Source organism: Lentzea sp. NPDC059081 (assembly GCF_042738015.1).
Taxonomy (GTDB): Bacteria; Actinomycetota; Actinomycetes; order Mycobacteriales; family Pseudonocardiaceae; genus Lentzea.
This window is the reverse complement of the sequence record NZ_JBHYGW010000006.1, coordinates 1-51,560: the sequence shown is the minus strand read 5'-3', so window position 1 is coordinate 51,560 and position 51,560 is coordinate 1. Positions and strand designations below refer to the sequence as shown.

The 51,560-nt window shown below is 70.6% G+C and carries 43 protein-coding genes; 27 read left to right on the top strand and 16 right to left on the bottom strand.

All coding sequences use genetic code 11. From position 1 onward, the window contains the following. Window positions 1-85 precede the first annotated feature (85 nt). The 5 genes from gmk to ACFWV3_RS15565 all read left to right on the top strand — a co-directional run bounded on the left by gmk (window position 86) and on the right by ACFWV3_RS15565 (window position 7,017). Window positions 86-661, top strand: coding sequence for a guanylate kinase (gene gmk, locus ACFWV3_RS15585; RefSeq protein WP_382411865.1), 576 nt, complete (start codon window positions 86-88; stop codon window positions 659-661). A gap of 2 nt (window positions 662-663) precedes the next feature. Continuing rightward, window positions 664-942 carry a DNA-directed RNA polymerase subunit omega gene (gene rpoZ, locus ACFWV3_RS15580; RefSeq protein WP_045313812.1) on the top strand — a complete coding sequence of 93 codons (279 nt, stop codon included), beginning with the start codon at window positions 664-666 and terminating at the stop codon, window positions 940-942. A 212-nt stretch (window positions 943-1,154) separates the two neighbouring features. Continuing rightward, entirely contained in the window at window positions 1,155-2,363 is a 1,209-nt protein-coding gene (gene coaBC, locus ACFWV3_RS15575; RefSeq protein WP_382412332.1) for a bifunctional phosphopantothenoylcysteine decarboxylase/phosphopantothenate--cysteine ligase CoaBC, read from the top strand. 38 nt (window positions 2,364-2,401) lie between these two features. Next, window positions 2,402-3,604: a methionine adenosyltransferase gene (gene metK / locus ACFWV3_RS15570; protein WP_382411864.1), complete on the top strand. Its 1,203-nt coding sequence runs from the start codon at window positions 2,402-2,404 to the stop codon at window positions 3,602-3,604. Window positions 3,605-4,167: 563 nt separating this feature from the next. Continuing rightward, window positions 4,168-7,017, top strand: a complete 2,850-nt coding sequence (locus ACFWV3_RS15565) for a hypothetical protein (protein WP_382411863.1) — start codon at window positions 4,168-4,170, stop codon at window positions 7,015-7,017. Here the strand turns inward: ACFWV3_RS15565 and ACFWV3_RS15560 are convergent. From ACFWV3_RS15560 to ACFWV3_RS15550, 3 genes are all read right to left on the bottom strand, one after another. Further along, a complete protein-coding gene (locus ACFWV3_RS15560; protein ID WP_382411862.1) occupies window positions 7,004-7,489 on the bottom strand; it encodes a calcium-binding protein in 486 nt (161 codons plus the stop codon). The genes ACFWV3_RS15565 and ACFWV3_RS15560 overlap by 14 nt on opposite strands. A 66-nt stretch (window positions 7,490-7,555) precedes the next feature. Then, on the bottom strand, window positions 7,556-10,081 hold the full coding sequence (locus tag ACFWV3_RS15555; RefSeq protein ID WP_382411861.1) for a BTAD domain-containing putative transcriptional regulator: 2,526 nt from the start codon (window positions 10,079-10,081) through the stop codon (window positions 7,556-7,558). A gap of 49 nt (window positions 10,082-10,130) precedes the next feature. Beyond that, window positions 10,131-10,874, bottom strand: a complete 744-nt coding sequence (locus ACFWV3_RS15550) for a calcium-binding protein (protein WP_382411860.1) — start codon at window positions 10,872-10,874, stop codon at window positions 10,131-10,133. 135 nt (window positions 10,875-11,009) lie between these two features. Here ACFWV3_RS15550 and ACFWV3_RS15545 point away from each other — a divergent pair, with 135 nt between their 5' ends. The 4 genes from ACFWV3_RS15545 (at window position 11,010) to ACFWV3_RS15530 (ending at window position 18,067) form a co-directional block, all read left to right on the top strand. Next, entirely contained in the window at window positions 11,010-12,338 is a 1,329-nt protein-coding gene (locus tag ACFWV3_RS15545; protein ID WP_382411859.1) for a S8 family peptidase, read from the top strand. Window positions 12,339-12,429: 91 nt separating this feature from the next. Further along, window positions 12,430-14,376 carry a phosphocholine-specific phospholipase C gene (locus ACFWV3_RS15540; protein WP_382411857.1) on the top strand — a complete coding sequence of 649 codons (1,947 nt, stop codon included), beginning with the start codon at window positions 12,430-12,432 and terminating at the stop codon, window positions 14,374-14,376. 10 nt (window positions 14,377-14,386) lie between these two features. Next, entirely contained in the window at window positions 14,387-15,583 is a 1,197-nt protein-coding gene (locus tag ACFWV3_RS15535) for a hypothetical protein (RefSeq protein ID WP_382411856.1), read from the top strand. A 30-nt stretch (window positions 15,584-15,613) separates the two neighbouring features. Continuing rightward, the gene (locus ACFWV3_RS15530; protein WP_382411854.1) at window positions 15,614-18,067 is read left to right on the top strand and encodes a primosomal protein N'; all 2,454 of its coding nucleotides are present in this window, start codon (window positions 15,614-15,616) and stop codon (window positions 18,065-18,067) included. 27 nt (window positions 18,068-18,094) lie between these two features. Here the strand turns inward: ACFWV3_RS15530 and ACFWV3_RS15525 are convergent, their stop codons facing one another. After that, the gene (locus tag ACFWV3_RS15525; protein WP_382411853.1) at window positions 18,095-18,562 is read right to left on the bottom strand and encodes a hypothetical protein; all 468 of its coding nucleotides are present in this window, start codon (window positions 18,560-18,562) and stop codon (window positions 18,095-18,097) included. Between the two features lie 65 nt (window positions 18,563-18,627). Here ACFWV3_RS15525 and ggt point away from each other — a divergent pair, with 65 nt between their 5' ends. Continuing rightward, window positions 18,628-20,397: a gamma-glutamyltransferase gene (ggt, locus tag ACFWV3_RS15520; protein WP_382411851.1), complete on the top strand. Its 1,770-nt coding sequence runs from the start codon at window positions 18,628-18,630 to the stop codon at window positions 20,395-20,397. Between the two features lie 60 nt (window positions 20,398-20,457). On the opposite strand, the gene ACFWV3_RS15515 is transcribed toward ggt, so the two are convergent. Together ACFWV3_RS15515 and ACFWV3_RS15510 are read right to left on the bottom strand one after the other, a co-directional pair. Continuing rightward, complete coding sequence (locus tag ACFWV3_RS15515) at window positions 20,458-21,072, bottom strand: hypothetical protein (RefSeq protein WP_382411850.1); 615 nt, start codon at window positions 21,070-21,072, stop codon at window positions 20,458-20,460. 196 nt (window positions 21,073-21,268) lie between these two features. Beyond that, entirely contained in the window at window positions 21,269-21,787 is a 519-nt protein-coding gene (locus ACFWV3_RS15510) for a DinB family protein (RefSeq protein ID WP_382411849.1), read from the bottom strand. A 736-nt stretch (window positions 21,788-22,523) separates the two neighbouring features. Here ACFWV3_RS15510 and ACFWV3_RS15505 point away from each other — a divergent pair. The 4 genes from ACFWV3_RS15505 to ACFWV3_RS15490 all read left to right on the top strand — a co-directional run bounded on the left by ACFWV3_RS15505 (window position 22,524) and on the right by ACFWV3_RS15490 (window position 25,840). After that, entirely contained in the window at window positions 22,524-22,673 is a 150-nt protein-coding gene (locus ACFWV3_RS15505; RefSeq protein ID WP_382411848.1) for a hypothetical protein, read from the top strand. Window positions 22,674-22,720: 47 nt separating this feature from the next. After that, window positions 22,721-23,269, top strand: coding sequence for a peptide deformylase (gene def / locus ACFWV3_RS15500; protein ID WP_382411847.1), 549 nt, complete (start codon window positions 22,721-22,723; stop codon window positions 23,267-23,269). A gap of 2 nt (window positions 23,270-23,271) precedes the next feature. Further along, window positions 23,272-24,198: a methionyl-tRNA formyltransferase gene (gene fmt / locus ACFWV3_RS15495; RefSeq protein WP_382411846.1), complete on the top strand. Its 927-nt coding sequence runs from the start codon at window positions 23,272-23,274 to the stop codon at window positions 24,196-24,198. A 205-nt stretch (window positions 24,199-24,403) separates the two neighbouring features. Next, a complete protein-coding gene (locus tag ACFWV3_RS15490) occupies window positions 24,404-25,840 on the top strand; it encodes an RsmB/NOP family class I SAM-dependent RNA methyltransferase (protein WP_382411845.1) in 1,437 nt (478 codons plus the stop codon). Window positions 25,841-26,347: 507 nt separating this feature from the next. Here the strand turns inward: ACFWV3_RS15490 and ACFWV3_RS15485 are convergent. Then, complete coding sequence (locus ACFWV3_RS15485) at window positions 26,348-27,361, bottom strand: YncE family protein (RefSeq protein WP_382411844.1); 1,014 nt, start codon at window positions 27,359-27,361, stop codon at window positions 26,348-26,350. 87 nt (window positions 27,362-27,448) lie between these two features. Here ACFWV3_RS15485 and ACFWV3_RS15480 point away from each other — a divergent pair, with 87 nt between their 5' ends. The 7 genes from ACFWV3_RS15480 to ACFWV3_RS15450 are packed head-to-tail and all read left to right on the top strand — an operon-like array spanning window position 27,449 to window position 32,446. Then, window positions 27,449-27,949, top strand: a complete 501-nt coding sequence (locus tag ACFWV3_RS15480) for a flavoprotein (protein WP_382411843.1) — start codon at window positions 27,449-27,451, stop codon at window positions 27,947-27,949. Window positions 27,950-27,975: 26 nt separating this feature from the next. Further along, window positions 27,976-28,641, top strand: coding sequence for a ribulose-phosphate 3-epimerase (gene rpe / locus ACFWV3_RS15475; RefSeq protein WP_382412330.1), 666 nt, complete (start codon window positions 27,976-27,978; stop codon window positions 28,639-28,641). A gap of 14 nt (window positions 28,642-28,655) precedes the next feature. Continuing rightward, a complete protein-coding gene (gene ribD / locus ACFWV3_RS15470) occupies window positions 28,656-29,639 on the top strand; it encodes a bifunctional diaminohydroxyphosphoribosylaminopyrimidine deaminase/5-amino-6-(5-phosphoribosylamino)uracil reductase RibD (RefSeq protein WP_382412329.1) in 984 nt (327 codons plus the stop codon). A gap of 8 nt (window positions 29,640-29,647) precedes the next feature. Beyond that, window positions 29,648-30,268 (top strand): riboflavin synthase, encoded by a 621-nt coding sequence (locus tag ACFWV3_RS15465; RefSeq protein ID WP_382411842.1) that lies wholly within the window; start codon window positions 29,648-29,650, stop codon window positions 30,266-30,268. Next, window positions 30,265-31,527, top strand: coding sequence for a bifunctional 3,4-dihydroxy-2-butanone-4-phosphate synthase/GTP cyclohydrolase II (locus ACFWV3_RS15460; RefSeq protein ID WP_382411841.1), 1,263 nt, complete (start codon window positions 30,265-30,267; stop codon window positions 31,525-31,527). Before ACFWV3_RS15465 ends, ACFWV3_RS15460 begins: the two co-directional genes overlap by 4 nt. Beyond that, window positions 31,524-32,021 carry a 6,7-dimethyl-8-ribityllumazine synthase gene (gene ribH / locus ACFWV3_RS15455; RefSeq protein WP_089912266.1) on the top strand — a complete coding sequence of 166 codons (498 nt, stop codon included), beginning with the start codon at window positions 31,524-31,526 and terminating at the stop codon, window positions 32,019-32,021. Before ACFWV3_RS15460 ends, ribH begins: the two co-directional genes overlap by 4 nt. Further along, window positions 32,018-32,446 carry a PH domain-containing protein gene (locus ACFWV3_RS15450; RefSeq protein WP_382411839.1) on the top strand — a complete coding sequence of 143 codons (429 nt, stop codon included), beginning with the start codon at window positions 32,018-32,020 and terminating at the stop codon, window positions 32,444-32,446. The genes ribH and ACFWV3_RS15450 overlap by 4 nt, the downstream gene beginning before the upstream one ends. Before the next feature lie 4 nt (window positions 32,447-32,450). Here the strand turns inward: ACFWV3_RS15450 and ACFWV3_RS15445 are convergent, their stop codons facing one another. The 5 genes from ACFWV3_RS15445 to ACFWV3_RS15425 all read right to left on the bottom strand — a co-directional run bounded on the left by ACFWV3_RS15445 (window position 32,451) and on the right by ACFWV3_RS15425 (window position 37,878). Further along, window positions 32,451-32,876: a DUF1761 domain-containing protein gene (locus tag ACFWV3_RS15445; RefSeq protein WP_382411838.1), complete on the bottom strand. Its 426-nt coding sequence runs from the start codon at window positions 32,874-32,876 to the stop codon at window positions 32,451-32,453. A 486-nt stretch (window positions 32,877-33,362) separates the two neighbouring features. After that, window positions 33,363-36,179: an aconitate hydratase gene (locus ACFWV3_RS15440; protein ID WP_382411837.1), complete on the bottom strand. Its 2,817-nt coding sequence runs from the start codon at window positions 36,177-36,179 to the stop codon at window positions 33,363-33,365. Between the two features lie 223 nt (window positions 36,180-36,402). After that, window positions 36,403-36,822, bottom strand: a complete 420-nt coding sequence (locus tag ACFWV3_RS15435; RefSeq protein ID WP_382411836.1) for a hypothetical protein — start codon at window positions 36,820-36,822, stop codon at window positions 36,403-36,405. Between the two features lie 28 nt (window positions 36,823-36,850). After that, entirely contained in the window at window positions 36,851-37,222 is a 372-nt protein-coding gene (locus ACFWV3_RS15430; RefSeq protein ID WP_382411834.1) for a roadblock/LC7 domain-containing protein, read from the bottom strand. Further along, entirely contained in the window at window positions 37,219-37,878 is a 660-nt protein-coding gene (locus tag ACFWV3_RS15425; protein WP_382411833.1) for a hypothetical protein, read from the bottom strand. Before ACFWV3_RS15425 ends, ACFWV3_RS15430 begins: the two co-directional genes overlap by 4 nt. 438 nt (window positions 37,879-38,316) lie before the next feature. On the opposite strand from ACFWV3_RS15425, the gene ACFWV3_RS15420 reads away from it, so the two are divergent. From ACFWV3_RS15420 to ACFWV3_RS15410, 3 genes are read left to right on the top strand one after another with little or no spacing between them, the layout of a single operon-like run. Next, a complete protein-coding gene (locus ACFWV3_RS15420) occupies window positions 38,317-39,048 on the top strand; it encodes an ATP-binding cassette domain-containing protein (RefSeq protein ID WP_382411832.1) in 732 nt (243 codons plus the stop codon). Further along, complete coding sequence (locus tag ACFWV3_RS15415; RefSeq protein ID WP_382411831.1) at window positions 39,045-39,677, top strand: hypothetical protein; 633 nt, start codon at window positions 39,045-39,047, stop codon at window positions 39,675-39,677. Before ACFWV3_RS15420 ends, ACFWV3_RS15415 begins: the two co-directional genes overlap by 4 nt. Further along, window positions 39,677-42,904: a BTAD domain-containing putative transcriptional regulator gene (locus ACFWV3_RS15410; protein WP_382411830.1), complete on the top strand. Its 3,228-nt coding sequence runs from the start codon at window positions 39,677-39,679 to the stop codon at window positions 42,902-42,904. The genes ACFWV3_RS15415 and ACFWV3_RS15410 overlap by 1 nt, the downstream gene beginning before the upstream one ends. Here the strand turns inward: ACFWV3_RS15410 and ACFWV3_RS15405 are convergent. The 3 genes from ACFWV3_RS15405 to ACFWV3_RS15395 all read right to left on the bottom strand — a co-directional run bounded on the left by ACFWV3_RS15405 (window position 42,824) and on the right by ACFWV3_RS15395 (window position 46,148). Next, window positions 42,824-44,125, bottom strand: coding sequence for an FAD-dependent monooxygenase (locus ACFWV3_RS15405; protein ID WP_382411829.1), 1,302 nt, complete (start codon window positions 44,123-44,125; stop codon window positions 42,824-42,826). The genes ACFWV3_RS15410 and ACFWV3_RS15405 overlap by 81 nt on opposite strands. Window positions 44,126-44,208: 83 nt before the next feature. Then, a complete protein-coding gene (locus tag ACFWV3_RS15400) occupies window positions 44,209-45,699 on the bottom strand; it encodes a flagellar basal body protein FliL (RefSeq protein ID WP_382411827.1) in 1,491 nt (496 codons plus the stop codon). Next, a complete protein-coding gene (locus ACFWV3_RS15395) occupies window positions 45,696-46,148 on the bottom strand; it encodes a hypothetical protein (protein ID WP_382411826.1) in 453 nt (150 codons plus the stop codon). Before ACFWV3_RS15395 ends, ACFWV3_RS15400 begins: the two co-directional genes overlap by 4 nt. A 17-nt stretch (window positions 46,149-46,165) precedes the next feature. Between ACFWV3_RS15395 and ACFWV3_RS15390 the strand changes: the two genes are divergently transcribed. From ACFWV3_RS15390 to ACFWV3_RS15380, 3 genes are all read left to right on the top strand, one after another. Next, window positions 46,166-46,975: an NAD-dependent deacetylase gene (locus ACFWV3_RS15390; RefSeq protein ID WP_382411825.1), complete on the top strand. Its 810-nt coding sequence runs from the start codon at window positions 46,166-46,168 to the stop codon at window positions 46,973-46,975. Window positions 46,976-46,984: 9 nt separating this feature from the next. After that, entirely contained in the window at window positions 46,985-48,499 is a 1,515-nt protein-coding gene (locus ACFWV3_RS15385; RefSeq protein ID WP_382411824.1) for a class I adenylate-forming enzyme family protein, read from the top strand. A gap of 183 nt (window positions 48,500-48,682) precedes the next feature. Beyond that, entirely contained in the window at window positions 48,683-49,999 is a 1,317-nt protein-coding gene (locus ACFWV3_RS15380; RefSeq protein ID WP_382411823.1) for an NlpC/P60 family protein, read from the top strand. On the opposite strand, the gene ACFWV3_RS15375 is transcribed toward ACFWV3_RS15380, so the two are convergent. Further along, window positions 49,971-51,440 carry a hypothetical protein gene (locus tag ACFWV3_RS15375; protein ID WP_382411822.1) on the bottom strand — a complete coding sequence of 490 codons (1,470 nt, stop codon included), beginning with the start codon at window positions 51,438-51,440 and terminating at the stop codon, window positions 49,971-49,973. The genes ACFWV3_RS15380 and ACFWV3_RS15375 overlap by 29 nt on opposite strands. Window positions 51,441-51,560 lie beyond the last annotated feature (120 nt).

Below are 51,560 nucleotides of genomic sequence, written 5' to 3'. Positions count from 1 at the left end.
TTTTTCGTTTGTGTTTGTTGGGGGTCGTGAGGTGCGGTTCTTTGTTTTGGGGGTGGGGGGGGGGGTGTGGGCAAGAGGGGGGGGTATGTCCTCTCCCCCCCCCCGCCTCACCGTCTTGTCCGGGCCGTCCGGCGTTGGCAAGTCCAGCGTCCTGGCGGAGCTGCGCAGGCAGCAGCCCGACGTCTACTTCTCCGTCTCGGCGACCACCAGGAAGCCGCGGCCGGGCGAGGTCGACGGGGTGCACTACCACTTCGTCGACCACGAGAAGTTCCAGCAGATGGTGGACGCCGGCGAGTTCCTCGAACACGCCGACTTCGCCGGAAACCGCTACGGAACGCCTCGCAGGCCCGTCGAGGAGGCTCTGGCCACCGGCCGCCCCGCCCTGCTCGAGATCGAGCTGCAGGGTGCCAGGCAGGTCCGCGTGGCGATGCCGGAAGCCCAGCTGGTCATGTTGATGCCCCCGTCCTGGGAGCACCTGGTGGACCGGCTGACCGGCAGAGGAACCGAACATCCGGACGTCGTCGAACGCCGCCTCGAGATCGCCCGCGAGGAGCTGGCGGCCGAGAAGGAGTTCGACGAGGTCGTCGTGAACGCCGACGTGCAGTCGGCCGCCGCCGACTTGCTATCCTTGATGGTCGGACCACGAATCCCAGGAGTTTGAGAGTGATCACCCACACCGAGCTCGGTCATCTGACCGGTTCTCCGGAGGGCATCACCAACCCGCCGATCGACGACCTGCTGGAGCAGGTGAGCTCGAAGTACGCGTTGGTGATCTACGCAGCGAAGCGTGCCCGCCAGATCAACGACTACTACGCGCAGCTCGGCGAGGGCCTGCTCGAGTACGTCGGCCCGCTCGTCGAGCCGGGCCCGCGTGAGAAGCCCCTCTCCATCGCGCTCCGCGAGATCCACGCGGGTCTCCTCGAGCACACCGAGGGCGAGTGACCGTCGAAGTCGCCGGGTGAGGTGTGCCTGCGGAAAGCGCAGGCCATCGCACCTTCGAGTGTTTGTGGGGCCGAGCCCCCACACCCCACGCCGGGGCGAGCCCCGGACCCCCAGCGGGTTCCTCCCTAGTGGGCGTGACCTCGCGGTCGTTGCTCACAGGAGAACCTTTGAACCCCGCTGCACCTGACGCTGATGCCCCCGACAAGCCCAGGATCGTTCTGGGTGTTGGCGGGGGCATCGCCGCGTACAAGGCCTGTGAGGTTTTGCGCCGGCTGACCGAATCCGGCCACTCCGTGCGGGTCGTGCCCACCGAGGGCGCCCTCAAGTTCGTCGGCGCCGCCACGTTCGAGGCGCTGTCCGGCCAGGTCGTGTCCGCCGACCCGTTCGACGACGTGCACGAGGTGCCGCACGTCAAGCTCGGGCAGAACGCCGACCTCGTCGTGGTGGCCCCGGCGACCGCGAACCTCATCGCGAAGGCCGCGCACGGCCTCGCCGACGACCTGCTGACGAACACCCTGCTGACCGCGCGCTGCCCGGTCCTGCTGGTGCCCGCGATGCACACCGAGATGTGGGAGCACCCGGCCACCCGGCACAACGTGGAACTGCTGCGCTCGCGCGGTGTCGTCGTCGCGGAACCGGCGAGCGGCCGGCTCACCGGCAAGGACACCGGCAAGGGCCGCCTGCCCGATCCCGCGGAGATCGTCGAGCTGGTTCGCCTGTTGCGCGTACAGCACGACGCCCTGCGGCGGACACTGGAGGGCGTGCACGTCGCGATCTCGGCCGGGGGCACCCGAGAACCACTCGATCCGGTGCGGTTCATCGGCAACCGGTCCTCCGGAAAACAGGGCTATGCACTCGCTCGGGTGGCGGCCCAGCGGGGCGCACGGGTGACTTTGGTCGCCGGGAACACCGCCGACCTGGCCACTCCAGCGGGTGTCGACCTGGTCCGGGTCGGCTCGGCGGTGGAGCTGCGCGACGCCATGCACGAGGTCGCCGCGGACGCCGACGTGGTCGTGATGGCCGCCGCGGTCGCCGACTTCCGGCCCGTCTCCCTGGTCGGCCACAAGATCAAGAAGACCTCCGCCGACCCTGACCCGATCGCGCTGACCAAGAACCCCGACATCCTCGCGGAGCTCGTTTCCGCACGTCGGGACGCTCAAGTCATCGTCGGGTTCGCCGCGGAGACCGGCGACGACACTACGTCGGTGCTCGACTACGGCCGCGCCAAGCTCAAGCGCAAGGGCTGCGACCTCCTGGTGGTGAACGCGGTCGGCGACGGCCAGGCGTTCGAGCAGGAGGACAACGCCGGGTGGCTGCTCTCCGCCGACGGCACCGAGACGCCTATCCCGCACGGCCCGAAAACACAAGTGGCGTCCGTGGTGTGGGACGCGGTTACCGCTCGCTTGCCCGAGTCTCAGTAGTATTTTTCCGGAGTCCAACCCGCAACGAAGGAGTGTCCGTGAGCCAGCACAGCAGCAGGCTGTTCACGAGTGAGTCGGTGACCGAGGGACACCCGGACAAGATCTGCGACGCGATCAGCGACTCGATCCTGGACGCGTTGCTGGCCAAGGACCCGCGCTCCCGCGTCGCCGTGGAGACGCTGGTGACCACGGGCCAGGTCCACGTCGCGGGTGAGGTCACCACCGAGGCCTACGCGGACATCCCCACGATCGTCCGCGAGAAGATCCTGGAGATCGGCTACGACTCGTCCGCGAAGGGCTTCGACGGCCACTCGTGCGGCGTCAACGTCGCCATCGGCGCGCAGTCCCCGGACATCGCGCAGGGCGTCGACACCGCCTTCGAGAACCGCGTCGAGGGCGCCGCCGACGAGATCGACAAGCAGGGCGCCGGCGACCAGGGCCTGATGTTCGGCTACGCGTGCACCGACACGCCCGAGCTCATGCCGCTGCCGATCGCACTGGCCCACCGCCTCTCGCGCCGCCTGACCGCGGTCCGCAAGGACGGCACCGTCCCGTACCTGCGCCCGGACGGCAAGACCCAGGTCACCATCGAGTACGCGGGCGACCAGCCCGTGCGCCTCGACACGGTCGTCATCTCCACCCAGCACGCCGACGGCATCGACCTGGAGAAGCTCCTCGGCGTCGACCTCCGCCAGCACGTCGTGGAGCCCGAGCTCGCCGAACTGTCCCTGGACACCACCGGCGTCCGCCTGCTGACCAACCCGACCGGCCGCTTCGTCATCGGCGGCCCGATGGGCGACGCGGGCCTGACCGGCCGCAAGATCATCGTCGACACCTACGGCGGCATGGCCCGCCACGGCGGCGGCGCCTTCTCCGGCAAGGACCCGTCGAAGGTCGACCGCTCCGCCGCGTACGCGATGCGGTGGGTCGCCAAGAACACGGTCGCCGCCGGTCTGGCCACGCGGGTCGAGGTCCAGGTCGCGTACGCGATCGGCAAGGCTGCTCCGGTCGGGTTGTTCGTGGAGACGTTCGGGACCGAGACGGTGGACCCGCAGAAGATCCAGCAGGCCATCACCGAGGTGTTCGACCTGCGGCCGGCGGCGATCATCCGGGATCTCGACCTGTTGCGGCCGATCTACGCGCCTACTGCGGCTTATGGGCACTTCGGGCGGACCGATGTGGATCTGCCTTGGGAGTCGACTGATCGGGCTGAGGCGTTGAGGAACGCTGCTGGGGCCTGATTGGTTGCTTGGTTGCTTTGGTGCGGCCCGCTCTCACTTCGGTGGGGGCGGGCCGTTTGCGTTCCAGCGTGGTTGCCGTTGCGGGTTTCGTGGCTGTTCCAGCGTGGTCGCCTTTGGTGGTTTCGTGCCTGTTCCAGCGTGGTCGTGCACCTCGGACGAAGCGAGGGTGTTCATCGCCGCTTCGCGACGATCCGCGATTGGGGCTTGACTTCGGGGCCCTTGCGAGGCGCTGGTTCGGCCGGAAAAGGCCGGATGCTTCGCAACCGGCCGATCCCATCAAGGGGTAGCACCTCGCACCCAAAGTCAAGCCCCAATCGCCTAACCACGAGTGGGTGCACCGCTGCCCATCTGGGCAAGGTCTGCACTGCTCGCCTTCGGCATCGCTTGAAAGGTCGGTGCGGCCTTCGTGTCAGACCCGCCTAGTACGTTGGGTCGCGGGGGAGCCAACTCGCCGGGGGACCCCTGCGTGAGCGTGCGCCGGCGTATTTCCCGCCTTGTCGCCGTCTCCGTTCTGCGTGGGGGACAACGACAACACGACTGGCCTGCGCGCTGTGCCGCGGCCGTTGGACGTCGAGCTGCCTCGCCTGCGCCTGGTCGACCGGCTGCGGTCTCGCTGGTCTCGTCCGGTCACCCTCGTCACGGCTGGGGCCGGGTTCGGCAAGACCACGGCGTTGGCCCAGGCCGTTCGCGCCAACCTGGTGGAGCCGCGCGGGGTTGATGCCTGGGTCACTTGCGGGCCTGATCACGAGGACGCGGGGCGGCTGGCTCTGGCGATCGTCGACGCGCTTGGCGGGCGTTGCGGTGAAGCTGGTGTGGCGGAGGTGCTTGGCGCGCTTCGGGGGAAGGCGCCGCTGGACGTTTGTCTGGTGCTGGACGACGTTCATGAGGTGCCGGACGGGTCGCCTGGTGCGGAGTTGCTTCAGGCTGTCGTGCGCGCGTTGCCTGGGAATGCGCACCTCGTGTTGTCCGGGCGGTGTGTGCCTGCGCTGCCGTTGGCACGGAGGGAGGCGGCTGGGGAGGTGGGGGTTATCGGCACCGGGGAGCTTGCCTTCACTGGTGCTGAGACGGCTGCGTTGGCGCGGAGGTTTGGTCGGGAGCTCCGCGAGGATGTGCACGGGTGGCCCGCGCTCACTCGGTTGTCGCTCAGTGCTGGGCCCACCGCGTCGTGGCGTTATGCGGCGGAGGAGGTGCTCAACGGGCTTGCTGAGCCGACTCGTGTTGCGTTGGCTGCCTTGGTGGTGCTCGGGTGTGCGACCGAAGAGGAGGTTGCCGCTGTTGCGGGAGTGCCTGTCGATCTCTCGTACGTCGTTGCGAAGGTGCCGTTGGTCAACCGGCTCGACGACGGTCGGTACCGGGCGCACGAGCTGTGGGCCGGGCTCACTTCGACCGAGCATCTGAGTGCCAAGGCGGTCGAGGTGCTCAAGGCGCGCGGGGAGCTGGCTGGGGCCGGGCGGATCGCCTGTCGGGCGCGTGACTGGGGGGTGCTGGCGGGCCTGGCGGTGGAGCTTGTGCGGTCGACACTGTCGGTGTTGCCGTGTGCTACGGCTGAGCGGTGGCTGAAAGCTGTTCCCGCGCAACGGCTTCAGGAGCCGGCGTTCCTGTTGCTCACGGCTGCGGTCATGCATGCCAACGACTTCGGTGATCCGTCCATCGACTGTCTGGTCGACCGGGCCGCCGCCGGGATGCTCGAAGTCGGAGACCTCGACGGTGCGGCGGTGGTGCTCGGGCAGGCGGTGATCACGGCGCACTCGCGTGGCGATTTGGCCAGGCTTGTTCAGGTGGCGCAGAAAGCTCAGCAGCTGGAAGCGAAGTCGCCTGTGTTGCGGTTGCTCCGGCACAGCGTTGCTGCGGTGGTGGCAGAGCTTGCCGGTGACCCGGAGGAGGCGTTGGTTCATCTCGGGCAGGCGCCGACGAACGAGGTGCCCAAGTCGCTTGCGGTGTCCACCACACGGTTCCACGTGCATTGTCTGGCCATGTGCGGGCGTGGGCAGGATGCCGCCGAACTCGCCGAACGCATGCTGGACGACGATCTCGCATTGCGTCACGCTGCTGCTGCACGGTGGTTCGACGGTCAAGCCGTTGATTTCCAAGAGAATGATGCGGACAGCACGGCGCGAGACGAGTTCGTGGCGCGTGCGTTGCATACGGTCATTGCCGCGTCGTTCGGTGAGACGACGACAGAGCTTCCTATCGAGCAGGACAATCCGAGAGATGCCGTGTTGGCGTGTGCGTCGCATGCGGCGGTTGCTGTCGCACGGGGCGAGGAAGAGTTGGCGCGTGACATCTACAAGCAGCACCTCGCGAAATGGCCTCTGGAAGTCAAAGTCGCTGAACGGCACCTGCGCAGGTTCCTGACGCTCGGATACGTGCTCAGTGACGAACTGAGGGAACGTTGGGACGGAACGGATCTGGGGCCGTCGCATCGGAAGGCACGGGCGGCGGGGCGTGCGTTGTTGAGAGCGCGGCAAGGAGATCTGCGCACCGACCTGCAAGAAGAACACGCGCTCTGCTACCTCCCGTTGCCGTGGTCGGTCGAGCTGGCGTGCCGGCAGGCAGCGGTCGGACGGACGAAGCTCGGTTCGTGGCTGGCTGATCGGGTCGGGACGGCGGTGCATCGGCAGTGTCGTGAGCTGGCACGAGATCCGGACCTCGCCGCCGGTGCGACGAAGCTGCTCGCCACCGTGCCCACGCCGCCCGGACACCCGATCGGGATCGAGGTCCTCGGGCCGTTGCGCGTGACCAGGAACGGGCTCGTGGTGGACGCGCCGGAGCTGCGGCGGGCGCGGGTCCGGCAGCTGCTCGGGTTGCTGGTGCTGCGGCCGGTGCTGTCCCGCGAGCAGGCCGTGGACCTGCTCTGGCCCGAGCTCGATCCGGCCAGTGCGGCGCGGAACCTCCGCGTCACCACGACGCACCTCCGGCGGCTGCTCGAACCCGGCAGGGCCGGTGGCGAGGCCAGCTACTGCGTGCGCAGCGACGCGGACACCATCAGGCTGGTGCGCGGCGGGATGCTGGCCGTGGACCTGTGGTCGTTCCACGAGCTCAGCGACGCCGGCCAGCTCGACCAGGCGGTGGCGTTGTGGCGGGGCGAGCCGCTGCATGACCTGGCGGAGCTGTGCGAGGCCGAGGTCGCACGGATCCGGGCTCGGCACGTCGGGAACCTGGTGGGGCTGGGGGAGTCGAGGCTCGTCAGCGCGGACCCGGAGCAGGCGGGCCGGCTGGCCGAACGGGCGTTGGAGCTGGAGCCGTTCGACCCGCGGGGGCACCGGCTCGCGCTCGCCGCGGCACTGCGCGCACGGAACCCGCGGAGAATCGCGGAAGTCCGTGCGCGCGTGCTGGACTCGGTGCGGGAGCTCGGGGTGCGGCCCGACTCCGCGACGGAGATCCTGTTGCGGCAGACCGTCACGGGCAGCTGACGGCCACCTCGGTGGACGGCGGGCAGTAGTCGAGCCCTGCTTGGCCGTTGCCCGCGTCCCAGCCCGCGTCGCCGGACAGCAGGTCCATGCCGTCGTCGCCCAGCATCTCGTCGTCGCCAGGCTCGCCGTAGACGGTGTCGTGCTGCGGCCCGCCCTGGACCTTGTCGTCACCCCAGCCGGCGCAGACCAGGTCGTTGCCGCCACCGCCGTAGATCACGTCGTCGCCGGCGAGACCGATGATGATGTCGTCGTCGCCCAGCCCGAAGATGGTGTCCGGGCCGGGGCTGCCGAGGATCACGTCCTGGCCGGGCCCGCCGACGATGACACCGGCGCCGACGATCGTGGGCACGGCGTTGTAGCAGGCCGCCGGGGTGGGTCTGTTCTGGAACTCCGGCGGGACCTCGTCCGCTTGGGCGACACCGGCGGTGCACAGACCGATGGCGAGCGCCGCGGCAGCGATGCGCAGTCTCATGGTGGTTTCCCCTCGTCCGTGTGGTGCTTGCGGACCGAAGAGTCGCAACGGGGCGTTGCCCGAACGCTAACCGGAGCGCGCGAGGTCTCGTTCCACGACGGGCACGGGCGCGCCGATCCGCGACCGGATGGCCGCCGCCTCGGCCAGCAGCTCGCGCCGGCCCGTCGACTGGGCGAGGGCCTCCAGCACGCTCGCCTCCCGCCAGCGGTCACCGAGCTCGCGGTGCAGGGTGAGGCTGCGTTCCAGCAACGACCGCGCGGCCGCCGCGTTGCCGGTGCCGTGCTCGACGACGCCGAGCAGGTTGAGCGCCCACGCGATGCCCTCCTTGAACTCCAGCTCGCCGAACGTGTCCAGCGCCTCGTCCAGCAACGACCGCGCTTGCGCGGCGTCACCCCGATACCAGGCGACGGCGCCGAGGTAGGCGAGCGACGACGTGGCACCGCGCCGGTCGCCCAGGTCTCGCAGTGATTTCAGTGAAGCCTGAAGATCGGCCTCCGCGACCGCGAGGTGACCGGCCAGCCAGGACGTCGCACCGGCGAGCTGCCTCGCGTAGGCGGCGTTCACGGGGTTCGAGGCGCGGGCGGCCTCCTGGTAGTGGTGCAGCGCGGCCTCGTAGTAGCCCCGTTCGCGGGCGACCGAACCCAGCAGCCGGTGCAGTCGTCCGGCCTGCGTCGGGTCCGCTTCGAGGCCGTCGCGGGCGTAGCGGAGGGCCTCGGCGTAGTCGCATTCGAGCAGAGCCAGTGCGGCGGCGGACGCCAAGGCCTTCCCTCGCAACGGACCCGAACCGCGTAGCGCGACCGTCAGCCAACGGCGTCCCTCGGCGTAGTTGCCGGTGCGATGCCAGTAGCGGTTCAACGCGACTACTAGACGCAGCACCTTGTCTGCGTCGCCTACTGACGTGAACCAGTTCATGGTGCGTTGCAGGTTCGCGTGTTCGACACGCAACTCGTTGAGCAGTGAGCCCGTGGGGTCGGCCTCGGTCCGTTCGGCGAGCGCTAGGAAGAAGTCGGCGACACGGCCGTGTGCGGAGGTCGGCTGTTCCAGCGCAAACGCATGCACCGTCTCCAACATGGAGAAACGGGTCTCTCCGGCGACACGGGACACACGCACGAGCGACTTGGCCACCAGCCCCGCGAGCGCGTCCAGCGAGCTGCCCAGCGCCTCGACCAGGTCGGCGGGGAAGCCGCCCGCGCAGACCGCGAGATCGGCGAACAGTGTGCGTTCCGGCGGTGTCAGCAGGTCGTGGCTCCACGCGATGGCGGCCCGCAACGGGCCCAGCAGCTCGAACCGGTCGCGCAACCGCCGCACGATCTGCGCGGGCGTGAGGACGGACGTGCGGGCGGCGGCCAGTTCCAACGCCAGCGGCAGGCCGTCGAGTGCCGCGCAGAGCTGGGCGACCGCCGGTGCGTCCGCGTCGGTGTACGAGTGGGCGGCGCGGTCCAGGAACAGCCGCACGGCGTCGTACACGGCCAGTTCCGCCAACGAGCGCGGCACGTCCGGGTCGGGCACGGCGAGCGGCGGGACCGGATAGACGGTCTCTCCTCCGACGTTGAGCGGCTCACGGCTGGTGGCCAGCACGCGCAACCTCGGGTGTGCGGCGACGAATGCCGCGCAGTCAGCCCGTAGGTGTTCGCAGTTGTCCAGCACGACGACCGTGCGTCCGAGCGTGCCGAGCTCTCGGGCCGTGATGTGGAACGCAGCTGCAACGGCGTCCTCGACACACACGGCAGAGGTCAGGTCGACCACCGTCGAGGACGGCATGACGTGTTGGGCGAGCCGTGTCTTCCCGCAGCCGGCCGGACCGGTGAGCGTGACGATCCGGCTCTTCTCCAGCAGCCGCAGGACGTCCTGGGTCTCCCGCTGCCGTCCGACCAGCGCGGCGCCGGAGTCGGGCAACGGGCAGGCCAGCGCCTCCGCCTCGATCGCACGCAGGCCGGGTCCAGGGTCGACTCCGAGCTCCTCGACGAGCACGTTGCGCGCCCGTCGGACCGTGCTCAACGCGTCCGCGCGTCGTCCGCCACGTAGTTGTGCGTCGGCCAGTAACTCCCAGAAGCGCTCACGGAGTGGATGACTCACGACGAGCCGTTCCAGTTGAGCGGCGGCGGTCGCGCACGCACCACGGCTGATGTCCTGTTGTGCCAACGACTCCTCGGCGGCGAGTCGCGCCTCGTGCAGGCGCGTGATCTCGGCTGACGCCCACTCGGACACGTCGCAGTCGGCGAGAGGATCACCGCGCCACAACGAGAGCGCCGCGCGAGGTGAGGGCGCGCGCTCGAACCGTGTGACGTCAACGCGCGACGGATCGATGCGCAGCGCATAGCCCGTGCTGCTGGTGACAAGAACATCCAACAGACCGATAGCCGCCAATGCGGAACGTACGCGCGCGATGTGGCTGTGGAGCGTCCTTAATGCCGTGAGTGGAGGGTCGGTGCCCCACAACGCGTCGATCAGACGTGGTGCGGGGAGCACCGACGGTGCGCGCAACGCCAGCAGCGCCAGGAGGGAGCGCTGGCGCGTGCCGGCGAGGCGCAGCACGCCGCCTGGACCGGTGACCTCGAGAGGGCCGAGCAGGCGGACGTTCAGTTGGTCCACGCACGTGCGGAGTTCTCACGGACGCGCTTGATACATGTGTCGTGCGAGCTCACTGAACGCACAGGTCGAGGGGACCCTGCGTGCACGTGTCGACGCCACCGAGGCCGTACATCTTGTTGGGCCAGGCGTTGCCGCTCAGCACGTCGTCGCCCTGGGTGCCGTAGACGTCCTGCACGTTCTTCAGCTCGTCGATCTCGCCCGGTCCGGTCGCGAGGCCCGCCGCGAGGTCGATCGTCATGCCATCGGCGTGGTCGCTGAAGTCCGCCCTGTCGCGCATGTTCAGCTTCGCACCGTCGATCTTGTCGTTGCCGGGCCCGCCCTGCAGCAGGTTGCCGCCCGCGTCGCCCACCGGCTCGTCCAGCACGTCGTCGCCGTCCCCGCCGAAGAGCTGGTCGGGGCCGAGACCGCCGGTCATCGTGTCGTCGCCGTCCCCGCCCAGCAGGACGTCCGGGCCCGACCCGCCCTGCAACGAGTCGTCGCCGTCGCCGCCGTGCTGCTCGGTGGGCACCGCGCTGTCGTAGACGACCGCGTCGTTCCTGCCGCCGAGGTGGATGACGATCTTCTGCACGGACGCGCACTGGACGCGGGAGACCGTCAGGCGCGTGCAGCCGGCTCCCGCCCGCATCGCGCCGGTGTCGCCGACGGTGGTGCCGGAGACCTCGATCCGGCTGGCGCGCGCCGGCGCCCCGACGACGATGAGCGTGCCTTCCTCGACCCGTGCGGTGGTCGCCGGGTCCGGTGCGGCGGTGGTGCCCGCGACGGCCAGTGCTGCCGCGACGGCGAGCTGAAGCATGTCGGCCCCCTTCTCTGCGTGGGCACGTGGGTACGCGCGGCCTGTTGTGGATCGGTTGTGGCGGCCGCATCCGGGCCACAACCGCGCGGGCCTTCCCTTGCGCCGTCAACCCGTTGTGACAAGGGAGGAACGACCATGAGAGCCGGCATCGCAGCCCTGCTCGGCGTCGTGATGGCGCTGGCGGTGACGCCGCTGACCGCGGCGGCGCAGGACGACCAGGAGGAACAGGAGATCATCGTCAAGTTCCGCGACGGGGCGTCGCGCGGAGACGCCCTGGAGCAGTCGCGGACGAGAGCCGTCGCGGACGCCACGGACGGCGCCGAGGTGCTGGCGTCCAGGGACGCCACCGAGTCGATCCGGGTGCTGCTGGCCCGCGGTGACGTCGAGTACGCCGAGCCGAACATCGTCCTCGACTCGACGGCCGTCCCGAACGACCCGCTGTGGCCGCAGCAGTGGCACTACTGGGAGGCGACCGGCGGCATCAACCTCTCGCCCGCGTGGGACCTCGGACCGTCGGGACTGGGCCAGCGGGTCGCGGTGATCGACACCGGTCGCACCGCGCACCCCGACATGTCCGCCAACTACATCGGCGGCTACGACTTCATCAGCAACGCGGTGTACGCGAAGGACGGCAACGGGCGTGACTCGAACCCGACCGACCAGGGCGACTGGCGGGCCGCGAACCAGTGCGGTCCCGGTTCCTCGGCACGTCCGTCGAGCTGGCACGGCCTGCACGTCGCGGGCACCGTGGCGGCCGTGCGCAACAACCTGACCGGTGGCACGGGCGTCGCGCCGTTGGCGAAGGTCGTGCCGGTGCGCGTTCTCGGCACGTGCGGTGGCACGTTGGCGGACATCGCCGCGGGCATCGTGTGGGCGTCCGGCGGCGCCGTGCCGGGTGTCCCGGCCAACCCGTACCCGGCGAAGGTGCTGAACCTGTCGCTCGGCGGCCTGTCGGCGTCCTGCCCGGTGACCTTGCAGAACGCGATCAACACCGCCCGCAACGTGCATGGTGCGAGCGTCGTGGTGGCGGCCGGCAACAGCGCGGCCAACGCCTCGGGCACCACCCCGGCCAACTGCGCGGGCGTGGTCACGACCGGTGCGACGGACCGGCAGGCCAACCGCGCCTCGTACTCGAACTTCGGTGCCACGGTCGAGATCTGCGCTCCGGGCGGGGAGACGTCCCCGACCGTCGCGAACGGTGTGCTGTCGACGTTGAACAACGGCGCGACGGTGCCGGCCGCGTCGATCTACAAGCACTACCAGGGCACGAGCATGGCGACCCCGCACGTCGCGGGCGTCGTGGCGCTCATGCAGCACGCACGGGTGCAGCAGGGCAAGGCGATCCTGACGCCCGCGCAGGTCACCGCGTTGCTGAAGGCCGAAGCGTTGCCGTTGGCCCTGATGTGCGGCAAGGGCCTGCTCGACGCACGGGCGAGCGTGGCGGCCGCGATCGCCGCGGCCTGAGTGTGAGTGTGAACAAGGCCCTGGTCATCCAGGGCCTTTGTTCATACGGGGGTCGGTTCCGCGACACGTCGTGGGACTACAAACTCGGTTCATGTCGCTCTCTCGTCGTGGGTTCATGGCCGCGGTCGCCGCTGCTGGTGCGGGCACGTTGCTGCCGCCGTCCGTGTACGCGGCGTTGGCCCGTGAGCCTCGTGCGGGAGGGTTGCGCGCGATCAAGCACGTGGTGCTGTTGATGCAGGAGAACCGTTCGTTCGACCACTACTACGGCACGTTGCGTGGTGTTCGCGGGTTCTCCGACCGCAACGCGTTGAGGGGTGTGTTCAACCAATCCGGCGTGCTGCCGTTCCCGGTGCGTGAGGCGGCATCCGGCCGTGACATCCAGTACATCGGCGACCTCGACCACAGCTGGAACGGCGGCCACTCGGCGTTGCGCGGCGGGTGGAACGACAACTGGGTGCCGGCGAAGACAGCGGCGACGATGGCGTTCTACACACGTCAGGACATCCCGTTCCACCACGAGCTCGCCGACACTTTCACGCTGTGCGACGCCTACCACTGCTCGGTGCCGTCCTCGACCTCGCCGAACCGCAACTACTGGGTGTCCGGGTACACCGGGTTCGAGCCGGCCGGTGGCCGTGCGACCGGCAACGCGGCCTACGACGAGGACAACCACGCCGGGTACGCGTGGAAGACCTATCCCGAACGTCTCGAGGCGGCGGGGCAGTCGTGGCGCGTCTACCAGGAGTGGGACAACTTCCAGGACAACAACCTGGAGTTCTACGCGCGGTTCAAGGAGATCGCGCGCAAGGTGCTGCCGTCGGGGTTCAAGTCGCTCGACAAGCTCTACGGCACCGGCGACGCGGCGTTGATCGGCTCGCTGGACCTGTCGCGGTTGTCCGCCGCCGAGAAGTCGTTGTACTCGCGCGGACTGCACCGCGTGCGGCCCGGCGGGCTGGGCGAGGCGTTCCGGGCCGACGTGGAGAGCGGGCGTCTTCCCGCCGTCTCGTACCTGGTGCCGTCCTCGGTGGACTCCGAGCACCCCGGCGCGTCATCGCCCGCCGCGTCCGCCTCGATCACCTATCAGGTGCTGGACGCGTTGGCGTCGAACCAGGACGTGTGGGAGTCCACGGTTCTGTTCATCACCTACGACGAGAACGACGGCTTCTTCGACCACGTGCCGCCGCCGCGTCCGCCGTTGTCCGTTGCCGACGAGTACGTGGGTGACCGGCCGTTGGGGTTGGGTGCGCGCGTGCCGATGACTGTCGTCTCGCCGTGGTCCGTGGGTGGGTACGTGTGTTCGCAGGTGTTCGACCACACGTCGATGACGCAGTTCCTCGAGAAGTGGACGGGAGTGCGGTCGGAAGAGATTTCTTCGTGGCGTCGGACCGTCACGGGTGACCTGACCTCCACGTTCGACTTCGACCGGCGCCGGACTTGGCCCGAGGTGGGCGAACCCGCTGCCGTGCCTCCCGCTTCGCCGCGGTGGCGTCCCGCGCCTCCGTCCTCGCAGAAGATGCCGGAGCAGGAAGCTGGGCGCCGCCGTGCGCGCGCATTGCCTTATCAGCCCGACGCGTCGTTGCGCGGGTCTCAATTGGAGATGTCGAACTCCGGTGCGTCGTCCGTGCACCTCGCGTTGTACCCGTACTCGGGACAGTTCGACGTGCCGCAGCACTTCGATGTTGCGTCGCAGGCCTCTCTTGAGGTCGTGGGTGACCATGACCTCGTGTTGCTGGGGCCCAACGGTTTCCGCCGTGAGTTCGCGGGGACGTCGGCGGACCGTGCGCGCGTCTCGTCGTCGGTGCGCGGATACAGCCGTGTGCTGACCTTGACGTTCGAGAACACCGGTTCGTCGCGGTTGACGTTTGTGCTGGGGCAAGGCAAGTACGTCGTGCGTCCTGGGCACCGGCACGTGATCCCGTGGCTGACCGCTCTGAACTCCGGCTGGTACGACCTCACCGTGACGGTGGAGGAGGAGCCCGCGTTCCGCCGCAGGCTTTGTGGTCACATCGAGAACGGCAAGGAGTCGATCTCCGGCTAACGTTCGGGGCGTGGAGATCACGGGGGATGAGATCCGGCGGCGGATGATCGATCACGAATCGTTGGACCCGGGCGGGTTGAAGATCGTCGGTGCGACGATCACCGGTCAACTGGACCTGTCCGACGTCGTGGCGAAGCGGCCGTTGGTGCTCCAGGACTGCAAGGCCGACCAGCCCGTCGTGCTCAACCGCGCCCAGTTCTCGTTGCTGGACCTGAGCGGACTGGCCGCGCCCTCTCTCGAGGCACGCGGTCTGACCGTGGACCACCACCTGCGGCTGAGCGGTGCACGGCTGACGGCGGTCGACGCGCTGCACATGCGCATCGGCGGCAGCGTCTACCTGGACGAGGGGTTCCGCGCCGCGGGGTCCGTGACGCTGAGCGGGTCGCAGATCGCCGGGGTGCTGATGTGCGGCGGCGGCCGCTTCGAGGACGGGTTGTTCCTGGTGGACCTGCGGGTCGGCGACGCGATCTTCGTCAACCAGGGGTGCGAGGTCACCGGCGGCGGCAGGCACGCGTCGGTGCGCCTGCGCGGCACCAGGGTCGACGGGCAGCTCATCTTCCGCGGCGGCCGGGTCAGCTCGTCGAACGTCGCGCTGGACCTGCGGCACGTGCGCGTGGGCAAGGAGATCTTCCTGCCGTTCGACGGCATCGAGGGCAGGGCGCAGCTCGAAGGCCTCACTTACGAGGGACTGCCGCGCGACGCCACTGTGGACGAATGGCTGGAGTTCCTCTCGACGCGCACGCTCCGCTACTCGACGCAGCCGTGGACCCAGCTGGCCACCGCGCACCAGGCGGCCGGCCACGAACGCGACGTGCGGCGGATCAGGGTCGCCCAGCAGCGCGATCTGCGCCTTCGGGGTCAGCTGTCGAGGTGGGGCCGCCTCTGGCACCTCGTCCGCGGCATGACCGTGGGTCACGGCTACCGCCCCGGCCTCGCCCTGGTGTGGCTGGCCGGGGTGCTGACCGTGTCGGTGGGCGTGGTGTTGCTCTCCGGTGCCGTGCGCTGCTCGGTGATCGAACAGGTCGGCTACGCGCTCAACGTGGCGACACCGCTGGTCAAGGTGGACGCGACCCGCTGCACGGTCGACGTGGCCTCGGGCGCCGGCCGCCTCGTCCTGGCGTCGACGTGGCTGCTGCAGGTCCTGGCCTGGGCCTTCGCGACCCTGTTCGTGGCGGGCTTCACCGGTTTGGTGAGGCGCAACGCGTGACTGTCGGGGTCGTCTGATACACCAGGAGGCATGAGCGCGAAGACCGGAGCGAGAAAAGGGGAGCGAGTCCCCGCAGCGTCGCTGCCGGTCGCGCGGATCGTGGTGGACGTGCCGCTGGCGCACCTCGACCGGCCGTTCGACTACCAGGTTCCGTCCGAACTGGACGGTGCCGCCGTGCCGGGCTGCCGGGTCCGCGTCCGGTTCGCGGGCCAGCTGGTCGACGGTTACCTGCTGGAGCGCGCCGAGAGCTCCGAGTACGGCAAGAAGCTGGCGTTCATCGAGAAGGTCGTCTCGCCGGAACCCGTGCTGGCACCGGAGATCGCCGCCCTGGCCCGTGCCATCGCCGACCGGTACGCGGGCGGCATGATCGACGTGCTGCGCCTGGCCGTCCCGCCGCGCCACGCGAGGGCGGAGGCGGCCCCGTCGGGTGACCCGGCGCCGCTGCCGCAGGTGCCGGCGTGGGTGGAGACGCCGGCCGAGCCGGTGAACGCGGGACAGGTCGACGCGGGGCAGGCCGATGCCGTGCCTGCGGACGTGACCGCCGCGCGCGCCGACTCTGCCGCGCCTGATGACCCGGCTGCCGTCGCGCTTGTGGGTTCCGCCACGCCCGATGACCCGGCTGTCGCGGCGCGCGCCGACTCCGCCGCGCTCGATGACTCGGCTGTCACCGACCCCGCCACGCCCAGTAGCTCGGCGGATGCCGCCCCCGCGGACTCCGACGCGCCTGCCGCGCCCGCTGGCGTCGATTCTTCTCTCTCCGGCAACGACGCGTCCTCACCGGCCCCTTCACCAGCCCTCTCGGCAGCCCCGTCGCGTTCGCTGCCCATCTCGCCCGCCGATCCCTCCACGCCGCCCCTTCCCGAGGCGCCGCCCGCGCCCATCCCGCCCGCCGACCTGCCCGCGCGCTCCGCGCTCCCGCCCGTCCCCGCCGACGCCTGGTCCCGCTACCCCCGCGGCCCCAAGTACCTCGAAGCCCTCCGCGAAGGCCGTCCCGCCCACGCCGTCTGGCAGGCCCTGCCCTCCGAGGACTGGCCCGCCCGCCTCGCCGAGGCCGCGGCCGCCGTCGCCTCCACCGGGCGTGGCGTGGTCATCGTCGTGCCCGACCACCGCGACTCGGCACGCGTGGCCGAGGCATGCGGGCGACTGATCGAAGGCGTGGTGACGCTGGCGGCCGACCTCGGGCCGTCGGAGCGCTACAAGCGGTGGTTGTCCGTGCGGCGTGGAGTGGCGCGTGTGGTGGTGGGCACGCGTGCGACGGCGTTCGCACCCATCGCGGACCCAGGTTTGCTGATCGTGTGGGACGACGGCGACGACCTGCACGTCGAGCCGCGGTCGCCGTATCCGAACGTGCGTGACGTGCTGGTGCAGCGCGCGCACATGACCGGGGCCGCGCTGCTCATCGCCGGGTTCGCCCGCACGGCGGAGGCCCAGCTGCTGGTCGAGACCGGGTGGGCGCACGAGATCGTGGCGTCGCGCGAGACGCTCCGAGCCGTCGCGCCGCGCGTGGTGTCGGTGGGCGACAACGAGTGGCAGGACGTGAAGGACCCGGCGGCCCGCACCGCTCGGTTGCCCTCCATCGCGTTCGACGCGGCCCGGTTCGCCCTGGCCGACTCGCCGGTGCTGATCCAGGTGCCGCGGCGCGGGTACGTGCCGGCGCTCGCGTGCGGGCAGTGCCGTGGGCCCGCGCGGTGCCGGAGGTGCGCCGGGCCGTTGGCGTTGCCCGGTGGCACCCAGGACGGGCTGCCGAAGCCCGCCTACTGCCGGTGGTGCGCGGCAACGGAGGCGGGGTTCCGCTGCCCGACGTGCGGGTCGCGCAGGCTGCGCGGGCAGATCATCGGGGCCCGGCGCACCGCCGAGGAGCTCGGCAGGGCGTTCCCCGGTTACCCGGTCCGGACCAGCGGCGCCGACGAGGTGCTGACCAAGGTGCCCGGCAAGCCGTCCCTGGTGGTGGCGACGCCGGGGGCCGAGCCCGTGGCCGAGGGCGGGTACGGCGCGGTGTTGCTGCTCGACGGCTGGGCGTTGCTCGGGCGGGCCGACCTGCGGGCGTCCGAGGAGGCGCTGCGGCGGTGGATGACGGCGGCGGGGCTCGTGCGTCCCGGCACCGGCCGGGTGGTCGTCATCGCGGACTCGTCGCTCACCCCGGTGCAGGCCCTGGTGCGCTGGGACCCGGTGTGGCACGCCGCCACCGAGCTCGCCGCCCGCACCGAGCTGGGCTTCCCGCCTGCGGTGCGGATGGCGACCGTCGACGGCACCCCGGACGCGGTGAACGCGCTGCTCGACGAGCTGCACCTGCCGCCCACCGGTGAGGTCCTCGGACCGGTGCCGCTGGGGGAGGACGAGTCGAAGGAACGCGCGCTCGTCCGCGTCGCACGGGGCGAGGGGCGTCAGCTGGCCGCCGTGCTGGCCGAGGCCCAGGCCGTGCGGACGGCGCGCAAGGAACAGGAGCTCGTGCGCATCAAGCTCGACCCGCTCGAGGTCCTCTGACCCGGACGTTCCCAGATCGCGCGGGCCTCAGCTCTCGTAGTGGGAGCGCAGGCCCGCGACGTGCTCGCGGATGTCCTCGTCGGTGAGCTTCTCGTAGCCGAGGTACTCCGACATGTACGCCATCAGCTCGGCGCGGTCGGGGTGCTCCTCGGCCGCGATCACGTGCGCCGTCGTGCCCGCGATGCCCGCCGGGAACAGCAGGAACCCGTCGAGGCCCGCCATGGTGTCGAAGGAGGCGTTCTTGGCCTCCCACAGCGCCCAGACGTCCTCCTCGCGCCCGCACTCGGTGAGCAGCAGCGCCGCGAGCCCCAGCGCCTCGCTCACGCCCCAGCCCTCGCGGTGGACGGCCGTCTCCTCGGCGAGCAGGTGGCGCAGCAGGTCCGCGTCGCCCGCGCGCCGTTCGCGCAGCAGGAGGTGCAGCGCCTCCTCGCGGTCCGCCTCGTCGAGCGGAGTGTTCGCGAAATCCGTTCGCAACTGGTCAAGATCGATCGACACGCCCGCACCTTAGGCCTTCCTCAAGCGGTGTTGCCATCCGGTCACAACGGAGTAGAAGTTTCTGCATGTTGCGAACGGTTGCCGCACTGACGCTGTCCGTCGTACTGGTCGTTCCCGCGCAAGCAGGAGCGGCGGAAACCCCACCGCGCGTACCCGAGCAGGTCGGCTGGGGAGGCGCGGTCACCAGTGTCGACCCCGACGCGTCCCAGATCGGCATCGACGTGCTCCGCCGCGGCGGCAACGCCGTCGACGCCGCCGTCGCCACGGCCGCCGCGCTCGGCGTCACCGACCCGTTCTCCGCCGGCATCGGCGGTGGCGGGTTCTTCGTCCACTACGACGCCCGCACCCGTCGCGTGTCCACTTTGGATGGACGGGAGACGGCCCCGCAGTCCGCGACCGACCAGCTCTTCGTCGAGAACGGCACGCCGTTGCCGTTCGCCGAGGCGATGACGAGCGGCCTGTCCGTCGGCGTCCCCGCCACGCCCAAGACGTGGCAGACCGCACTGCGCAAGTGGGGCACGCTGAACCTGCGCGAGGCCATGGCGCCCGCGGAAGCGTTGGCACGCCGCGGTTTCGTCGTCGACCAGACGTTCAACACGCAGATCGCGAACAACGCCGCCCGCTTCGCCGACTTCACCTCGACCCGCGACCTCTACCTGCCGGGCGGCCAGCCGCCCGCCGTCGGCAGCACGTTCCGCAACCCGCAGCTCGCCGACACCTACCGCGAGCTCGCCCGCACCGACCTCGCCTCCCTCTACGGCGGCCCGGTCGGCCGCGACCTGGTGAACGCCGTGCGCACGCCACCGGTCGTGCCCGGCTCGACGCGCAACGTCCGCTCCGGCGACCTGAAGATCTCCGACCTGACCCGCTACCAGGTCGAACGCCGTGACCCGACGCGCACGAGCTACCGCGGCCTCGACGTCTACGGCATGGCCGCCCCGTCGTCCGGCGGCACGACCGTCGGCGAGGCGCTCAACATCCTCGAGTCGACCGACCTCTCGAAGGCCTCCGACGTCCAGTACCTGCACCGCTTCATCGAGTCGACGAAGCTCTCCTTCGCCGACCGCACGCGCTGGGTCGGCGACCCGGCCTTCTCCCGCGTGCCGACCGACGGCCTGCTCTCGCAGAGGTTCGCCGACAGCCGCGCGTGCCTGATCAAGCCCGATGCCGTCCTGCCGGCCCCGCAGCCCGCCGCCGACCCGCGCAACCCCCAGCCGTGCCAGGCCACCGCCGGCCTCTCACCACTGCGCGAGGACGCCGAACGCACCACGCACCTCACGGTCGCCGACCGTTGGGGCAACGTCGTCGCCTACACCCTGACCATCGAGGCCGAGGGCGGCAGCGGCATCGTCGTGCCCGGTCGCGGCTTCCTGCTGAACAACGAGCTCACCGACTTCGAGTTCGTCGCCCCGAACCCCGGCGTGCCGCACCCGAACCTCCCCGGCCCCGGCAAGCGCCCGAGGTCGTCGATGGCGCCGACCATCGTCCTCGACCACGGCAAGGTCGTCCTCGCCGTCGGCTCACCGGGCGGCGCCACCATCATCACGACGGTCACCCAGATCCTGACCGGACGCCTCGACCGCAAGCTCTCCCTGCTCGACGCCGTGGCGGCCCCGCGCGCCTCCCAGCGCAACGCCGCCACGACCCCGGCCGAGGCGGAGTTCATCGCCGCCCCGACCATGGCGGGCCTGCAGGCCATCGGCCACAAGTTCAGCCAGAACGCCGAGATCGGCGCCGCCACCGCCATCGAACGAGCACCGGACGGCCGCTGGCGAGCCGTGGCCGAGCCGACCCGGCGCGGAGGGGGCGCTGCCCGCGTGGTGAAGGTGGGCTGAGTCCCTCCTGTTCCTCACCGGCTGGAGTGCGGGATCCCGCACTCCAGCCGGTCTTGGGCGCTAGCTGACGACGGTCTCGCCCCAGAACAGGTCCTGACCGGGATCGGCGACGCAGCGCACGCTCAGGTAGGTCTGAGCGCCGTGGAAGTCGTGGAAGCTGAGCGAGATGTCGCCGTAGCTGGAGAACCGCCACGTCCCCGGTAACGCGCTGGCACCGGGGTAGATCTGCTTGTCGGACGCGGGCCCGGTGACGCCGGTGCCGAGCTGCGACACCGGGAAGCCACGCCCGATCTGGGCGTCGACGTTCTGCGGCCAGTCCTCGACACCGTCCTGGGACACGGCCAGGTGCGCCGAGTTCGTGTACGCCTGGTCGAACGCGGTCACGCCACGAGCGGCGAGCTCCGGCCCGAGAACGTCGAGGTCCATCCGAATCGACACGGCCCAGCCACGTGCGGTCAACGGCGCGGTCGTGGGCGACGTGGCGGGAATGGTCCCGAGCAGCCGGTAGCCGCCGGGAACGGTGAGAGTGGTCGCCAGGACGCCACCCGAGTACAGCTTGACCTCACAGGACGCCGAGATGTCGCCCGTGGCCGCTCCCGCCGGACCGCCGACCGCGGACACGGCCAGCACAACCCCCGCGACCGCGGCCCCGAGCCGGCCCAACCTGTTTCGCATTCTGGTGTTTCCCCCTTTGTCGGCGAGCCCGTCCACCGGGCTCGACACCATGCTGGCAGCCGACACCGACAATTTCGGACGCGCTTGCACGGCGCCCCCGAACACCGCGAAAACTGTCAGACCCCTTGACTAGTATTGAAATTGGGGGAACCCGGCCTGGTCCGTGTGTGTGGAGCGCGCCCGTGTGCATAGATCGCTATTTGTTCGTGCGTCCGTCGATGCGTTCGCGGAGGAGGTCGGCGTGGCCGTTGTGCTGCGCGTACTCCTCGATCAGGTGGATGTAGAGCCAGCGCACCGACATCTCGCCCACTCGTTCGTGCACGAAGACGTCGTCGAGGTCCCGCGTCGCAGCCGCCGCACGTGCCTCGGCCATCTCGGCGACGAGATCCGCGTACTCCGCTTCGGCTCGTGCGGGGTCGAGGCCCTCGAAGGGACCGTCCCCGTTGCCCGCCGCGTAGGAGCGGGTCTTGACGTCCTGCCCGGCCAGGCGGATGCGGAACCACATGCGCTCGACGTCCGTCAGGTGCTTGATCAGGCCCAGCAGGCTGAGGTTCGACGGCTCGGCGGACGTCGTGGCCAGTTGGTTGCCGGTGAGGCCGGCGCAGTTGTGCAGGAACATGGCTCGATGCCGGTCGAGCCACGCCTCCAGCATCGGGCGCTCCGGCCCCAGGACCGGTTCTTCGGTCAGTTCCACTTCCGGCGCTGTCCACGTCATGCGGCCATGATCAGCCCATCCGGCTCCGGGGCACGACCGATTTCCGGGCGTTGCGGGCGATGATCCGCGGGCCGGGCCTGCCGGGCCTGCCGGGTTTGGCTGTCTGGCGATGGGGTGCGGTGGCGGCGGAGTCCGGCGCGAGCACCGGGCGGTGGAGCTGCTGGTCGGTGAAGCGGTCGCGCAGGTTGTGAGTGCACGGTCATCGCACCTGCCCCGTGCGCCGTACCCACACCTCGCCCCGCACCGCTCCGCGCCCGCCCCGCACCGCTCCGCGCCCGCCCCGCACCGCACCGCTCCGCGCCCGCTCCGCGCCCGCTCCGCGCCACGCGCCCGCGCCTTGCTTCGCCTCGCCTCGCGCTACGCGCCCGCACTTCGCCTCGCGTCGGGCCCTGCAGGGCATCGCGCCCCGTACCTAGCCTCGCCGCCCCCACCTATCTGCCCCCTCGCGCCGTCCGCAGGCACCGCCTCGCCCTCGCTCCCCACTCACTCCGGTGCGCCGCGCACCTCGCGCATTGCGGACCGCGTGGCCCGTGCTTCGCGCGCTTGGCTGGCGTCGGGAGGGGCGTCGTCGGAGCGCGGGGCCGGTTTGTCCGCCGTTTGGGCGCATCAGCCTCATGACCTGGAGGTGTCCACCTTCCGGCCGACTGCCACAGCTGATCTTCCTACCTCGGGCTGATGTGCGGTCGATACCGCGAGCCGATGTGGTGTGACCTGCGCGAACGGCACAGTTGGTGGCATGACGACAACCACTGTTTCCCACGCTCCGGCGGCCCACTTCGACTTCTACGCGGTGCTGCGGCCCGTGCTGACGGCGCTGCGGTTCGCCGGCCACTTCGTCGTGGCGCTGGTGGGCGTGATCTTCCTCGGCAGCGCGTCCGAGCACTGACCGCGGTCCTCGTAGACTGGCCTCCAGTCCACCACGAGGAGCACTGCGTGACCGTCCAACCCATCCGCCTGTTCGGCGACCCCGTGCTGCGCACGCCCGCGGTTGAGGTCGTCGACTTCGACAAGGAACTGCGCACCCTGGTCAAGGACCTGTGGGACTCGATGCAGGACGCGGCCGGGGCGGGACTCGCGGCGCCTCAGCTCGGCGTGGGACTGCGCGTGTTCACCTACCACTGCGACGGCTTCGCGGGGCACCTCGTCAACCCCACCTGGGACGTGGTCGGCGAGGAGATGCAGGACGGGCCCGAGGGCTGCCTGTCCATCCCCGGCATGCAGTGGGAGTGCAAGCGCCACCTGCACGTGGTGGCCAAGGGCTGGAACATGCACGGTGAGCCGATCGAGGTCGAGGGCACCGAGACGCTGGCGCGGTGCATCCAGCACGAGACCGACCACCTCGACGGGGTGCTGTTCCTCGACCGCCTCGACGCCGAGACGCGCAAGCAGGCCATGAAGGAAATCCGGCGCTCCGACTGGTTCGACGGTACGGTTCCTGCCTTGAAGCAGAGCCCGCACCCACTCTTCGGCAGGTCCAGCTGACCATGCGACTCGTGTTCGCCGGCACGCCCGAGGTCGCTCTTCCCTCGCTGCGCGCCTTCATCGACTCCTCGCGCCACGACGTCGTCGCCGTGGTCACCCGTCCCGACGCCCCCTCCGGCCGCGGCCGCCGGCTCGAACGCTCCCCGGTGGCCGCGCTCGCCGACGAGCACGGCATCGAGGTGCTGACTCCCGCCAAAGCAGGTGAGGCGGAGTTCCTGGACCGCCTGCGCGCGCTCGAACCCGACCTCTGCCCAGTTGTCGCTTACGGCAACCTGCTGCCGCAGCGGACCCTCGACGTGCCGAAGCACGGCTGGGTCAACCTGCACTTCTCCGTGCTGCCCGCGTGGCGCGGCGCCGCACCGGTGCAGGCCGCCGTGCGCAACGGCGACGACATCACCGGCGCGTCGACGTTCCGGATCGTGAAGGAGCTCGACGCGGGCCCGGTGTTCGGCGTCGTGACCGAGAAGGTGCGCGACCGCGACACCTCCGGTGACCTGCTGACCCGCCTCTCGATCTCCGGCGCCGACCTCCTGCTGTCCACTGTGGACGGAATCGAGGACGGCACGCTGCGCGCGGTCGAGCAGCCCACCGACGGCGTCACCTACGCCGCCAAGATCAGCGTCGAGGACGCGCGCCTCGACTTCACCACGCCTGCCCAGGCCGTCGACCGCCTGGCTCGCGCGGTGACGCCCGAGCCCGGTGCGTGGGCGGAGTTCCGCGGGGAGCGCCTGAAGCTCGGCCCGGTCACGCCGGTGGACGACGTGACGCTGCCCGCGGGCGAGGTGCTCGTCGAGCGCAAGCGCGTCCTCGTGGGCACCGCCACCACCGCGGTGGCGCTCGGCGAGGTCCAGGCGCAGGGCAAGAAGCGCATGGCCGCCACCGACTGGGCCCGCGGCACGCGCATCGAGGCGGGGGAGCGCGTCGTATGAGGCGTCCCGCGACCAGGACGCGCGGCATCGCCGCGCCTGTCCGGTCAGAGACAGGAACGGTTCCGGCGCGTGGTGCGACGTCGGCTCGGGTGCCAGCCCCGGCGCACCGCGGTCGTACCGGAGTCGGCCGGTTGCCGGTCGGCGTGGACTTGGCGCGCGTTGTCCGTGCCGTGGCAGGGGAGCTCGAAGTAGTGGAGTACAGCGCATGACCAACTACTCGCGAGGCGCCTCCAAGCCGTCGGGACCCCGCAGGCCGCACCCGCCGCGCCGGCGCACCGGCCCGGCCAGGCCGCCCGTCGAGGATCCCGCGCGCCTTGCCGCGCTGGAGACGTTGCGGGCCGTGCGGCAGCGCGACGCCTACGCGAACCTCGTGCTGCCGCAGATGCTGCGGGAACGCCGCATCACCGGCCGTGATGCGGGTCTTGCGACCGAACTCGCTTATGGCGCGGCTCGGGCGCAGGGGTTGCTCGACGCCGTCATCGAGGCCTGCTCGGACCGGCCGTTGTCCGAAGTGGACGGATCGGCGCTGGATGCCTTGCGGCTCGGCACCTACCAGTTGCTGCGCACGCGGATCCCCTCGCACGCCGCGGTCGCCTCCACCGTCGACCTCGTGCGGGCCGAGCTGGGATCCGGCATCGCGGGCTTCGTCAACGCCGTCCTGCGCCGGGTCGCGGAGCAGGACGAGGCGGCGTGGGTGGACGAGCTCGCGCCCGACCCCGACGCCGACCCGATCGGCAACCTGGCCTTCACCCACGCCCACCCGCGCTGGATCGCGCAGGCGTTCGCGGAGGCCCTGGGCAGCCGCGACGAGCCGTTGAAGCTGGCCCTGGAAGCCGACGACGCCCGGCCGGCCGTGCACCTGGTGGCACGTCCCGGCGAGGTGAGTGCCGACGAGCTCGCCGCCATCACCGGCGGCGACGTGGCGCCCTACTCGCCCTACGGCGTGCACCTGGAAGCCGGGGCGGGCGACCCGGGCGATCTCGAGCCCGTCCGGGAACGCCTCGCCAACGTGCAGGACGAGGGCAGCCAGCTGTGCGCCTTGGCCCTCACGCGCGCGCCTCTGGAAGGCACCGACGACCGCTGGCTGGACCTCTGCGCCGGTCCTGGTGGGAAGGCCGCCCTGCTGGCCGCACTGGTCGGCCTCGACGGTGGCGAGCTGATCGCCGTCGAGAAGGCACCCCACCGCGCCGAGCTCGTGCGCAAGATCACCTCAGGCCTGCCGGTGACCGTGCACGTGGCCGACGGCCGCGAGACCGACTTCCTGGAAGGAGCGTTCGACCGCGTTCTGGTCGACGCGCCCTGCACCGGCCTCGGTGCACTGCGCAGGCGCCCGGAGGCGCGGTGGAGGCGTCAGCCAGCCGACGTCGGCACGCTCACGAAGCTGCAGCGGGAGCTGCTCACCGAGGCGTTGCGACTGGTGCGACCTGGCGGCGTCGTGGGTTACGTCGTGTGCTCACCTCATCTCTCGGAGACCGTCGGGGTCGTGACGGACGTCGCCCGGCGGACCGGGGCCGAGGTGCTGGACACGCGCGAGCTCTTCCCCGGAGTTCCGGACCTCGGGGACGGGCCGCACGTGCAGCTCTGGCCGCACCTGCACGGAACCGACGCGATGTTCTGCGCGGTGCTGCGACGCCCTGTTTGAGCGCTCGGGAACGACGTTAGCGACGGGGTCTGACAATGTCGGGCCCCGTCGGCCTTCGTTGGGGTGCAACGGGTTCGGGGTTCACCGGTTCGGGTGACGGCTGCGCTTGCGAGGCGCGGGAGAGCGCTCGTGGGAAGGCGCGGCGTGGAGGATGTTGCGGGCCTTGGGGTGCGGCCGCTGAATGGGTGGCGCAGGCCGGTTGGGACGCGATGGGGTGGTTGAGGCGCGGGCCTTGCGGGCGGTGCGGCGCGGGCAGACGTAATGCGGTTCGGGTGGGTGCCGGCGCGGTCTGCCTGGGTGAGGCGCCAGAGCTGTGCGGCACGGTCGTGCGGTCTGGTCCGGACCCTGGGCAGGTGGCGGCGGTGGGCAGGCCCAGAAGGGCGAGATAGCGCGCGTTGAGTCCACTGAAAGCAGATCGAGTGCAGTTCGGCGAGCGTCCGGTGTGGACGGTCTGACGGAACGGCCGAGGCCGGACGAGCCTGTGGAAAGCTCGTCCGGCCGATCAGGTCAGGCGTTCAGGACGTACAACTGCGTGGGCTGGCCGAACCGGTTGCCCACCGCGTACACCGTCTGGCCGCCGGGGCCCCAGGCCAGGCTCGCCAGGTGCAGGTCCGGCACCTCGTACGAGCGGGACACGTCCAGCGAGCCCGCCGGGTAGATGCGCACGGACGTGCCGGTGCTGTTGGTGCCGGCGGCCAGGGCGCCCGTGTCGGCGCTCGTCGACACCGCGACGGGGTAGGGGCCGGTGTTGTAGCTGCCGCGCACGGCGAGGGTGTCGCTGGTGTACGACTGGATGCTGTACGGCGCGCCCGCGGCCGCGTGGACCTGGGTGCCGTCGGTCGAGAACTCGACGTCGGCCAGGTTGCTGCCGGCGTCACGGGTGGCTTGGACCGCCAGGCCGTCGCCCTCCTCGCGCAGTACGCGCAGGGTGGACGGGGACAGGCTCGGCTGGGCCGCCGCCAGCAGGCCGGGCCTGGCCGGGGTCGTCGCCAGCTGCTGCGGGCTGTAGTGGCCGAACGCGAGGCCGGTGCGGGCTCCCGTGCCGTCCAGTGCGACGCGGCCGATGCCCGCGCCCCACGTCGTGCAGCCGTAGGAGAAGTACAGGCGGCCGTTCGTGATCGCGAGGTCGGCCGGGCACACCTCGCCGACGGGATAGCGCGCCCGTTCGGTCAGCGTCAGCGTGTCCAGCGCGGCGATCGCGCCGTACTCGGACAGGGCGACGAACACGGTGCCGCCGTCAGGGCTCAGCACCAGGCCCCTGGCGCCGGGGAGGTTCGACAGCTTGGTGACCGCGGTGCCCGACAGGTCCGTGACGGCGACGGCGTGGTCCGCTTTGCTGCTCACGAACACGTGGCCGTGCGCCGCGTCCACGGCGATGTCCGAGAAGGACGTCAACGCCAGGGAGACGCTGACCTGCGGCGGTTCGGCTGCAGCAGGTAAGGCGGTGGCCGACAACAGAGTGGTCGATAACAGGGCGGCCGTCATAGCGGTGGCGGTCAGCCACCGGCTTCGGTTGTGCATCTTGCTCCCCTCAGTGAGCGGGCGAACACCCGCGGTGGGGACGTTAGCGACGGGGTCTGACAATTCAGACCGCCTACCATCGCAGCGGTGACGACGCGTGGATTGCTCGGACTGGTCGCCTCCGGGTGCGGTGGTGTCGAGAACTGGTTCCGCACCGAGCTCGCCGAGCCGGCCGTGCAGCGGGGATGGCGGCTCGCCATCACGCTGACGCCGACGGTGGTGCCGTGGTTCGACGAGGCGGGGGAGTTGGACAAGCTCCAAGCCCTCACCGACCTCCCGGTCCGCTGGGAGCCGCGGCTGCCGAGCCAGCCCAAGCCGTACCCGACGCCGGACGCGTTCGTCTTCGCCCCGGCCAGCGCCAGCTCCGTGGCCAAGCTGGCCCTGGGCATCGGCGACAACCAGGCCCTGACCGCGCTGAACGAGGCCATGGGCGCCGAGAGCTGCAAGGTCGTCGTCATGCCCCAGGCCAACGCCGACAAACGCCGTCACCCGATGTGGGAGACGCACGTCACGACGCTCACCGGAGCAGGTGTCGTGGTGGTCACCGACGTGGCTCCCGGCAGGCTGCTCGACCTGCTGGACACCTAGACTTCACCCTCGTGGCCCACACGCCGATGATCGCCCCCAGCATCCTGTCCGCCGACTTCGCGCGCCTCGCCGACGAGCTCGCGTCGGTGCCCACGTCGGACTGGATCCACGTCGACGTCATGGACAACCACTTCGTGCCGAACCTGACGCTCGGCCTGCCCGTGGTGAAGTCGCTGCTGAAGGTCACCGACATCCCGGTCGACTGCCACCTCATGATCGAGGACCCGGACCGCTGGGCCATCGGGTACGCCGAGGCGGGCGCGTACAACGTGACGGTCCACGTCGAAGCGGCCAACGACCCGGTGAAGCTCGCGAAGGACCTGCGGGCCGCGGGCAGCAAGGCGGGCCTGAGCATCAAGCCGGGCACCCCGCTGGAGCCGTACGTCGAGGTTCTGAAGCACTACGACACGCTGCTCGTCATGTCGGTCGAGCCGGGCTTCGGCGGCCAGAGCTTCATGGCCGAGGTGCTGGACAAGGTCCGCCAGGCCCGTCACCTCGTCGACACCGGGCACCTCACGCTGCTCGTCGAGATCGACGGCGGCATCAACGCCGACACGATCGAGCAGGCCGCGCAGGCCGGTGTGGACTGCTTCGTCGCGGGGTCCGCCGTGTACGACGCCGCCGACCCCGGCAAGGCCGTCGAGGCCCTGCGCGCCCAGGCAGCCCGCGCCCAGGTCACCGGTAAGCCGTGACCCCCGAGGACGCGATGGTGCTCGCCATCGCGGAGAGCGAGCGGGTGCGGGGCACCACGAGCCCCAACCCGCCGGTCGGGTGCGTGATCCTGGACGAAAGCGGCAAAGCGGTCGGCTTCGGCGCCACCCAGCCGATCGGCGGCCCGCACGCCGAGGTCATGGCACTCAAAGAGGCCGGCACGAAAGCACAGGGCGGCACGGCCGTGGTCACCCTTGAGCCGTGTGCACACCACGGTCGTACGCCGCCGTGCACGGAAGCGCTCACAGAAGCCGGCATCAAGCACGTCATCCACGCCGTGAGCGACCCGAACCCACGAGCGGCGGGCGGCGCGAAGGTTCTCAGCGATTCCGGCATCACGGTCGAGAGCGGCCTGCTAGAACAGGAAGTCAGCCGGGGACCCCTCCGTGCGTGGCTGCACTACGCGCGCACGGGCCGTCCACACGTCACGTGGAAGTACGCGGCGACGCTGGACGGACGGACCGCGGCGCAGGACGGCACGAGTCAGTGGATCAGCTCGGAGGCCTCCCGCAAGGAGGTGCACGACATGCGGGCGAAGCTGGACGCCATCGTCGTGGGCAGCGGCACCGTCGGGAAGGACAACCCCGCGCTGACCGCCCGCGACGCCGACGGAATTCCGTTGGGCCGCCAGCCGTTGCCCGTGGTCGTGGGCATGAGCGACCTGCCGCCGGGGGCCAAGCTCCGGAACACCGCGCTGCACCTGCGCACGCACGTCCCGGACGAGGTCCTGGCCGCGCTCGCCGAGCGGGGCGTGGTCGACGTGCTGCTGGAGGGCGGTCCGACGTTGGCGGGCGCGTTCATCCGCGCCGGCCGGGTCGACCGCGTGCTCGCCTACATCGCGCCGGCACTGCTCGGGGACGGTCCCGCGGCGGTGCTCGGAGCGGGCGTGTCAACCATCACGGACGCTGTCCGGCTGACCGTCGAAGAAGTCACCATGAGCGGGCCGGACGTGCGGATCAGCGCGGTCCCGCGAACTTAGGAGGAGCGGTGTTCACCGGGATCGTCGAGGAACTCGGCCACGTCGTCGCGACGGAGGACCTGCCGGACGCGGCACGGGTCCGCATCGCGGGCCCGATCGTGACCAGCGACGCCAAGCACGGCGACTCCATCTCGGTGAACGGCGTCTGCCTCACCGTCGTGGATGTCGAGAACGACACCTTCACCGCCGACGTGATGCGCGAGACGCTCGTGCGCAGCAGCCTCGCGAAGATCGCCGAGGGCGACCGGGTCAACCTGGAGCGCGCGGCCGCGGTCGGCCAGCGCCTCGGCGGCCACATCGTGCAGGGCCACGTCGACGGCACCGGCACGATCCTCGCGCGGGAGAAGGCCGAGCACTGGGAGATGGTCCACATCGGACTGCCGCCGGCGCTCTCCCGCTACGTCGTCGAGAAGGGCTCCATCACGGTCGACGGGGTCTCGCTGACGGTCGTGTCCGTCTCCGAGGACCAGTTCACCGTGAGCCTGATCCCGACGACCCTCGAACTCACCACGCTCGGGCACCGCACGCCGGGCGCACTGGTGAACCTGGAGGTCGACGTGCTGGCGAAGTACGTCGAACGACTGGCGATCCCGCACCTGCGGGCCATCGCGGGCGAGGAGGCCCAGTGAGCACGGAGTACGCCGAGATCGAGCGCGCGATCAAGGACATCGCCGCCGGACGGCCCGTGGTCGTGGTCGACGACGAGGACCGCGAGAACGAGGGCGACCTGATCTTCGCGGCCGAGAAGGCGACGCCGGAGCTGCTCGCGTTCATGGTCCGCTACACGTCCGGCTACGTCTGCGTGGCGCTGACGGACTCCGACTGCGACCGCCTCGACCTGCCGCCGATGTACCACACGAACCAGGACCAGCGCGGCACCGCGTACACGGTCACCGTGGACGCGCGCGAGGGCATCAGCACCGGCATCTCGGCCGCCGACCGGGCGCGCACGATCCGGCTGCTCGCCGACCCGACCGCGAAGGCCACCGACTTCAACCGGCCCGGCCACGTGGTGCCGTTGCGCGCCAGGGACGGCGGCGTGCTGCGCCGCCCCGGCCACACCGAGGCCTCCGTCGACCTCGCGCGCCTCGCGGGCCTGTCACCCGCCGGCGTGCTCTGCGAGATCGTGTCGCAGAAGGTCGAGGAGGACATGGCCCGCCGCGAGGAGCTGGAGGTGTTCGCGGCCGACCACGACCTCGCGCTGATCACGATCGCCGACCTCATCGCGTACCGCCGCCGCGTCGAGACCCAGGTCGAACGCGTCGCGGAGGCACGGATCCCCACGGCGCACGGCGTGTTCACGGCCGTGGGCTACGACAGCCTGCTCGACGGCATCGAGCACGTCGCGCTCGTCTACGGCGAGATCGGCGACGGCGAGGACGTGCTGGTGCGCGTGCACTCCGAGTGCCTCACGGGTGACGTCTTCGGCTCACTGCGCTGCGACTGCGGCCCGCAGCTCGACGCGGCTCTGGAAGCCGTTGCGGCACAGGGACGTGGTGTCGTGCTGTACATGCGCGGACACGAGGGCCGCGGCATCGGCCTGATGCACAAGCTGCAGGCCTACCAGCTGCAGGACCAGGGCGCGGACACCGTGGACGCGAACCTGGTGCAGGGCCTGCCCGCCGACGCGCGCGACTACGGCACGGGCGCGCAGATCCTCGTCGAGCTCGGCATCAAGTCGATGCGCCTGCTCACGAACAACCCGGCCAAGCGCGTCGGGCTGGAGGCCGGATACGGTCTGCGGGTGCTCGACCGGGTGCCGCTGCCGATCTCCCCGAACCCGGAGAACCTGCGGTACCTGCGCACCAAGCGCGACCGGATGGGCCACGAGCTGCACCAGCTGGAGCAGTACGAGGCCGTTGTTTCCGCTACGGAGGACCAGGAATGAGCGGCGAGGGCCGTCCAGAGCAGACGAAGCTCGACGGCAAGGGCCTGAGCGTCGCGATCGCGGCGACGCGCTGGCACACGAAGATCACCGACCAGCTCGTCGAGCGCGCGCTGAAGGCAGCCGAGGACGCGGGCTGCGTCGACACGACCGTCGTGCGCGTCGCGGGCGCCATCGAGCTGCCCGTCGTGGTGCAGGAGCTCGCCCGCCACCACGACGCCGTGGTCGCGCTGGGCGTGGTCATCCGCGGCGGCACCCCGCACTTCGAGTACGTCTGCGACTCGGTCACGGACGGGCTCACCCGCGTGGCGCTCGACGAGTCGACGCCGGTCGGCAACGGCGTGCTGACCACGAACACCGAGGAGCAGGCACTGGCCCGCGCCGGCCTGCCGGACTCGGTCGAGGACAAGGGCTACGAGGCGACCGTCGCCGCGATCGACACCGCACTGGTGCTGCGCGGCCTGCGTCAGCCGTGGACCGAGCGGGGTTTCGAGTGACGAGCGTGGTGTTCCGCCCGAAGAAGATCCGCCGCGTCGCGTGGGCGTGCGCCGTGGGCCTGGTCGCGGTGTTCACGGTGGTGGGCCTGTTGCTCGGCAACACCCCGACCGGCGTCATCTTCCGGACGTCCGACCAGGTCGCGATGATCCTGCTGGGCTTCCTGCTCGCGGGCGGTGTGCTGCTGCTGACCCGGCCGCGCGTCACGGCCGACGCCGAGGGCGTGGACGTCCGCAACGTCGTCACGTCGCACCACTACGACTGGAAGGACGTGCTCTCGGTCAGCTTCCCCGACGGCGCCGCGTGGGCCCGTCTGGAGCTTCCCGAGGACGAGTACGTCAGTGTGATGGCCGTGCAGGCCGTGGACCGTGAGTACGCCGTGTCGTCCGTGCGCGCGTTGCGCGAGCTGCACAAGGCCGCGCACTAGGTCCTCAGGTCCAATGGCCGAGGATCGCTCCCGCGAGCGTGAGGCCGACGACGTGGTAGCCCGCCCCGATGGCCGCGAAGGTCAGCGGGGCGGGCTTCGTCATGTCGTAGGACCCCGTCACGAACCGGACCGGTAACGCGACGCCGACACCGATGACGAGCCCGAGGAGCAGGCCTTCCATGACGGTGTCGGTGCCCGACGCCGCCCCGAGCATCGCGGTGACGAGCGTGAGCACGAAACACGTGGTCAGCGGGACGACGAGGATGGCGGGGCTCGCCTTCTCCGGCTTGTTGAGGTCCCAGCCGGACGCCCGCTGGTAGGCCCTGCCGAAGGCGTACTCCGCGTACCAGACCGAGCCCAGCGCGAAGTAGGCGATCGTGGCCACGAGGACGGCCAACCAGTTCAGGTCGCCGAGCACGCTCAAACTCATCTGCTTCTCCCGCGGTGATCAGGGTGACTTGGCATCGCGGGGGGACAGTTTGCTGTTACCGGTGGTTCGGGTTTCGACATCACGCCTGTGAATGGGCCGCCCGTCCCCCGAGAACGTCGGCGTCGCTCCCAGGCCTGCACCAGCTTGATCTTGGTACCGCTGGGGAAGCCGCCGAGCACTGCGGCGGTCGCCGTGTCCCGGACGTGGATCCGCGGGTTCGGGTCCACGGCGTCCGTCGCGGTCAGCTTGTAGACCCGTCCTCGTTGTTCGCGGGGTTGCCAGCGATGCCGGTCTCGCCCCTCAGCGTGACGGGAACGGTGCCACCGCACTGGATGTCGGCGGCGCCCAACGACTAGTCCGGTCAAGCAGAATGGCGACGACATTCACCCGTGAGCAGCAGTGAAAGGCGTTAGCCGGATTTATCCAACCGTGACGAAAGGCCCGCCCGGAACGTGTCCGGACGGGCCTTGTCGCACTGGCCGGCTATCAGCTGCGGACCATCTTGCGCAGCACGTACTGCATGATGCCGCCGTTGCGGTAGTAGTCGGCCTCACCGGGCGTGTCGATGCGGACGACCGCGTCGAACTCGACCTTCGCGCCGTCCGTCTTCGTGGCGGTCACGTGCACCGTCGACGGCGTGCTGCCGTCGTTCAGCTCCGTGAGGCCGGCGAAGTCGAACGTCTCGGTGCCGTCCAGACCCAGCGACGCGGCGTTCTCGCCGGCCGGGAACTGCAGCGGCACGACGCCCATGCCGATCAGGTTCGAGCGGTGGATGCGCTCGTAGGACTCGGCGATGACGGCGCGGACGCCGAGCAGCGACGTGCCCTTGGCCGCCCAGTCGCGCGACGAGCCGGAGCCGTACTCCTTGCCCGCCAGCACGACCAGCGGGACGCCGGCCTCCGCGTACGCGACCGACGCGTCGTAGATCGTCGTCTGCGGGGCGTCGTCGGCCAGGAAGTTGCGGGTGAAGCCGCCCTGGACGTCGTCGAGCAGCAGGTTGCGCAGGCGGATGTTCGCGAACGTGCCGCGGATCATCACCTCGTGGTTGCCGCGGCGGGAGCCGTAGGAGTTGAAGTCCTTGCGCTCCACGCCGTGCTCGGTCAGGTACTGGCCCGCGGGCGAGTCGGCCTTGATCGAACCGGCGGGGGAGATGTGGTCCGTGGTGACCGAGTCGCCCAGCAGCGCGAGGACGCGCGCGCCCGCGATGTCGGTGACCGGCTTCGGCTCCATCTCCATGCCCTCGAAGTACGGGGGCTTGCGCACGTAGGTGGACTCGCTGTCCCACTCGAACGTGTTGCCGGTCGGCGTGGGCAGCGACTGCCAGCGCTCGTCACCGGAGAACACGTTGGTGTAGCCCTTGGTGAAGCCCTCCGCGGAGATCGAGGTCGAGATGACCTCGGCGATCTCGGCCGGCGACGGCCAGATCTCCGAGAGGTACACCGGCTTGCCGTCGGTGTCGGTGCCGAGCGGCTCGGTGGTGATGTCCTTGTCCATCGAACCGGCCAGCGCGTACGCCACGACGAGCGGCGGCGACGCGAGGTAGTTCATCTTGATGTCCGGGTTGATCCGGCCCTCGAAGTTGCGGTTGCCGGACAGCACCGAGACGACCGCGAGGTCGCCTTCCTGCACGCCCGCCGAGATCTCCTCCTGCAGCGGGCCCGAGTTGCCGATGCAGGTGGTGCAGCCGTAGCCGACCAGGTGGAAGCCGAGCTTCTCCAGGTACGGCATGAGGCTGGCGCGCTCGTAGTAGTCCATGACGACCTTCGAGCCCGGCGCCAGGGTCGTCTTGACCCACGGCTTGCGCTCGAGACCGCGCTCGACGGCCTTCTTCGCGAGCAGCGCCGCGCCGAGCATCACGGACGGGTTCGAGGTGTTGGTGCACGACGTGATCGCGGCGATCGCGACGGCGCCGTGGTCCAGCTCGAACTCGTTGCCGTCGACGGTGACCTTGACCGGGTTCGACACGCGGCCGGTCGCGCCCTCGGCGGCCGACTGGAACACCTTCGGCGCGCCGGAGCCGTTCTCGCCCTCGTGGACGGCGACCGGGTCGCTGGCCGGGAACGTCTCGTCGACGGCCTCGTCCACGCCGGACAGCTCGGCGGAGTCGGTGTGCGCGACGTAGGCGCCCAGAGCCTGGCGGAACGCCTCCTTGGCGGAGGTCAGCTCGATGCGGTCCTGCGGGCGCTTCGGGCCGGCGATCGACGGGACGACCGTCGCGAGGTCCAGCTCCAGCGTCTCGGAGTAGACGGCCTCACGCGACGGGTCGTGCCACAGGCCCTGCTCCTTGGCGTAGGCCTCGACGAGCGCGATCTGCTCCTCGGACCGGCCGGTCAGGCGCAGGTAGTCGATGGTCTCGCCGTCGATCGGGAAGATGCCGACCGTGGAGCCGAACTCCGGCGACATGTTGCCGATGGTGGCGCGGTTCGCGAGCGGCACGGCGCCGACGCCCTCGCCGTAGAACTCGACGAACTTGCCGACGACGCCCTGCTTGCGCAGCATCTCGGTGATCGTGAGCACCAGGTCGGTCGCGGTGGCGCCGGGGGGCAGCTCACCGGAGAGCTTGAATCCCACGACGCGCGGGATCAGCATGGAGACCGGCTGGCCGAGCATCGCGGCCTCGGCCTCGATGCCGCCGACGCCCCAGCCCAGCACGCCGATGCCGTTGACCATCGTGGTGTGCGAGTCGGTGCCGACCAGGGTGTCCGGGTAGGCCTGGCCGTTGCGGACCATGACGACGCGGGCCAGGTGCTCGATGTTGACCTGGTGCACGATGCCGGTGCCGGGCGGGACGACCTTGAACTCGTCGAAGGCGGTCTGGCCCCAGCGCAGGAACTGGTAGCGCTCGCGGTTGCGCTCGTACTCGAGGTCGACGTTCAGCTCGAACGCGTCCGGGCGGCCGAAGATGTCGGCGATGACCGAGTGGTCGATCACGAGCTCGGCGGGCGCGAGCGGGTTCACCTTGTCGGCGTCGCCGCCGAGCTGGGTGACGGCTTCGCGCATGGTGGCGAGGTCGACGACGCACGGAACACCGGTGAAGTCCTGCATCACGACGCGGGCAGGCGTGAACTGGATCTCGGTGTTGGGCTCCGCGGTGGGGTCCCAGGCGGCGAGCGCGCGCACGTGGTCGGCGGTGATGTTCGCGCCGTCCTCGGTCCGCAGCAGGTTCTCCAGCAGGATCTTCAGGCTGAACGGAAGGCGCTCGGCGCCCTCCACGGCGCTCAGCCGGAACACCTCGTACGAGGCGTCGCCGACGTCGAGCGTGCCGCGGGCGCCGAAGCTGTCCTTGCTAGCAGGTGCAGTCACGTGCAACTCCATTGGTGACAGCGCAGTGGTCGGTTCGGGGTATGGGGAGAGTCTTCCTCAACCGGTCGACCACTGCCCCTCGACCCCAAACAGTACGCTTGTCCTGTAATCGCGTTCAACCCAGGTTGCCCTAAGTCACGTGATCACCCCCGTGGAGTCCCGAGGGGGTAGCCCGGCAGGGGCCGGAGGAAGGTGCCGGGCTACCCGCGGGAGGGCGGCGTGGCTACGCGCCGCCGTGGTCCCTGACGACCCGGCGGGCCGAGGCGAAGAGCATGCCGATGTTGACCGACTTCGGGCACACGACGACGGCGACCACGTCCTCGTTGGCGGTGCTGCGGATGAACAGGTGCGTGAGGTTGGTGCTGTTGACCAGCACCTCCTGGAAGTAGTGCTCGGTGCTCGCGATGCCGCGCCGCTCCTTGAAGATGTCCTCGATCATCGTGACCGTGCGGCCCTGGAACAGGTCGAGCGTCGCGCCGGCGAGCAGGTCGAGCACCTCCGACGGGTGGCTGTCGGTCGTCTCGAACGACAGCAGCATGCCGGTGGCCATGTCGACGACGCCCGTGGCGAGGCAGCCGGGAACCTCCTGCCGCAGGTGCCGGACCAGCGCGGCCATCTGGTCGGACATGGGTATGTCGCTCATCTTGTGCATCGTCATTTCACACTTCTTCTCATGCGGCGGTCAGAATGGAGTTGATGCGTTCGATAGCGGGTTGCGTCTCCTGGTGCAGACGCGTCACGTTGAGCCCTTCGTCGCCCAGCACGACCATCAACGCGAGTGCGCCGACCGCGTACACGGCCATGCAGCCGCCGCTGTTGTAGACGATGGATTGGCGGAATGCGCCCTGACCGGCGACCTCGCTGGTTCTTCGCGCAATTCCGAGATCGGCGGCGGCCAACGCGGAGATGACCTCCGTGTCGATCCTCTCGGACGTGTCGGCGAGAATCAGCATTCCGTCGTTCGCGGCGATCAGCGTGTCCGTGATGCCGGTGACTCGTTCGCGCAAACCGTGCAGCTCGGCGGCCAGCACGTCGTGGTTCACGGGTTCTCCCTCTCTGATGGCTCGAGCAGCAGTGGGCGCCTCAGCGACCGGGGCAGCGGCACGTCGGTGCCGGGGTCGCGCGGGGGTGTCCTCCTGGGGCGCAGCGGCACGACGGGGCGTGACGCCGGGGTGACGACCGTGGTGCCGGGCACGACGGCGAGCAGCCCGTCGGCCACCATCCGGCTCGCCTCGACCGTCACCGGGTAGACGCTGCGGCCCGACGCGAACGCGATGTCCCGCGCGGTGCGCCTGCCCGTGGCCTGCGAGAGGATCTCCAGGCGCAGCGGGCTGAGCACCCGCAACGCGGCGCCGCGGGCGGGGGCCAGGCGGTCGCGGTGGGGGCACAGCGGGTGCTCCAGCGCGAGTAGCGCGGTGATTCTGCGTGAGGTCTCGCGCAGAAGGTGGACCGGGTCGATCGGGGCGCTCATCGGGACGGCGACGTCGTGGGCGTGCGGGGAGAACGCGCAGTCGTCGACGTCGCCGGCCACGATCGTGAACGCCGCGTCCTGTGTGGCCATCATCGCGACGACGTTCAGCTCGGTCTCGCCGACGGTGCCGCGGGTGCCGGTGGAGAGCGCGGCGGTCCATTCGGACTCGCTGATTCGTCCCGTGCGCAACAACAACGCGTCGGGTCCCGGCGAACCCGCGCTTTCCACGCAGATGATGCCGCCGTCGCGGAAATGGATTTCCCCGCCGGGATTCCCGGGGATGTGGAAAGTGCCGGTTGCGTTCGTCGCCTCGCGTCCGGTCAACGCTCCCGCGAGCACGTCGAAGGAGAATTGCGTACCGCTTTTCAGGGGTGTCACCCGCATTCGTCCGACTGGGCTGGAGGGACCTCATCCTGGTTGCCCAGGTCACGTTTTGTCCCCACCTTTCACTCGATCGTGTGAAAGGTTTCCGGGGTGTATCAATCACTTATGGATGCGGTGTGACGGAGAGTTTTCCGGAAGAACGTGAGAACGATTCCGAATGCGCTGGTATCAGGGGCTTCGCGCATTCCGGGACGACGGCGGGCGAACCTGGTCACGACGGTGAGAACGATCTTCGGGGCGTCCGGTGCGCCGAACGGCGCCAAAGCGCGCTGTAGAGGTGCCGTGGATGGCTATCTTGGCGTTGTGCTCCTCGACCAGGTTTCGAAGCGCTACGGACGTGGACCGTGGGTGCTGCGCGACCTCACCCTCGACGTCTCCGGGCTGACCGTGCTGACCGGCGCGAACGGCACCGGCAAGTCCACGCTGCTCAAGATCGCCGCCGGCGTGCTGAGGCCGACGTCCGGCCGCGTACGGCGGCCCTCCTCGGTCGGCTACGTGCCGGAGCGGTTCCCGTCGGACGTGAAGATGTCCGCTTCGGCGTATCTGGCGCACATGGGGCGGATCCGCCGGGCCGCCGGGGCGGACGTGCTGGAACGACTGGGGTTCGTCGGCTCGATGACGGCGCCGATGTCGGAGCTGTCGAAGGGCAACGCGCAGAAGGTCGCGCTGGCGCAGGCGTTCCTCGCGTCGGACCTGCTGGTGCTCGACGAACCGTGGACCGGCCTCGACACGGCCGCGGCGGCCGAGCTGGTGTCGTTGCTGGAGGGACGGACCGCGCTGGTGTCCGACCACGAGGGCCACCTCGCCTCGGCGACGCGCGTGGACCTCGCCGGCGGCCACGTGACGATCGAGCTGAGCCGGGTCGTCGGGCTGGACGCGCTGGAGGCGTTGGAAGGCGTGCGGTCGGTGTTGTCGCGCGGTACCTCGGCACGGGTGGTGGTGGCGCCGGACCGGAGCGACCACGTGCTGGCCGAGGCGTTGCGGCTCGGGTGCTCGGTGCGGAGCGTGCGGTGATCGTCCTGATGCGGTACCTCGCGGCGGACGTGTTCCGCGGGCAGCGGTACTTGGCGCCGTTGCTGGTGTTCCTCGGTGTGCTGGGGATGTTGTTCTCCTCCGACGCCGGGCAGCCGTTGGAGGCGTACTCGGGCTCGGCGGCGTTGCTGTACCCGGTCTCGGCCTGGATGGCCGTCGTGGTGGCGACTTCCGAGGACGCCGTGCGCCGCGAGATCACGGTGGTGTCGGCGGGCGGCTGGTCCCGCGTGCTGACGGCGGCGGCGCTGGTGACGGTGTCGATCACGGTGGTCATGGCGCTCGTGGCGGCGGTGTGGCCGGTCGTGACGAACCCGCACCCGTACACCCTGGGCGAGTTTTTTGTCGGACTCGGCGCGCATACTGTCTGTGCGCTGCTTGGTTCTGGTGTGGGACTGCTGTTCGCGAGGCCGGTGCTCGACTCGATCGGGCGTACGGTGCTCGCGGTGTTCTCCGTCGTGGTGCTGACGTACCCGTTGGGGCGGGCGACTCCGCTCGGCTGGGTGCTGGACGCGCTGGGGCACAACTCGATGTCGTCGTCCGTGCTGTGGGCCGGAGTGGTCGGGGTCGCACTGGTGTCGGCCGCCGTCGCCGTGGGCGTGCGGCGGGTCTGATGCGCGTCAACGTCCTCGGTCCGTTGCAGGTCGTCGTCGACGGCGCTCCCGTCGAGGTGCGCGGGAAACGCTTGCGGTGGTTGCTGATCCGGCTCGCGATGGAGCCGGGCCGGGTGGTCGCCGCCGAGCGGCTGATCGCGGACCTGTGGCCGGACGAGCCTCCGGTGGACGGCGTCGCGGCGTTGCAGTCACTGGTGTCGCGGTTGCGGCGCACGGTGGGTGCCGCGTCGGTGTCGTCGCACGCCGCGGGCTACCGGCTGGACGCGTCGACCGACGTCGAGGAGTTCGAACGCACCCGTGACGCGGCGTTGTGGCGCGGTGCGGCGTTCGAGGAGGCACCGTTCGCGGTCGACGAGGCTGTGCGGCTCGCGTTGCTGCGCGACGATTTGGCGGGCCTGGAGGCCCTGGCCGCCGCGCACCCGGTGCGGGAGGACGTGCAGGCCCGGCTGATGCTGGCGCTGCACGCCGCCGGACGCCGGTCGGACGCGCTGGCGTTGTTCGAGCGTGTGCGGGCGGACCTGGCCGACTCGCTGGGCGTGGACCCCGGCGAGGCGCTGGCGGCTGCCCACCTCACGGTGCTGCGCGAGCGCACGTCGCGGGGCAACCTGCCGGCCCCCGTCGGCTCGTTCGTGGGCCGCGAGCCGGACCTGGCCGTGCTGGCGACCTCGTTGCGCGACAACCGGTTGGTGACGCTGACCGGCTTCGGCGGCGTGGGCAAGACCAGGCTGGCCCTGACGCACGCGGCGTCGGTGCCGCAGGCCTGGTTCGTGGAACTGGACTCGTCGGCCGAACCACTGGCCGCGCTGGACGCCGCCCTGGGCCCGAACCCGTTGGCGACACCGGTGTTCTCGCGCCTCGGCTCGTCCCTGGTGGTGCTCGACAACTGCGAGCACGTCGTGGACGCGGCCGCGTCCCTGTGCGTCCGGCTCCTGGCCGAGGCGCCGGACGCGCGCGTGCTCGCGACGTCACGGGAACCGCTGGGCATCCCGGGCGAGGTGGTGCTCCCCGTGGCGCCGCTGGACCTGGACCACGCGGTGCGGTTGTTCGCCGCACGCGTCGGCTCGGCCTTCGACTCCGACGTCGTGCGGCGGGTTTGTGCTGCCCTGGACGGGATCCCGCTCGCCGTGGAACTGGCGGCGGCCCGTGCCCGGTCGTTGTCCGCCGCGCAGCTGGAGTCGCGTGTGGACAGCCGGTTGCGGTTGCTGGACAGGGGATCGCGCACCGGCCCTGCCCGGCACCGCACGTTGCGCGCGGTCATCGACTGGAGCTGGGAGCTGCTGGACGACGTCGAACGGCTGCTGCTCGCGCGGATGGCGGTGTTCGTGGGCGGGGCGACGGCCGCGGCGGTGCACGAGGTGTGCGGGGACGGTCTGGGCGACATCGGGGAACTCGGTGAAGCTCGGGACGGTGGCGGTGTGCACGGTGGCGGTGTGCACGGCGGGGGTGTGCATGGCGGCGACGTGATGCGGGGTGGCGGGCCGACGCGAAACGCGGGCGAGGCGTTGCTTGGCGGGGCAGCGGTGTCCGGAGACGCAGCGGTGCCTGGCCCCGCTGCGGTTTTCGGCGGTCTTGCGGTCCCCAGGGGCGAAACTCTGGCTGGTGGCGCGGTGGCCGGTGGCTCCACGGCCCATCGCACCGCGTACCGGCCCGACTCGGGCGCGCCGCCGTCCGCTGCCGCACCGCCGTCCGACTCGGCCGCACCGCCACCCGACGCCGCCGCACCGCCGTCCGACTCGGCCGCACCGCCGTCCGACTCGGCCGCACCGCCACCCGACGCCGCCGCACCGCCACCCAACGCCGCCGCGGCAGGCTCGCGCAGGGGTACCCCCGAACCGGGAACCCCTACATCTCAACGTACTCAGCACCCCCGACAAGATCAGAGCCTCTGGGACACCGAGGACCTGCTGGCGTCCCTCGTCGAGAAGTCCCTCGTCGTCCGCACCGGCGAGCGCTACCGCCTGCTGGAGACCGTCCGCGAGTACGCCCTGGAACAAGGTCACGCGGATCCCGCGAAGCACGCCGCCTACTACGTGGCGGTGGCCGAGCGGTACGAGCCGCTGCTGCGCGGGCCGGGGCAGTTGGAGGCGCTCAGGGTCTTCGACGTGGAGCGCGCGAACCTCGACGCCGCGCAGGCGTGGGCGGTCGAGCACGAGCACGGGGTCGCGCGGCGGATGATGGCCGCGCGCACCTGGCACTGGCTGGTCATGACCAAGCGGTTCGAGGAGATCCGGCGGTGGGCGGCGGTCACGCCCGACGACCCTGTGTCGGGAGTGGTGGCCTCGCTCGGCACGCCGGCCGCCCTGGCCGCCGCCGAGCGGTTGTGGCAGGAGGACCTGCCGACGGCGTTGTGCGCGTTGATGCTGACCAGCGGGCAGGTCTGGGGCGACCCCGAGCTCGGGCGGCGGCTCGAGGCGCTCGCCGTGCGGCTGGACGCGTCGCCCGACGAGTGGATGCGGGCGTTCGCGGCGCTCGTGCGCGGGCTGGTGGCGGGGGAGTTCAGCGAGGGCGCGGCACCGGCGGCGGAGGCAGGGTACCGGGAGGCGGTGGAGCGGTTCCGGGCCGTCGGGGACCGGTGGGCCGTGGTGTTCGGGCTGTCGTGCCTGGTCATGGTGCTGATCAACCGGGGCGAGTTCACCGAGGCGTTCACGGCCGTGTCCGAGGCCCGCCGGGTGACGGCGGAGCTCGGCGAGCCGGAGAGCGTGCTGGTGCCGATGTCGGTGCTCATGCAGGCGGCACGGATCAAGATCCGGATCGGTGACTTCGCCGGGGCCCGCGAGGACCTGGAGCTGGTGCCCGCGTCGCGGCACGAGCTGGACCGGGCCCGGCTCGCGCAGGCCCGTGGCGAGGTGGCGTACTTCAGCGGGGACTTCGAGCAGGCCGTGGCGTTGTACCGGCAGGCGCTCGGCGCCACCGAGGGCTCGCCCGCGCACCAGTTCCGGGCCACCGTCCACGCGAGTCTCGGTCTCGCGCTGACCCGGCTCGGGAACCTCGGTGAGGCGGGCCTGCACCACGGGAAGGCGATGGAGACCGTGCGCGCCAGTGCCGACGGTCCCGCCAGGGCGCTGGTGCTGGAGTGGTACGCGGACTGGGTGTTCGCGCAGGGCGACCCCCGCGGCGCGGGGGACGTCCTGGACGAGGCGGAACGGCTACGCGGCGGTCCCAGCAGCGACCCTGCGGTGGTGCAGCTGCGTGACCGGGTGCGCGCCGAAGTAGGCGTCGATCGCTGACCGGCCGATCGCGGCGACGTAGCCGTCCGGGCGCACCAGCACCGGGCCGTCGGCCAGCTCCAGCGTCACGAAGTCCGGGCCGCGCAGCAGGTCGAAGATCCGGCCGTGCCCGGTGACGCCGTCGGGCATGCGGTCGCCCGGCTGCAGGCCCGGCCCGTCCTCGGTCCGGTACGACAGCGAGAGCTGCAGCGTCTGGTCGTCGCGCTTCTCGAACGGGTGGCCGGACGTCATGATCGCGCTCGTCATGCCCAGCAGCCACTCGGCGACGGGCTTGCGCTCGGACTCGTAGGTGTCGAGCAGCGTCTCCATGCCGAGCTTCCAGCCGAGGTTGTAGGCGTCCTGGATGCCCGTGTTCATGCCCTGCGCACCGGCGGGGGAGTGCACGTGCGCGGCGTCGCCCGCGAGGAACACCAGGCCCACGCGGAACCGGTCCACCATGCGGACGTTCATGCGGTACAACGACATCCACGTCGCGTCGTGCACGAACACGTCGTCCAGGCCGGTGCGGTCGCGGACGATCTGCCGGTAGAGCTCCAGTGAGGGGTCGCCGTCGCCGGCCGCCTGGAACTGGAAGAGGTCGGTGCCGGGCAGCGGGCACAGCGCGAGCCACGACTCCCTGCTGGCGCCCCACTGGTGCCAGTGGTCGCGGTCGAGGCCGGAGATCCGCAGGTCACCGACGAGCATCCGCTGGTCCTCGTGGGTCTCGCCGACGAACGACACGCCGAGCTCCTTGCGCACGGACGACTTGCCGCCGTCGCACCCGACGAGGTACTTCGCCCGCACGGTCTGCCCGCCGACCACCGCCGTGACCCCGGAGTCGTCCTGCGTGAACGACGTCAGCGGCATCCCGTACTCGACGGGCTGGGGGAGTGCCTCGCGCAGGATCTGCTCGACCCGGAACTGCGGGATGAGCATTGTGCGCGCGTAGGGGCGTTCGACCGTGGGGTGGCGACCTTCGTGGACGTCCCACTCGCGCACGACCTCGCGGCCGTTGTAGGCGCGCATGGTCATGTCGAACCGGCCCGCCGCCAGCACGTCCTCGATGACGCCCAGGTCGTGGAAGACCTCCATGCTGCGCGGCTGCAGGCCCTTGCCGCGCGACCCGGCGAACGGCGCGGGCGAGGCGTCGACGATCCGGAACGGCACACCGCGCCGGGAGAGGTCGAGCGCCAGGGTGAGGCCGGTCGGCCCGGCGCCGATGATCAGTACCTGAATGTCCATGGGCGAAGACTCGGCCCACGAACTGCCACGGCCCTGTCATCGCGCTGTTGCGGATGACAGGGCCGTGGACGACCTGCGGGAACCTACTTCTTGAGCAGCTCGATCAGCGCGTCGACGTCCTTGGGCTCGAAGCCGCGGAACAGCGTCAGCGCCAGCTCGTAGTACGAGCGGATCGGGCTCACGTACCACTTGCCGTCGACCTTGGTGGAGACGACGCCGACACCGGTCTTCATGACGGACCCGGCCACGCGGCCGATGATCTCGGCAGCCTCGGCGGGCATGTTCTTGCCGCCCTGCTGCTGCACGAGCTGCGTGATCTCGTCCGCGCACAGCTTCTGGTTGCCCTGGCCGGGCACGTCGGCCGAGTAGCAGTCGCCGTCGCGGCTGATCGTGACGGTCTCGCCCTCGGCGGTGATCGACAGCTTCTTGACCGTGACCTGCTTGCCGCCGGCGACGTCCTTGACGTCGGTCTCCAGCGCCTTGAGCTCGGCGCCGGTCTTGTCCAGCTGGCCTGCCTGCTCGATCAGCAGCGGGCCGAGGTCCTGCAGCACGCCCGCCTCGTCCGGCGGGAGCAGCGCGATGACCTTCTTCAGGTCACCGTCGAGCGCGGCGTTGACCATGCTCTTCGCGGCCTCCTCCGGCGAGCTCGCGCCCTCCGGTGCGAAGCCGGACTGCGGCCACTTGAGCTTCTCCTCCTCCAGGACCGCGTTGGCGATCGTGTAGAAGGCGCTCGGGTACCACTTGTCGTCGACCTTGATCGACGCGATGCCGATCGGCGTGCCGCGCTTCTTCACCTCGGCGGTGATGTCGACGGTCTCGGACTTCGATCCCGTGAGGTTGATGTCGTCGCCCAGCGCGTCGACGAGCTTGTCGGTCAGCGGGATCTTCGACGCGTCCGAGGTGATCGTGATCTTGCCCTCGACCAGCTTGTTGATGGTGAGGTGGTCGTTGATCTTCTCGGCCTTGGCCTCGTCGAACTTGATGTTCTCGCTCTTGAACTCGACGCCCGTGAGCTTGTTCGGGTCCGCCTCGGGCTTGAGGATCTCGAGGCGCTTCATCTCCTTGGTCATCGACTCCATGTAGTCCTTCGACAGCGCCGCCTCCGCGGGCGCCAGCGAGGCCATGATGCCGACGACGTCACCGCTGCCGAGCTGCTCGATCAGGTTCTTCGCCGCGACCTCCGGCGTGTCCTGGCCGGCGTTCGCCGCGGGGTCGGACTTCAGCACGGCGAAGTACGTGACACCGCCGCCGATCAGCAGCAGCACCGCGATCACGGCCGTGACGACCAGGCCGGTGCGCTTCTTCTTCGGCGGCTCGCCGCCCATCGGCGCGTAGCCGTACGGCTGCTGCTCGAAGCCCTGCTGGGGGAACCCCTGCTGCGGGAAGCCCTGCGGGCCGGTCTGCGGGAAGCCCTGCTGGGGCTGCTGCGGGAACCCCTGGGGCCCGGTCTGCGGGTAACCGCCCTGCTGCGGGTAGCCACCTGGCTGCTGCTGGTAGCCGCCCTGCTGGGGCTGCTGCCCGTACGGGTTGTTCTGCGGCTGCCACTGGCCGCCGCCGCCACCTGGGTAGCTCACGGGTTCCCTCCTGGAGTTCTCACTGCGCTGCGCCTGGACGAGGTGAGCACCGTGATCGCCCCCGCGATCGTCAGTACGGCACCGGCAAGAGTCGTGATCGGTCCAGCCGTGCTGATTCCGACCAATGCACCCTTGCTATCCCCTTGGACTGTGGCTAGTAGGGCCACGGTTCCGCAGATCGTGCCAAAAAGAAGGCCGATGCACGCGGCAATTCGACTAAATCGGAACACGAAGAGCGCGGCGGCGATCATGGCGAGGGGCGTCAGACCCACCCAGACCCCCGTCACGACGGTGCCCGCCACCCCGTCCAGCCCGGCGAAACCACGGAGCGAGAGCACCTCGTAACTGTCCCTCGTGGTCGATCCGGATTTCAGCCACGGCAGGAAAGTCCCCGCGATCGACGTGACCAAGCCCACTGCCGCGATGGCGGCTCCCACAGCGCTGCGCACCCGACTAGTGTGAACCGATGGTCTCCCAGGCGTGCGCGGCGGCACGGGCGCTGGTCGCTTCGGCGCACCGGATCACGGTGCTGACCGGCGCGGGAGTCTCCACCGACTCGGGCATCCCGGACTTCCGCGGGCCCGACGGGCTGTGGACCCGCGACGCCGACACCGGCCTGGACGCCTCTGTGGACGACTACCTCGCCGACCCCGAGGTCCGCAGGCGCACGTGGCGGTCGCGGCTCGACAGTCCCGTGTGGACCGCCAGGCCGAACGCCGCGCACAAGGCGCTGGTGGAGCTCGAACGGTCAGGGCGGCTGCGCACGCTCGTCACCCAGAACATCGACGGCCTGCACCAGAAGGCGGGCTCCGACCCCCACCGCGTGCTGGAGCTGCACGGCACCCTGCACGCGACCGTGTGCCTCGGATGCGGCGCCACGGGTCCGATGCGCGACGCGTTGAAGCGCGTCGCGGAGGGCGACCCCGAACCGGACTGCCCGCGCTGCGGCGGAGTCCTCAAGTCCGCCACCATCTCGTTCGGGCAGGAGCTCGACGGCGAGGTGCTGCGCCGCGCCCGGCTCGCCGCGCTCGACTGCGACGTGCTGCTGGTGGCGGGGACGTCGCTGTCGGTGCAGCCCGCCGCCGGTCTCGTGCCGCTCGCCGCGAAGGCGGGCGCCCGGGTCATCATCTGCAATGCCGAGCCGACGCCGTACGACTCCATCGCGGCCGTCGCGCTGCACGAACCCGTCGGCGAGGTGCTGCCCGACCTCAGCTCCGTTCCTCCATCCGGGGGAGGCCGATTCTCGTCCTGGGGAGATCCGAGCACCTGGTCGTAGTGTCGTGACATGCGCGTACCGCTGATCACGACGGACTTCCTGGACCGGGCGTCGTTCGCGTTCCCGGCGACGACGGCGACCATCGACGAGCCCGACCAGCCCGCCAAGCCGGTCGAGACGACGACGTACGCGCAGATGGCCACCCGTGTGCGCGCATGGCAGGCCGGGCTCGACGCCCTGGGCATCGGCGAGGGCGAGCGCGTCGCCGTCGTCAGCCACAACTCGGCGCGGATGCTGGAGCTGCTGCACGCCGTGCCCGGCAGCGGCCGGATCTGCGTGCCGGTGAACTTCCGCCTGCGCCCCGACGAGGTCAAGTACATCGTCGAGCACAGCGGGGCGTCGGCGTTGTTCGTCGACCCCGAGCTGTCCTTGCAGGACGTCACGGCGAAGCACCGGTTCACGCTGGGCGAGGAGTCGGAGTCGCTGCTTCGGTTCGATGTGGACCCACGGCCGTGGAGCGAGCCGTCGGAGGACGCGACCGCGACCATCAACTACACCTCGGGCACCACGGCGCGGCCCAAGGGCGTGCAGCTGACCCACCGCAACATCTGGCTGAACGCGGTCACGTTCGCCATGCACACGCGTGCGTGGGAGGGCGACGTGTACATGCACGTGCTGCCGATGTTCCACTGCAACGGCTGGGGCATGCCGTTCGGTCTGACGGGCCTCGGCGTGCCGCAGGTGGTGCTGCGCAAGGTCGACGGCGCCGAGATCCTGCGCCGTGTGCGCGACCACGGCGTCACGCTCATGTGCGGTGCACCGGCCGTGTGGAACGCCGTGCTGGACGCCGCCCAGACGTGGGACGGCGAGATCCCCGGCCGTGACACCGTGCGCATCGTGTGCGCCGGGGCACCGCCGCCCTCACGCACGATCCAGCGCGTGACCGAGGAGCTCGGCTGGGAGTTCCTGCAGATCTACGGCCTGACCGAGACCGCGCCGCTGCTCACCTTCAACCGCGCCCAGCCGGGCCCGTCCGGTGAGGAGAAGGCCCGCCTGCAGTCACGGGCGGGCGCGCCGGCGTTGGGCGCCCGGCTGAGGATCTCCGAGACCGGCGAGGTGCTCGCGCGGTCGAACGTGGTCATGGAGGGCTACTGGGAGAACCCGGAGGCCACCTCCGACGCCATCGAGGACGGGTACTTCCGCACCGGCGACGGCGGCCACATCGACGACCAGGGCTGCCTGACGATCTCCGACCGCAAGAAGGACGTGATCATCACCGGCGGCGAGAACGTCTCGTCCATCGAGGTCGAGGACTGCCTCTTCTCGCACCCGGCCGTCGCCGAGGTCGCGGTCATCGGCGTGCCCGACGAGAAGTGGGGCGAGACGATCAAGGCGCTGGTCGTGACCTCCGCCGACGTCACCGAGGCCGAGCTGATCAGGCACTGCAAGGAGCGGCTCGCCGGGTACAAGGCGCCGACGTCGGTCGAGTTCCGCGACGCGATCCCGCGCACGGCGACCGGCAAGATCCAGAAGTTCAAGCTCCGCGAGCCGTACTGGACGGGCCGCGAGCGCGGCGTCAACTAACCCTGGGCGCCTCCGCCCCAGCAGACGATCCGGCGTTCGTCCATCTCGGCGACACGCCGGACTCCGATCGTCCGAAAAGGACCACCGACCGTGTTCCACTGTGACACGAGTGGTTGACGGTGCGTGAGTTCCGGATGCGCCGGGTGAGTCTGATTGGTCTAATTCGGTCGGAGGTGATGCTCGGTGTTGACACGACTCCCCGCTGTGGTGGCGTTGGCGACCGTTGTCCTCGCGGGGACAGCCAACGCCGTTCCGCCGCCTCCGCCGAACCCGAGCGACTCGGAGATCTCGGCGTCGCGGGCGGAGGCCGATGCGAAGGCCGCCCGCGTCGGCGAGCTGACGGGCAAGCTCACGCAGGCGGAGTCGCGACTGCAGGAGCTGCTCGACGACGTCTCGTACAAGCGCGAGCTCGCCAACAAGGCCAGGGTCGACCTGGAGACGGCGATCTCCGAGGCCGAGGCCGCGCGCCGGGAGGCCTCCTCCGCGCGCGTCCAGGCCGACGCGGCGACCGCGGCCGTGGAGCAGAGCCGCCGCGAGCTGGACGAGTTCGCCGCCGCCTCCTACGCCCAGGGCAGCACCGTCGGCTCGTTCTCCGCCTACATCGGCGCCAAGTCGCCGGAGGACCTGCTGGCGCGCGCCCAGATGCTCGAGGCCGTGTCGGCGTCCAGCCTGAACCGCCTCGACCAGGTCACCCGCGACCAGGGCACCGCCGCGAACCTCGACTCCGCCGCCCGCGCCGCGCTGAAGAAGGCCGAGGACAAGCAGGCCGCCGCCGACGAGGCGAAGAAGGTGGCCGAGCAGGCCCAGCAGGTCGCCGTGGAGGCGCACTCGGCCCAGGCCGCCGCCACCTCGGAGCTGCAGGCGAACAAGGACGAAGTCGAACGCGAGCTCGCCACCGCGCGCGGGCAGGTGAACGGCCTCGAAGCCCAACGCCAGCAGTACGACCAGTGGCTCACGGCGAAGCAGGCCGAAGAAGAGGAGAACGCCCGTCGCGCCGCCGCGGCCGCAGCAGCACAGGCTGCCGCCCAAGCCCCGCCGCAACGTCGCCCCGCAGCCGCCGCGCCCGCACCCGCACCGTCCGGCAGTCGCGTGCAGACCGTCATCAACCGCGCGTTGGCCCAACGCGGTGTCATCTACGCGTGGGGTGGCGGCAACTACTACGGCCCGACGTACGGCGTGCGCGACGGCGGCGTCGCTGACGCGTACGGCGACTACGCCAAGATCGGTTTCGACTGCTCCGGCTTGATGATGTACGCGTTCGCCGGCGCCGGCGTGTACCTGCCGCACTACAGCGGCTACCAGTACACCTCCGGCCGGCTGGTGCCGCTGTCGCAGATGGCGCCGGGCGACATGATCTTCTGGGGTCCTGGCGGCGGCACGCACGTCGCGTTGTACCTGGGCGGCGGGATGATGGTGGAGGCGCCGCATTCCGGTGCGGTGGTGCGGATCTCACCGGTGCGGTACGGCGGCATCATGCCGTACGTGACCCGGATGCTCTGACCACGCCGACGGCGATCGCGGCCAGCGCGGCGTCCTGTCCGGACAGCCGGGCGGCGAGCTTCTCCAGCAGTTCGGGATCGAGCTGGACCAGTTCTGCGGCAAGGCTTGCCCAGGCGGCGACGGCGAGCGAGGCCGGCCCGACCGTGCTCAGTTCGCGCTGGGCCCGGTGCAGGACCGCCGTGGCCTCGGCCGGGTTCCAGATCGCCAGACCGGCGGCGATCTTTATCAGGATCGTGGCGACGTCGACGCGGACCTCGACGTCGTCGGGACCGGGCTGGACGCGGTCGAGCGTCGCCAACGCCTTCGCCGAGTCCTTGGCCTGTGCCTCGGCGATGTGCAGGAAATGATGTTGTGCGTACCTGTGGTCGTGGTCCATCGCGAGTGCCCGCACCACGAGTTGTTCCGCGAGAGGCGGATCTGTCGCTCGCAGGCACCCGGCGAACCAGTACAGCTCGTCTGCCGAGAGGTCGTCGGTGATCTCGTCGGTGATGAGGCGCGTGATCTCGTTGCCGAGCGCCGTGTCCACGTCGACCGCGGCGGCCGCGACCTCGCCGAGCAGCTGGTTCTTCGCGACGCCGCCGGCGGTGGTCGCCTCGTACCTCGCCTCTCCCAGCCAGAACTTCGCCTGCTCACCGTTCGTCGTAGCGATCTTCTTGGCCATCTCGCACAGGGCAGTCACACGGTCGTGAGTCCTGCTGATCCTCGACGCGATGGCATCAGCGCGATAGAGGTCCGTGGAGACGATGGAGATGGCGAGTTCCATCCGCCGCTCATCCAGGTCCAACTGGCGATCACGGACAGCTCGGAAGTAGCGGTCGAACAGCTCCAGCGTGTAGCCGCGGCCGGTGGCGGCGGCTTCGTCGAACACGGTGGGGGACAGGTCGTCCGACGTCCAGTGCGTGGCGGAGATCTTGTCGAGGATTCGGGAGGCGTGGTTCGGGTCGAAGGTCGCCACGTGGATCGCGACGTGGCGCAGTGCGCGATCCCGTCCGGCCCGCTCGGTGACGCTCACCGCGGCGCGTTCGGCGAGGTTGGCCAGTCTGGCGGAGTCGCGCGGGTCGTCGGCGCGGCGGACCGCCGCCAGCCAGGCGAGGCACTCCGCGTCGCAGTCGGGGTGTTCTTCGGCTTCGCGCACGAGCAGAGCGACGCGCTCGGGCGGGACGGCACACCGCACGAAGACCCTCACGGCGGACAGCCAGGCTTCACCAGCGGCGTCGTCCAGGATCGGCTCGACCAGCCTGCTCGCGTACTCGGGATCGTTCTCGCGAACCTCCACGGCGATGCCGAGCAGGGCGCCCGACCGCTTTTGCGGGTCGGCGATCGACTTCGCGATCCGGACCGCCAGGTCGAGCCGGGCATCCCGTGGCGCCACCGCGGGGTGGTGACCTGCCGGGCTCGTGGCAGTTCCCGGGATCGTGATGCGCACCTGATCTTCCGGCATGGTGCCGAGCATGACATCGGCTAGATGTACTGCCCCGCGAGGTTGCGAACGGTCCGACACGTGATCGGATGATCTTGGAATGAGGGAGGGCCTCCGGGTTCGGTGTGGATTGCGACATCT

What these genes read in the sequence shown, in the direction of transcription:
- gmk (WP_382411865.1), top strand. Translation starts at nt 86, where the DNA reads ATGTCCTCTCCCCCCCCCCGCCTCACCGTCTTGTCCGGGCCGTCCGGC.
- ACFWV3_RS15560 (WP_382411862.1), bottom strand. Translation starts at nt 7,489, where the DNA reads ATGAGACTGCGCATCGCTGCCGCGGCGCTCGCCATCGGTCTGTGCACC.
- ACFWV3_RS15550 (WP_382411860.1), bottom strand. Translation starts at nt 10,874, where the DNA reads ATGCTTCAGCTCGCCGTCGCGGCAGCACTGGCCGTCGCGGGCACCACC.
- ACFWV3_RS15545 (WP_382411859.1), top strand. Translation starts at nt 11,010, where the DNA reads ATGAGAGCCGGCATCGCAGCCCTGCTCGGCGTCGTGATGGCGCTGGCG.
- ACFWV3_RS15540 (WP_382411857.1), top strand. Translation starts at nt 12,430, where the DNA reads ATGTCGCTCTCTCGTCGTGGGTTCATGGCCGCGGTCGCCGCTGCTGGT.
- ACFWV3_RS15530 (WP_382411854.1), top strand. Translation starts at nt 15,614, where the DNA reads ATGAGCGCGAAGACCGGAGCGAGAAAAGGGGAGCGAGTCCCCGCAGCG.
- ggt (WP_382411851.1), top strand. Translation starts at nt 18,628, where the DNA reads ATGTTGCGAACGGTTGCCGCACTGACGCTGTCCGTCGTACTGGTCGTT.
- ACFWV3_RS15515 (WP_382411850.1), bottom strand. Translation starts at nt 21,072, where the DNA reads ATGCGAAACAGGTTGGGCCGGCTCGGGGCCGCGGTCGCGGGGGTTGTG.
- ACFWV3_RS15510 (WP_382411849.1), bottom strand. Translation starts at nt 21,787, where the DNA reads ATGACGTGGACAGCGCCGGAAGTGGAACTGACCGAAGAACCGGTCCTG.
- ACFWV3_RS15505 (WP_382411848.1), top strand. Translation starts at nt 22,524, where the DNA reads ATGACGACAACCACTGTTTCCCACGCTCCGGCGGCCCACTTCGACTTC.
- fmt (WP_382411846.1), top strand. Translation starts at nt 23,272, where the DNA reads ATGCGACTCGTGTTCGCCGGCACGCCCGAGGTCGCTCTTCCCTCGCTG.
- ACFWV3_RS15490 (WP_382411845.1), top strand. Translation starts at nt 24,404, where the DNA reads ATGACCAACTACTCGCGAGGCGCCTCCAAGCCGTCGGGACCCCGCAGG.
- ACFWV3_RS15485 (WP_382411844.1), bottom strand. Translation starts at nt 27,361, where the DNA reads ATGCACAACCGAAGCCGGTGGCTGACCGCCACCGCTATGACGGCCGCC.
- rpe (WP_382412330.1), top strand. Translation starts at nt 27,976, where the DNA reads ATGATCGCCCCCAGCATCCTGTCCGCCGACTTCGCGCGCCTCGCCGAC.
- ribD (WP_382412329.1), top strand. Translation starts at nt 28,656, where the DNA reads ATGGTGCTCGCCATCGCGGAGAGCGAGCGGGTGCGGGGCACCACGAGC.
- ribH (WP_089912266.1), top strand. Translation starts at nt 31,524, where the DNA reads ATGAGCGGCGAGGGCCGTCCAGAGCAGACGAAGCTCGACGGCAAGGGC.
- ACFWV3_RS15445 (WP_382411838.1), bottom strand. Translation starts at nt 32,876, where the DNA reads ATGAGTTTGAGCGTGCTCGGCGACCTGAACTGGTTGGCCGTCCTCGTG.
- ACFWV3_RS15435 (WP_382411836.1), bottom strand. Translation starts at nt 36,822, where the DNA reads ATGAGCGACATACCCATGTCCGACCAGATGGCCGCGCTGGTCCGGCAC.
- ACFWV3_RS15410 (WP_382411830.1), top strand. Translation starts at nt 39,677, where the DNA reads ATGCGCGTCAACGTCCTCGGTCCGTTGCAGGTCGTCGTCGACGGCGCT.
- ACFWV3_RS15405 (WP_382411829.1), bottom strand. Translation starts at nt 44,125, where the DNA reads ATGGACATTCAGGTACTGATCATCGGCGCCGGGCCGACCGGCCTCACC.
- ACFWV3_RS15390 (WP_382411825.1), top strand. Translation starts at nt 46,166, where the DNA reads ATGGTCTCCCAGGCGTGCGCGGCGGCACGGGCGCTGGTCGCTTCGGCG.
- ACFWV3_RS15385 (WP_382411824.1), top strand. Translation starts at nt 46,985, where the DNA reads ATGCGCGTACCGCTGATCACGACGGACTTCCTGGACCGGGCGTCGTTC.
- ACFWV3_RS15375 (WP_382411822.1), bottom strand. Translation starts at nt 51,440, where the DNA reads ATGCCGGAAGATCAGGTGCGCATCACGATCCCGGGAACTGCCACGAGC.